The organism is Lysobacter antibioticus (genome assembly GCF_001442535.1).
Classification (GTDB): domain Bacteria; phylum Pseudomonadota; class Gammaproteobacteria; order Xanthomonadales; family Xanthomonadaceae; genus Lysobacter; species Lysobacter antibioticus.
In genome coordinates this window covers 37-57,707 of the sequence record NZ_CP013141.1, presented here as the reverse complement: position 1 = coordinate 57,707, position 57,671 = coordinate 37, and the positions used below count along the sequence as shown (strand labels likewise).

Genomic DNA, 57,671 nt, shown 5'->3' with positions numbered 1-57,671 from the left:
CCGGAGTGACTCCTGGTGCCACAGGCTTCCAGCCCGATCCCTGCTTGATCCGGCACCCGCAACCGAACCCGAGGCCTCCCGGTTTTTTGGCCGCGATCGGCCTGCCGCGCTATCGTTCCGTCCCACGCTCGGGCGCGTCCGTGCTTCGTCGCCGGCACGCCTGCCGATCACTGCCCCAAGGAAACACCCGCCGTGCCGCATTACTCCGGTCCCCTGCTCACCCGTCCCGACGCCGAAACACTGCTGGCCGCGCACGCCGCCGGCGCCGACACCTGGACCGGCTCGTTGGATCTGGGGCGCACGAACGGCGAGGCGCGACTGGAAGCGGAAGCCTGGATCTGGCGCGATCAACGCTATCCGTATCCGTCCAAGCTCAAGGACCGCACGATCTATCACTGGGACGGCGACGACTTCGCGCCGGTGTCGCGCTTCTCCGGCTCGCTGATCAAGCTGGTGCCGACCGAATGGGGGGCGCCGACCTTCGAGATCGACGGCATCAAGATGCTGCCCACCTCGAAGGCCTCGCCCATCGACGATGCGCGACGCAAGGTCGATCTGGTCGAGCCGCGCGGCAAGGTCGTGCTCGACACCTGCGGTGGCCTGGGCTATTTCGCCGCCTGCTGCCTCGAAGCCGGCGCCGCCCGGATCCATTCGTTCGAAAAGAACGAAGACGTGCTGTGGCTGCGCACTCTCAACCCCTGGTCGCCCGACCCGGATGCAGCCGCCAGCGGCGGTCGCCTGCAACTGACCCATGCCGACGTGTCCCAGGCCATCGCCGGGATCGCCGATGCCTCGGTCGACGCCCTGCTCCACGACCCGCCGCGATTCGGCATCGCCGGAGAGCTGTACTCGCAGACGTTCTACGATCATCTGGCGCGGGTGCTGCGCCGCGGTGGACGCCTGTTCCACTACACCGGCAGCCCGAACAAACTCACCAGCGGCCGCGATGTACCGCGCGAAGTGGCCAAGCGGCTCGACAAGGCCGGGTTCAAGGCCGAGCTGGCGCTGGATGGGGTCTTGGGGACCCGACGCTGAACCGAACGTCGCGACCAGACTGATCGCGACCCGCTCGGGACCATCGTGGACTGCGGCCTCGACCGGAGGCCGTCGGAGCATCATTCATTCAAGGCATCGTTCATCGACCGCGCCGGTACGATGCGGGCGACGGCGCGTGCATCGCTGGATCCATCCGACTTCGCTAACGTCGACTAACCGCGACTAACGCTCGATCAACGCGCTTGGCTTCGATCTGTCGATCTCATTGCCTGCGTATCGCGCGAGCAAGCGACAGCCGTCGCGACTTTGCAGCAAGCGCACCTTCCCGTTTCCTGCCCAAGCCGGGCCGCGAGCGAATCCCAGCGCTCGAACGAGCTTCTGTCGCGCGAGAAACGCGCATCAAAACAGCGAGATACGAACCGGCAGGTTTCCGGCAGGCGGGGCGCGGGTTCAAACGCCATCGTGATCGCCGACGCATCGCAATCCATGCCGCCTCTCGATACGTCGTTGTTCAGACGGGCGTGAGGAGAAGGAGCGGCGATGCGAGGCCGTTCGGATGCGGTCAAACCCCATACCCGCGAGGATTGTTCAATGGACTACTTCATCCTGCCCGACCCCGTCGCAGACAACGAGCGCGACTCGACGTCGGCCCTCGCGCTCGTCCTGTCCGGTAACGACGATGCCCCCGCCGCTGCGAATCACGCGAAGCCGCTGCTGGATCGGGGACAGGTCGTTCTCGACAACGAATTATTGCGTCGGCTACGGCAAAGCCGCCTGTTGAGCCAACAGGACCTCGCCGACGACTGTTGGCGGCGCAACATCCGCGTGTCCATCGCCACGATAAAACGGGCCGAATCCGGCCGCGCCGTGCGTTTCCGCATCGCTCACGAACTGGCCCGCTGCTTCGACGTGCCGGTCATGCGGATCGTTCGCTCCGCGTCGAGCGCACTCGCAGGAAGCGACGGCCAGTAAGCGCCCCGCTTCCGCACGAATGCGATGGAACTGATACCTGCGTGAGCCTTTATTGAAACCGTTTCGACGAATGCCTTCACGAATACTGTGGTTGCAGCGTTGGTTCGCGCGGAGGTGACGATGCATAGCACCTCCCTCCGAATCGCACAGGGGGAACGCAATACCTGACGACCAACCGCCGCAGACAAGCAAACAGCGTTTCATTCACTCCGCAACATCACTCACACTGGAAAGGGAATATCCACATGGCAACCGCGATCAAAGTAAGCGCCTGCGACAACGAACTCTACATCGTCGCATCGACCGGAGCCGGCACCTCCGAGATCCTCCACATCACCTCCGGCTTCAACGACCCGGTGAGCTACGCCGTCAACCTGAACTCGATCCTGCCGCCCGGCAAATACGACCTGACCATGGTCGGCATCAACTGGGGCGGCCCGGCGAAGTTCGCCGTCACCGTCGGCACCACGCCGTTCACCTACAACAACGCCAGCGCACCGGTCGGCGCGGTTTGGAATCAGACGGTGTCGGTCACGGTCTAAGCCGTTGATCGGGTAATCCTGGGGACGCAATGGGGTTTGCCGCGGACATCGGCAGGCTGCATTGCGTCCACACGGATGATTGACGCAAGAAGCGACACGCTCAGGACAGGCACGCAACGACGGCTTGCGAAAAAACTCGCTCCGACGAGCATCTCCGACCCACGCGCCCTACTCCGCGCCCGGACGCCGCGATCGTGCGCAGCAAACATTCATCCGCCCATGCTCTGCAACGGCCGCCCGTGCTCGCCTCGATGCCGGTCGTGCTCGCATCCTGCCTGCCATCGCACTGTAGGCATGGAGGTTGGGAATGAGGTTGAAGCGAAGCAAGCGCGCAACACGCACGTTCGTCCTGTGGTCGGCCCTGGTCCTGGGCATGGTTCCATCGGTGGCGAGCGCAGCCGAATCGATTGCGGACACCACCGAGATCGACCACGCCCTGTTGTGGGGCCGCGACATCGACCAGATCAGCGCGGTCATGGCGGTCAAACTGGGGTTCCAGGTCAGGCCGGGGCGCAGTGCCGGAGGCGTAGCCAATCGCTATGTGCGGATGGCCGATCGCAGCTATCTGGAAGTGTTCGGCCTGCAACGGGCCAATGCCGAGTTGGACCCCGGCATGCAGGCCGACCAGGCCTCGCTGCGCGGTGGCGCGGGCTCGCGCACCTTCGGCCTGCGCTCGTCGATCCTCGACCAGGCGCACAAGTTCCTGCAGCAACAGGCGTTCGTGCCGACGCCGATCTTCACCGCCTCGCGCACCGATCCCGATGGCGACGGCCCGTCCAGCCCGCCTCGTTGGCGCTTGTTCGCATTCGAACCGCAGCCGCTGTCCAGCCATCTGTTCTTCATCGATTACGCCGCACTGGACGCCACCCCGGGGCGCGTCTCCGACGAGCGCATCGCCCCGCAGCATCCCAACGGCGCCCAGGCGTTGACCGGGCTATGGTTGCTCTCCTCCGACGCTGACGCGGATCGCAAGCAGTTCGAGCGGATGGGTTTCCCGACCGCGATACCGGTCCGTCTTCCCCACATCGCGGCACGGGGCTACTGCGTGCCGATAGGTCACAAGCGCATCTTCGCTCTCCAGCCCGACGGCCCCGGAGCAGCGGCCGACGCACTGCGCAATGGCGGCCGCCAGGTGCTTGGCCTCAGCATCGCCGTGGCCGATCTCGACTTAGCGAAACGGCGCGTCGAGCGCGGCTACGAAACCGAACTCGCGCGCTATCGCGGCGCATTGGGCGATGCCTTCCTGGCGCCCAGCCAGGACGACCTCGGACTGCTGATCGAGTTTCACGCCTCCTCGCAGGCCGCTGCCTGCACCGAGGCGGCCGGCTGAAGGCTCGGGTCGACGACGGTCGGGTTCACGTCACCGATGGGCCACACAGGCTTTCCGGTGGATGGCTACGGCGAGTGAACCTGCCCTTCCTGCCGATCGATCACGGCACCTCGCAGCGCCAGATCGAGTCCGCTAGCCACAGGTTGGCGCGGGTGACGTGGCTGTAGATCTCTTCCAGCGGCGTACCCGCCTGCGCCGTGCACTTGGCCACGGCATCGGCGCGGGCATCTTCCAGAGCGATGCCGGGGTCGTAGCTCTGGCCATGCCCGCTCACGGTCACGATGCCGGCGAAGGCCGCGCCGGAGACGGACAACCACAGTGCCGATACGACGAGGAGGGAGGTTCGCTTCATGCTCATGCTCATGCTCATGTTCATGCTCATATTCCTGATATGGACAGGACGCAGGCATTCGACCCGCGCCGTCCGCAGGCGACCGTGAAAATCGAGTAAGCGGAATGTAAAGCCCTGGGATGCGAGCAGCCAGGCCGGCCAACTGCCGAAGGAACTCGGCATGAAGGCCTCAGCATCCGACGAGGAATGAACGATCTGCTGCGTTTTTATTTGTAAGCCTGCGAACCCGCCCGTAACCACGAGCCAACGCTCGTAATGCGGGCAAATCGCGCCATTCCCGAGGCCGCGGCCTTCTCTTAGACTCGGCCGTTTCGATCGCCCGCCCGTCGACGCGACGAAGCCACACCGCTCGTTCCATCGCGCCACGTTCCGAAGGACCCCAGATGCATCGTCGCGACTTGCTCCGCCTGGCCGCTCTATCGCCCTTGCTCGCCGCTGCTGGCGGAACCAGCGCCGCGAAAGCGCCCGGCCCGATCGACCTGATGCCGAAGTTCTGGCAGGCCTACGACGACACGCGAGACGCAGACGACCGTACACAAGCGCTCGCCGCGACCTTCTTCAGCGAACACGCCGAGGTCTACGCCGGCGCCGGCCTGAAGCCGACGCCCGAACGACTGGGCAAGTGGCTGCCGGATTTCGACGCGATGGCCGGCCAGGTGCGCAAGCTCGGGGCCGACTTCGGCCGCCACTATCAACGCCACGTCCAACACTTCCAGGTCGAGTTCCCGGACTTCCGCCGCGAGCGAGCGCCGATCTATCTGATGCCCTCGCTGTTCGGCTTCGACGGCCATCTGCGGCCATGGCAAGGCAAACTGCCCTTGTTCATCGGCATCGACGGCATCGTCCGTTACCACGGCGCCGATGCGAACCTGTCGGTGTTCCTCGACCACGAATCCTTCCACCTTTATCACGCACAGGTGTTGCCCGACTTGATCGTCGACGACGACCCGCCGGTGTACGGTTCGCTGTGGAGCGAAGGCATCGCGACCTATGTCAGCGAACGCCTCAACCCGGATGCGAGCTTGCTGCAGGTGCTGCTCGACGACCGCAAGCTCGCCCAGGTCGACGCCGCCACCGTGCGCGATCTCGCCGCCGGGATGTTGAAGGTGCTGGACTCGGTCGCGCCGGACGACTCCAACCGCTACTTCAGCGCCGGCCACAAGGGTCCGGAACCCGCTCGCGGCGGCTATCTGCTGGGCCTGATCCTGGCGCGCAGGATCGGCCGCGACCTGCCGCTGGCGCAGCTGCCGCGGGTGCCGACGCCGAAGGTCCGCCTGTTGCTGCAACAACACTTGGCGGAACTGGCGCAGGGCACGGCGGCATGACGGCCGCGGTCGCCGTCCGTCGCCTGCCCGCCTCCCTGGCTTCATCCCTGACCCAGTCTTAATACGCCCCCTGCTTTAATCCCCTGGTTCGACCGGCCTGTCGCCGCGCCCGGGGTTGGCAAGCGCACGACGGGCCGCTGCCGTCCCCACCCAGGGGCCGCGACGCTGGCCGCCGTGCCTGCCCTGGCCGAAGTCCACCACGGCTGCCGCGCTGCCCGCGCGCATTCCGGGAGGCCCCATGTACCTGCCCGCTTTCCGTCCCCTCGTCCTGTCCTGCGCCGTCGCCTTGCTGGCGCTCGCTTTACTGACGGTCTCCTCCTGCCGCAACACCGGACCGACCGCCGACAACCCGCCGGCCTCGGAGCCGGCGGTGTCGCCGCCGCAATTGGCCATGGTCGGCGCGCATCTGCTCGAAGGCCTGGGCGACTACCGCTTCCCGGTCACCAGCCGCAACCCCGAAGTGCAGCGCTGGTTCGACCAGGGCCTGATGCTGACCTACGGCTTCAACCACGACGCCGCCGAGCGCTCCTTCCTCAAGGCCACCGAACTCGACCCCGATTGCGCCATGTGCTGGTGGGGCGCGGCCTTGGTGCTCGGCCCGCACGTCAACGCAGCGATGGACCCGAAGGAGAACGGCGACGCCTGGACCCGGCTGCAACGCGCGCAGGCGCTGGCGCCGAAGGCCAGCGAACGCGAACGCGCCTTCATCCAGGCACTGGCGGCGCGCTATGCGCAAAACCCGCCGGCCGATCGCAAACCGCTCGACCTGGCCTATGCCGAGGCCACGCGCAAGCTCGTGCAACAGCGTCCGGACGATCTGGACGCCGCGACCTTCCACGCCGAAGCGCTGATGGACCTGCAACCCTGGGACTACTACGACGAAAAGCAGCGGCCCAAGGGCGGCACCGCCGAAGTCGTGTCGACCCTGGAATCGGTGATGGCGCGCAACCCCGATCACGCCGGCGCCCTGCACCTGTACGTGCATGCCGTCGAGGCCTCGTCCGCGCCCGAGCGCGGCGCGGCCGCGGCCGACCGCCTGCGCGAACTGATCCCCGGTTCCGGCCATCTGGTGCACATGCCCGCGCACATCTATTCGCGGGTCGGCCGCTGGCACGACGCGGTGATCGCCAACCAACGCGCGATCGAAGCCGACGACGCCTATCTGGAGCTGTGCCGCGGCAACACCCAGGGCGTGTATCCGCTGGGCTACGTGCCGCACAACCACCACTTCCTGTGGTTCGCCGCCAGCATGGAAGGCAGCAGCGCGGTCGCGCATGCGGCGGCGAAAACCACGGCCGAGCGCACCAATCTGCAGGACCTGATGCGCAAGGACGGCTTCGCGGTGCTACAGCACTACTGGATGACGCCCTGGTTCGAACGCGTGCGCTTCGGCCGCTGGGACGAGATCGCCAAGGCGCCGAACCCGGCGCCGGACCTGCCCTACGTCACCGCGATCTGGCACTACACCCAGGCCATGGCGGCCGTGCGGCAGCGCCGCCTGGCCGATGCGCAGCGGAACCTCGAAGCGTTGCGCCCGCTCGCCGCCGATCCGGCGATGGAGAAGCTGACCGTGTGGAACCGCTACCCGCTCTCGCACGCCGCGCGCATCGCCGAACGCGTCGTCACCGCCGAGATCGCCGCCGCGCGCGGCAAGCCCGACGTCGCGGTGGCCGCCTTGCGCGAGGCGATCGCGATCGAGGACCGCATCCCCTACGACGAACCGCCGGGCTGGCACGCACCGGTGCGGCAGACGCTCGGCGCCGTGCTGCTCGACGCCCGGCGCCCGGCCGAGGCCGAGCGCGTCTATCGCGAAGAGCTGTTGCGCAACCCCGGCAACGGCTGGTCCCTGTACGGCCTGGCCGAAAGCCTGCGCGCGCAGAACAAGAACGCCGAGGCCACCGACACCCAGCGCGAGTTCGCCCAGGCCTGGCGCAACGCCGACGTGCGGCTGACGGCGTCGCGGATGTAGACCAGGCAGATGCGGACGAAGCCGATCCAGGCAACTGGATCGGCCGAAACCTGTCGCTGTCGGCCGTTCGCCCAGCCCCGGCCCGCCGTTGCGGGCCGCCGGGGACAGTGCGCACCGCCCCCTTTTTCGACCGCGGCTGGGGCTATGCTCGCCCTGTCCTCTGGGAGTCGCCGATGGACCGGACCGAGTCGATTGCCGCTCCGCCCCCTCCGCGCGTGATCGCGCGCGACGCTCATCCACCGGTGTCGTGGCGCGACAGCCTGCGCACCAAGCTGATGCTGTGGTTCGGCGTGCTGGTCGGGGTGCTGCTGCTGATCGGCTTCGTCGTCGCCTTCCTGATCGCGCGCCAGCAGATCATCGTCGGCGCCCAGGAGCGGACCCGCTACGAAGCCGCCCAGACCGCCGACCGCCTGCTCGCTTCGATGGAATCGGTGCGCATCACCGGCGCGGCCATGATCGGTCTGTTCAACAGCCTGGCGCTGGACCGCGAGGCGACGATCAAGGCGATGGAAGCCCTGCTGGACGCCGATGCCAGCGCCGTCGGCGGCCTGATCGCGCTCGAATCCGGGGTGCTGCGAGACGGCTTGCCGATGGCGTACTACGTAGGCGTCGACCGCCGCGGCGTGGCCGATCGCGACCTCCTCGCCACCGGCTACGACGCGTACGCAAAGCCCTGGTACCGGCGCACGCTGTCGGCCGACAAGCCCTGGTGGTCCGAGCCCTATTTCAACAACACCGCCGGCGGCCAATGGATGAGCACCTTGAACATGCCGCTGCGCGGGCACGATGGCAAGCGCCTGGGCATGGTCAGCCTGGACGTGCCGATAGCGCGTTGGGCCGAGTTGGTCGAACCCTTGCACCACATCCATGGCCAACGGCCGGCACTGTTCGCACCCGAAGGCACTGTCACTCTGCATGCCGACCCGAACGTCGCCCTGAGGACCACGCTCGAACGCTACATGGCTGCCTCCGGGCGCACCGATCTGTCGCAGATGGCGGCAGCGCGGGTGCAAGGGCGCCGGTTCGAATTCACCCACGTACTGCCGCTGACTCGCGAAACCCGCTTCTCGGTGCTCGAACCCATCGGCGACACCGGCTGGGGCCTGCAAGTGTCGATGTCGCACAAGCCGCTGCTGGCCGCGCTCAAGCGCACCATCGTGCAACTGGCGGCGATCGTGTCGATCGCTTTATTGCTGATCACCCTGCTGGTGCGGCGGATGGCGGCGCGCATCACCACGCCGCTGAGCGACCTGACCGGTTCGGCCAGCCATTTCGCCGCCGGCGAATTCGACTATCCCTTGCACCAGACCGAGCGCCGCGACGAAGTCGGGGTGATGGCGCGCGCCTTCGACAACGCACGCGGCTCGATCAAGCGCCAGATCGTCGAGATCCAGGACATGAGCACGGCGCGGCAGAAGATCGAAAGCGAGCTGGACATCGCCCGCGAGATCCAACTGGCGATGCTGCCCGGCGCGCGCGTGCTCGGCGCCGACGAGTGGCGCCTGCAGGCGAATGCGCGGCTGGAACCGGCCAAGGCGGTCGGCGGCGACTTCTACAGCTTCTTCGAGCGCGACACCCACACGCTGTGGTTCGCGATCGGCGACGTCTCCGACAAGGGCGTGCCGGCGGCCTTGTTCATGGCCCGCACCATGACCGTGCTGGAGATTGCCGCCGGCCGCGGAGGCTCGCCCGGGATCGCCCTGCAGGAAGCCGCGCAACGCCTGCTCGAAGGCAACGACACCTGCATGTTCGCCACCGTCATGTGCGGTCTGATCGACGCGCGCAGCGGCGAGTTGGCGCTGGCCAGCGCCGGCCACGAACCGCCGGTGTTGTTGCGCGCCGACGGCAGCGCGGAGTTCGTCGACTTGCCTTCGGGTCCGCCATTGGGAATAGCGGCCGACGAACATTATCCGATCTGGCGCGGCCGCCTGCGCAATGGCGAGGCCTTGGTGGCCTACACCGACGGCATCACCGAAGCCTTCGACGCCGAGCAACAGCCGTTCGGCGGCGAGCGTCTTTTGGCCTCGCTGCGCGGCAGCAGCGATGCGAGCACGCTATGCAGCGCCCTGGTCGCCGACGTGCACCGCTTCGCCGCGGATGCGGCGCAATCGGACGACATCACCGTGTTGTCGCTGCACTGGACCGGCAACGACGGCGGCGAGCAACCGGACGAGCCCCTGTCGCAGCTGTTCCGCGCGCCCCAGGATCGCGCCCTGCTGCCGGGACTGTTCGCAGCGATCGACGAGGCGCTGATCAAGCTCGGTGTCGACAGCGCATCGATCGGCGAGGTACGGCTGGTCACCGAGGAAGTGATATGCAATGCGATCGACCACGGCACCGAACCCGGCGCCGAGCACGAGGTCGCCGTCGAACTCGCGGTCGAACGCGACCGCATCGTCCTGAAATTCCGCGACGACGGCGCACCGTTCGACCCGCTGTCGCAAGCCGGACCCGACCTGGATGCCGACATCGACGATCGCCCGCTGGGCGGCCTGGGCCTCCATCTGGTCCGTACCCTCGCCAACCATGCGACTTATGCGCGCGAGGGCCGCTACAACGTGCTGCACATCGTGCTGCTACGACCCACTGCCGGCGACTGATGCCGACATTTCGAACCTGGAGCCCCGCATGGACCTGACGATCCGGATCGACCCAGCCACCGCCCACAGCCAGCGCGTCTACCTCGCCGGCCGCCTGGACACCTCCAGCCATGCCGAACTCGACCGCCAACTGGGGCCGGTGCTCGCCGCCAACCTGCCCTCGCTCGTACTCGATCTCGCCGACCTGGAATACATCAGCTCCGCCGGCATCCGCTCGATCTTCCGCGCACGCAAGGCCTTGTCGGCACGCGGCGGCAAGGTGGTGGTGGTCAACCCGCAGCCGCAGATCCAGAAAGTGTTCGACCTGGTCAAGGCGGTGCCGATGAACGAAATCTTCAGCAGCGTCGCCGAAGCCGACGCCTACCTCGACGCGATGCAGCGTAAGGTGTTGGCCAAGGGCGAAGACGCCGACGACGATTGAGCGGCTGAAGCCGGAGAGGCGGCGCCGCAGAGGCAAGACCCGAGCGAGACTGCACAGGCGCTGCGCATTGGGCCTGGCCTCGGCCGGGCCAACCGCCCATGCCGGACCGCCCTGACCGGTGAGAGGTCCGGCTGGCCTGCCCGGGAGCACTTGCATATCGTTTTTCGATATTATATATATCGCTTACCGATATGACAGAGGCAGCCGTCCCATGACCCGCCCTCCGAACGCCCTCACCCTGGCCCGCCCGCTGATCCGCGGCCTGATCGTCCTCAACGCCCTCTACGCCTTCGCCATTACCGCGCTGCTGGTCGCCACCCTGGTCAACCCGAAGCTGTTGTTCGAGGCCCTCGGCGTGGCCTACGAACATTTGCACAACGCCCTGCGCGCGGTCGTGCTGATCGGCATCCTCGCCGCCTATCTCACCCATCGCGTGTTGCGCGCGCTGCTGGCGATCGTCGACAGCGTGCGCGACGGCGATCCCTTCATCGCCGACAACAGCCGCCGCCTGCAGGCCATCGCCTGGTGGGTACTGGCCGGCGAAGGCCTGCGCCTGCTGATCGGCGCCATCGTCTACGGTGCCTCGAAAGCGGCGCCCACGCTGAAGATGGACATCGACGTCGGCTTCTCGTTCGCACCGTGGCTGGCCGTGCTGTTGCTGTTCGTGCTGGCCCGCGTGTTCGAACAAGGCGCGCGCATGCGTTCCGACCTCGAAGGCACGGTGTAAGCCATGGCCATCGTGATCCGTCTCGACGAAAAACTGCACGAGCGCCGCATGACCCTGACCGAACTGTCCGAGCGCGTCGACATCACCCTGGCCAACCTGTCGATCCTCAAGACCGGCAAGGCCAAGGCGATCCGCTTCTCCACCCTGGAAGCGATCTGCAGCGTACTCGACTGCCAACCCGGCGATCTGCTTGCGTATGACGCGACGCAACCGATGCAGGAGTAAACGCGGGCGCGGAGCAACATGAGGCTGAAGCCTATGGATCCCCGCCTGCGCGGGGATGACGAACGATAGCTGTGTACCCGCGTTGCCGTGAAGGCCGCAATCCGGGGCTTATCGAGAAATGTCATCGCGGGCGGCATCGCCGCGAGATTGAGACGCCGCGGTCGCGACTTGCGTCGCTCCTACCCCTTGGCACCGGCGAGTTCGTTGCTGTTGCTGTTGCTGCATCGAAAATTCGGAACTGCGCCGGGCTTTTCACGGCAGCAGCAAATTTCGCTTTAAGGGTAGGAGCGGCGCAAGCCGCGACCACGCAACCACGATCACCTGCGCCGGCAGTTGCCGATTCGTGGTCGCGACTCACGTCGCTCCTACACGTGATGCTGTCGTAGCACTTGGCTGTGGCTGTGCGCCGCCTCGCACTAGCGAAGGCTAAAGAAGACCCGGAGGGCGGCGCGCAGGGATGCGCGCCGTTTTTCATCGGGACAGGGATGTCCCGTATGAAAAATCCCTGCGTATGCACCGCTCGTGCGGGCTTGTGATTCAAAAAGAAGCATTTTTCTTTGGTTACCTTTCTTTTGTTGCTTATGACAAAAGAAAGTAACCCGCCGCTTTAGTGGCGGAAGCTGTTGGCGTTTGATCTTGATCTTGCTTCAAAGATGCGCCGCGAGACCGCGACGGCGCGGTCGCGGCTCGCGCCGCTCCTACCCTCGCGGCGCCGCGAGGTCGTTACGGCGCGGTCGCGGCTCGCGCCGCTCCTACCCTCGCGGCAGGGCACCTCTTCGATGAATGGCATGGGCGTTGTTGCTTCTACGCGTCCCGTGGTCGCGGCTCACACCGCTCCAGGGCTGCGCAACATCAAATGCGCAGCCCCCGCCGCCTTCACCACACCTCGCACCGCTTCTCCTCCGCCCGCACCATCGCATCGCCCGCCTTGCACTCGAACACCTGCTGGAACGCCGGCAGGTTCGACAGCGGGCCGTTGACGCGGTATTTGGCGACCGGGTGCGGGTCGCCCTGGATCATGGTGCGCTGGGTTTCCAAGCGGGTTTCGTCGCCGCGGAACTGGCCCCAGGCGATGAAGAACTGTTTCTCCGGCGAAAAGCCGTCCAGGGTCGGTTCCGGGCCCTTGCCTTCGCGCGACTTCAGATAAGCGCGGTAAGCGATCTTGGCGCCGGCCAGGTCGCCGATCGATTCGCCCAGCACCAGCTTGCCGTTGTGGTGCTGTCCGGGCTCGATGAAATAACCCTCGAACTGGTCGACCACGCACTGGCCCTTGGCGGCGAACTGCTTGCCGTCGGCCGGCGTCCACCAGTTGGACAAGCGGCCCTTGGCGTCGAACTGCGCGCCCTGGTCGTCCAAGCCGTGGCTGATCTCGTGGCCGATCACCACGCCGATGGCGCCGTAGTTGACCGCGTCGGTGGCGTTCACGTCGAACGCGGGCGACTGCAGAATGCCGGCCGGGAACACGATCTCGTTCTGCAGCGGGTTGTAGTAGGCGTTGGAGGTCGGCGGGGTCATGCCCCAACGGCTGCGGTCGGTCGGCTTGCCGATCTGGCTGCGGTTATCGGCCACGTTCCAGCGTGAGGCGGCAACGACGTTGTCCCAAGCCGAGTCGCGGCTCACCGCGACGCCTTGGTAGTCCTTGAACTTGTCCGGATAACCGAGTTTGGCGACGAAGGTCGAACGTTTTTCCAGCGCTTTCTTCTTGGTCGCATCGTCCATCCAGGCCAACTCACCGATGGTGTCGTCCATCGCCGCGAGGATGTTCTTGACCATGTCCTGCATGCGCGCTTTGGCTTGCGGCGGGAAGTACTTCTCCACGTACTTCTGCCCCAAGGCTTCGCCGAGCTGGGTGTCGGTGAGTTCGGCGCAGCGCTTCCAGCGCGGTTTCATCTGGGTCGCGCCGGTCAGGAATTTGCCGTTGAAAGCGAAGTTCTCCTCGACGAAGGGCTGCGACAGCGAATCGGCGGCGGTGTTGAGCAGATGCCACTGCAAATAGGTCTTCCACTGCGGCAAGGGCGTCGTCGCCAGTTCCTTGTCGACCTGCTGCAGGAATTTCGGCTGGGTCACGTTGACCGCGTTGCGCGGCACGCCGGCCGCGTCGAAGTAGCGGCCCCAGTCGAAGCTCGGCGCGAGCTTGGACAGGTCGGCGAATGCGGTCGGGTGGTCCTGCAGCTTCGGGTCGCGCAGCTGCACGTTGTCCAGCGAGGCTTCGGCCAGGCGCTTCTCGAAATCGAACACGGTCTGCGCGTCGCGCTGCGCCTGCTCGGCCGGGGCGCCGGCCAGCTCGAACATCTTCGCAACGTGGACCAGGTACTTGGCGCGCGCCTCGACGAAGCGCGGCTCGGGCTTGAGGTAGTAATCGCGATCCGGCAAGCCGAGGCCGCCGGCATAGACATGGGCGATGGTCTGCGACGGCTCGCGCAGGTCCTCGCCGGCGAACAGCACGAACGGCACGCCCACACCGGCGTCGTGCAGTTTGCCGATCATGCGCTGCACACCGGCGCGGTCGCCGATCGTGCCGATCTCGTCCAGCCACGGCTGCACCGGCTTGCTGCCGAGCGCATCGATCCGCGACTCGTCCATGCAGGCGGCGTAGAAATCGCCGGCCAACTGCCCCGCACTGCCCTTCGGCCAATCCGTGCGTGCCGACAATTCGTTGAGAATGTCGCGCACCCGCTCCTTGTTGAGCTCGCCCGACTGCCAGCGCCGGCTCCAGCGGTCCATGTAGTCCGGGATCGGGTTCTGCTGCCGCCATGCACCGTTGGCGTAGTCGTAGAAATCGGTGCAGGCATCGGCCTTGCGATTGATGTCGTCGGGCTGGATGCCGTGCAAGGCGCCGGCGGACGCGGTGGACATGGCCAACAAAGCGACGAGCGGGAGGCTGGACTTGGACACGGCACGATCCCTGTTGAATGGTGCCGCCACTATAGCGAGCGCCCTCGCCCGGCCCCGTCCCAGAAGTCCTGTTCGCACCGGACCCCGCTCGCATTCCGTCGATCGGCCCAGGTCGCGATGCAGCGCCCCAGATCAGAACGCCTCCATCCGATACCGTCTCGATGCACTGCACAAGGTTTCGCCCGCGCGCGTCGCCTCGGGCCCAACCCAACCCGCCACCCTGACACGTCCGCAAGCGTCACAACGGTCGTACGCCGCATTGCGACGCCTTCAAGCCGTGTGCGCGATCCCGGTTTGCGCACGGCAAAAACCGCCGCGAGTCGCATCATTGAAAGCGTGATCCGACTCAAGTCGAGGCACATAGCCCCCTGACTATGCTCGCCGCCGGATCGCACGACGGTCCGCTCCGCACCGGCCGCGAAGCCCGGACAGCGTGTCGCTTCGCATGACGACTCCTCCCACCCACTCAGGATTCTCTCTCATGCGCTCCAAGCCCTCGCCTGCTCGCATTCACTCCGCGTCCCTGCTCCGCTTGCTGCTGCCGTGCCTGGCGATTGCGGCGATGCCCGCGGTCGCGCCACTGGCCGCACCGCCGTCGAACGTCGGCGCACCGCAATCGCTTATGGCCAAACCGGGCAAGACCGAACTCGGTCGCTACGATTCGCGCGAGTACATCGAAGTGAAATTCGTGCGCGACAGCCAGGTGCGCCTGCAGGGCGGACGCCCGACCTCGGCGAAATACGGCCGCCTGGCTGCACTGGAAAGCCTGGCCGGCGGCGCCGGCCCGGTCTCGAACATGGAACCGCTGTTCCGCGCCGACCACGCCACGCTGACCGCGCTGTCGAAGAGCGCGCAAGCGCAGGCCGGCAGCGAACAACCCGACCTCAGCCAATGGTTCCGCCTGAAGGTCCGGCCGGGCCAGGACATCCGCCGTGTGATCGACGAGCTCAACGCCATGAGCATCGTCGAAATCGCCTACCCCGCTCCGCTGCCGATGCCGTTGCCGGCCTCGCCGGCTTACGACGGCAACCAGTACTACAAGCTGCCCGCGGCGCAGAACGGCATCGACAGCGATTACGCCCGCACCCAGCCCGGCGGCAACGGCAGCGGCGTGCGCGTGCTCGACATCGAATACAGCTGGAACACCAACCACGAAGACCTGTCCAAGCTGCGCCTAGCCGGCGCCCAGGTGCGCAACGGCACCCCGCGCGACCCGTTCAACGACAACCACCACGGCACCGCGGTGATGGGCGAGCTGATCGCCGACGCCAACGGCATCGGCGTCACCGGCCTGGTCAGCGGCGCCAGCGCGCACTACACCAACGCGATGAACACCGAACGCGGCTACGACCTGGCCAACGCCATCCTCACCGCCGCCGGCTTCCTGCGCGCGGGCGACGTGATGTTGCTGGAACAACAGGCCGCCGGCCCCAGCGGCTGCAGCAACTACGTGCCGGTGGAATGGACCCCATCGGTGTACGACGCCATCGTCGTCGCGACCAACAAGGGCGTGCACGTGGTCCAGGCCGGCGGCAACGGCAACATGAACCTCGACAACACCGCCTGCTTCGGCTCGCCGTTCCCGCGCAGCCGCCCGGATTCGGGATCGATCATCGTCGGCGCCGGCGGCCCGCGTTCGAACGCCTGGTGCAGCGACACGGTCGCCGAACGCGCCAAGCAACCGTTCTCGACCTACGGCCGCCGCATCAACGTCCAGGCCTGGGGCCGCTGCGTCACCACTGCCGGCTATGGCGGCCTGTACAACGGCGGCGTGAACGCGCGCTACACCAAGACCTTCTCCGGCACCTCCAGCGCCTCGCCGATCGTCGCCTCGGCCGTGGTCGCGTTGTCGGGCATCGCCAGGCAGCGCGGCATCACCCTCACCCCGCGGCAGATGCGCGACCTGCTGATGACCACCGGCACCCCGCAGACCGGCAGCGGCGGCCAGATCGGCCCGCTGCCGGACCTGCGCGCAGCGATCGCACGGCTCGGCACGATGCGCTAAGCCTCAGCGAGCGAAGGGCCGACGCCCTTCGCTCGCGCTCTGCAGGGCGACGTGAGCCGCGACCGCGAAACCGAAACTGCGACGGAGCTTTCGCCTGCGCGGTCGCGACTTGCGTCGCTCCTACAAGAAGCCACGGCTTTAAGGGGTAGGAGCGGCGCGAGCCGCGACCGCGAAAACCGAAACTACGACGGATCTTTCACCTGCGCGGTCGCGACTTGCGTCGCTCCTACCCCTTGGGTCGACGGCTTTTGTAGGAGCGGCGCGAGCCGCGACCGCGAAAACCGAAACTACGACGGATCTTTCACCTGCGCGGTCGCGACTTGCGTCGCTCCTACCCCTTGGGTCGTCGGCTTTTGTAGGAGCGGCGCGAGCCGCGACCGCGAAAACCGAAACTACGACGGATCTTTCGCCTGCGCGGTCGCGACTTGCTTCGCTCCTACCCCTTGGGTCGACGGCTTTTGTAGGAGCGGCGCGAGCCGCGACCACGCCAATGCAACTACGACGAAGCGTGCATCGCAGCAAACGAACCATGCCTCGCAGCGTGGGTCGCGACTCACGTCGCTCCTACAGGAAGCTACTGGCTCCCTGATCGATTCCCACGCCAGCGCGGCGCAAGCCTCGCGGCGCCCTCCTCGTTCACGATTTTCATATTCGGCAACGGTCTTGACCGAGCCGAAACCAGGCAATCCGTCTCAATTTCGAGGTAGGGGTGCCGCGACGCGGCCCCGTTCTATTTCATGCGGCCCGGCTGAGCGCTCCATGCCTGCCACCCCCAGCGACCTGCCCCGGCCCCGCCGCCTCCGTTGTCCGCATCCCTTCTCTGTCTTAGGAGCTTTTGGATATGCGCAAGTTCAGTATGTCGGTCCTCGCTGCCACCGTAGCCATGACGATTTCCGGTGCGGCCCTCGCCGCCGACGACCTCGCCCCCGCGTTGAAGTCGGCCATGCAGCGCGACCTGGGATTGTCGGGCACGCAGCTCGCCCAGTACCTGAAAACCGAACGCCTCGCCGCTCAACAAGAAAAGACTCTGGAAAAGCAGCTCGGCCGCCACTTCGCCGGCGCCTGGCTCGAGCGCAAGGCCGACGGCTCGTTCGGCGTGGTCGCCGCCAGCACCTCGATCAAGGCCGCCAAGGCCGCGGCCGGCGTGGAAACCCGCCAGGCGCGTCATAGCCTGGCCGCGCTCAACGCCGCCAAGGGCCAACTCGACAGCCAGCTCGCGCGTAACGGCAAGGCCCCGAAGGGCGTGTACAGCTGGGCGGTGGACCTGCCGAGCAACAGCGTGACCGTGGGCGTGGCCCCGGGCGCGGAAGACGCCGGCGTCGACTTCGTCGCCCGCAGCGGCCTGGATGCGAGCACCGTGCGTTTCGAAACCCTGAGCGAAGCGCCGCAGCGCCGCATCGCCATCCAGGGCGGCCGCGGTTATCTGCGCGATCCGGGCGACGGCTACGTCTATGCCTGCTCGGTCGGTTTCCCGGTGACCAAGGGCACCACGCTCGGCTTCGCCACCGCCGGCCATTGCGGCGACACCGGCGAAGTCGTGTACCACGAAGTCTCGCAGTGGACCCCGGGCGTGCGCCTGGGTTCGTTCGCCGCCTCGAGCATGCCCGACGGCAACCAGACCGGCCCCGACCGCGGCTGGGTGCAGGTCGACAACACCCACACCCTGTCGGCCAGCGTCTACGGCTACGGCAGCGGCGACGTCAACGTGGCCGGCAGCACCGAAGCCGCCGTCGGCGCGGCCCTGTGCCGTTCCGGCCGCACCAGCGGCTGGCGTTGCGGCGCCATCCGCAGCAAGAACATGACCGTGTCCTACGTCGACGACGCCGGCAATCCGGACGGCACCGTGACCGGCCTCACCCAGACCACCGCCTGCGCCGAAGGCGGCGACTCCGGCGGCTCGTACATCACCGGCGCCGGCCAGGCCCAGGGCGTGTTGTCGGGCGGCAGCGGCAGCTGCAAGGGCCGCCAGGGCCGCACCGGCGGCGGCAACAGCTACTTCAGCCCGATCAATCCGATCCTCAGCACCTACGCCTTGACCTTGAAGACCACGCCGTAACCCATCGCGGTTGCCGTGCGGTCCGAGCGCCCCGGGTTTCCGGGGCGCTTTTTTTTGCCCGGCGTAATCGGCAGCTGTCGCTTCACCGGCGCGCACTGCAACGGAGCGATTGATTCGATGACGACTTGCGCTCGATGCATCGACGGCATGCCTCATCGCCATCGATCGACACGCACATCCGTGACGACGAAGAACGGAAGATCGCGAAAGATCAAATCAGCGATTACGCATCAAGCGAAAGAAATCCACTGTCACAACAAAGCGTGCGCAAACCGCTATTTCCAAGATGTTTTCGCGCTTTTTTGAAACACGCTTCCGGAACCAAAAAGGACGTCTCATTTTGCGTGTAGGGCAAACCGACGGCGGCACGTTCTAATCGCTGCGGTTCGACGAAGCGCATGCGATGCATCGGCCGCGAACCACGTTGCACACCCCCACTCGTCCATGGAGTTTCTGGAATGCGTAAGTTCAACCTCTCGATTATCGCTGCAGCTGCAACCCTGTTCGTGTCCGGCGCGGCCGTCGCCGCCGACGATCTCGCCCCCGCGCTGAAAACCGCCATGCAGCGCGACCTGCGGCTGTCCGGCCCGCAGCTGATCCAATACCTCAAGGCCGAGCGCCTGGCCGCGCAGCAGGAAAAAATCCTCGCCAAGCAACTCGGCCGCAACTTCGCCGGCACTTGGCTCGAGCGCAAGGCCGACGGTTCGTTCGGCGTGGTCGCCGCTAGCACCGCGATCAAGAGCGCGCCGGCCGCGGCCGGCGTCGAAACCCGTCGCGCCCGTCACAGCCTCGCCGCGCTCAACGCCGCCAAGGCGCAGCTCGACGGCCTGCTCAACCGCAGCGCCAAGGCGCCCAAGGGCGTGTACAGCTGGTCGGTCGACCTGCCCAGCAACACCGTCACCGTGGGCGTCGCCCCGGGCGCCGAAAACACCGGCGTCGACTTCGTCGCTCGCAGCGGTCTGGATGCGAGCGTGGTCCGCTTCGAAACCCTGAAGGACGCACCGCAGCGCCGCATCGCCATCCAGGGCGGCCGCGGCGTGCTGCGCGAAGTCGGCAACAACCGTATTTCGGCCTGCTCGATCGGCTTCTCGGTGACCAAGGGCAGCAGCGCCGGCTATGCCACCGCCGGCCATTGCGGCAACGTCGGCGACATCGTCTACAACGAAGTCTCCCTGTGGCAGCCTGGCGTACGCGTGGGCACGTTCGCTGCGTCCGTCATGCCCGACAACGATGCGCGCGGCCCCGACCGCGGTTGGGTGCGGGTCGACAACACCCATGTGCTGTCGGCCAGCGTCTACGGCTATGGCAACGGCGATGTCGCCGTGCGCGGCAGCACCGAAGCCGCCGTCGGCACCGCCGTGTGCCGTTCCGGCCGCACCACCGGCTGGCACTGCGGCGCCATCCGCAGCAAGAACGTCACCGTGTCCTATACCGACGACTACGGCAATCCGGACGGCACCGTCACCGGCCTGACCCGCACCACCGCCTGCGCCGAAGGCGGCGACTCCGGCGGTTCCTTCATCACCGCCGAAGGCCAAGGCCAGGGCGTGCTGTCGGGCGGCAGCGGCGACTGCGTCGGCGCCGCGGGCAATAACGGCGGCGGCAACAGCTACTTCACCCCGCTCAATTCCATCCTCAAGGCCTACACGCTGACCCTGCGCACCAGCCCGTAATCCATCGCGGTTGCGACTATGGGTCGAACGCCCCGGAGGTTTCCGGGGCGTTTTTTTATCTCTGCCGCCTCCCCCTGCAACCCCAGGAGTAGGAGCGGCGCAAGCCGCGACCGCGTAGCCACAGTCTCGCGTCGAACCTCGCAAGCATCCTGCGTTGGCCGGGTTGCAGGAGGATTCGGCGCGAGATGGATCCCCCGCGGTCGCGGCTTGCGCCGCTCCTACCCTTTGCAATATCGGTTTCATGGGGATCGACGCGAGGTCGGTGCTACGTTGTCGCGACTTGTGACCGAAGGAAATCCAGTAGGACGTCGCTCCTACAGGGGCATTCCGGGAGAACACGGTGTCGGCGAATACACGAACGACGGCCGGACAAGCCGGCCGTCGTTTGCCCCACGTTCCGATCAGGGCTCGATCGTGATCGTCGGCGGACCGCCGTCGCCGCGCGCCGTCGCCGCGCCGCTGGTCGCGGTCGTGGCAGTGCAAGTACTGGTGTGGTCGATCGCGTTGGTCGTCGCACCATCCGCGCCGATCAGGGTCGTGCGCCAGGAGAAGGTCGCGGTGGGCATCGAACCGGTGGTCGTGCACTTGAAGTTGAAGGTCAACGGCGAGGCGGTATTGCTGGTGTAGCTTCCGTTGTAGTCGTTGCAGGTCCAGCCGGAAGGACAGCTGATGATCCTGGTCTTGCGCTGCACCGTGAATTTCGGCACGCCCTTGTAGAACACCTGCGCCTGAAAGGCGACGTTGTGCGGCCCCGACACGTTCGGGATGCGGTCCAGGCTGAAGGCCTCCTTCAGCACCGACACGCCGAGCGCGGAGAAATGATCCACCGGCACGAAGTACAGGTCGTTATGGGTCGGCGTGCCCGGGCCGCCGCGTCCGTGGACGATGCCGTAGGCGGTGTTGGTGCCGAACACCGGCCCCCCGCTGTCTCCGACGTCGTTCATCACCTGGTTGCTGGCGTTGTGCACGCGGATGAAGGTCCCCACAGCCCCGTTGTACATCGCCTGCGCGTTCTTGTCGGCGACCTGGCCGCAGGTGTAGTTGGTGGTGATGCCGTTCTTGCAGGCCGTCGCGCCCAGCGGCAAGTTGGCCGAGGCCGTCACGCTGGTAATCTCCATCGTCGCCTGCGGTCCGCCGACCAGTTTGATCTCGTTGCTCTGCACCTGCGGCGTGCCGCCGGACTGCTTGTTCCACTGCAGGTCCAGCGAACCGCTGTTCTGCTCGCTCTTGAACGCCAAGGTCACATTCGGGCTGCCGATGTAAGTCAGCGCATTCTCGCAATGCCCCGCCGTAATCACCCCGAGTTCGCGCGTCGCGTTGACCACGTTGAAGCCGGTCGTGCAGCGCAGTGTCGCCCCGTCGACCCGACTGCCGCCGACGATCGCCGTGGGCGTCATCAGCGCCGGCACCTTGTGCAGCTTGATGTAGTCGGCCACCGCCATCAGCCCGGACAGGCGCTTGGACGCGATCGCGGTGTCGAGCACGAACAAATTGACCTGCGAGGTCTTCAGGTCCAGCCCCGACTCGAACGCGACACCCGACTGGCTCAACTGGGCCGCCAGTTCCTCCTGCGCCCCGCGCAGCAACTCCAGCGGCCGCGGCGCCAGTTGCGCCACGAACAGCGGGTCCTTGGTGTAGCGCGACAGCAATGCCTTCGGCGTCTTGGTGAACCGCACCACCACCCGGTACGTCGGCTGATGCTCGATGTACAGCCCGGCGAAGGTATCCGGCATCTCCCGCTGCAGCCGCTGCTCCAATTGGGCGATTTCCGGCACCTGCGCCGTGCGGCGCTTGGCTTCGGCCAGCGGCACCTTGAACTGCTGCGCATACGACACCGCGATCGGGTCGCCGCCGGCCGGCTGCGCGTTGAGGCCCAGCGAAAACAGCAAGCCGACGGCAAGCGCCGCCGGGGCGAGACGCGCGGAACGACGATATCCAAAATCCATGAGGTAACGCTCCTTTGGTTGACGACAGGCAGGCGCCTGTCGCCTCACTTATAGCGGCGGCGGCACGGACGAATCGGCGGGCACTGTCAAAAGTGACGTTGAACCTTCGGTGCCGAGCGAGCAAAACGGAACGGGCGTAGCGGTTTAACAGCGACCCCAGGGTAGGAGCGGCGCGAGCCGCGACCGCGGGGTTTCCATCTCGCGCCGAATCTCCGTGCAACCAAGTTCGCATGAGGATTCGGCGCGAGATTGCCGCAATGCGGTCGCGGCTCGCGCCGCTCCTACCCCTGCATGCGGCGCGTCCGGCAGCCCCACAAAAAACGCCGCCCGAAGGCGGCGTTTTTCGTTACCCGAACGCGCTTACTTGTTCTTCGGCACCAACACCGTATCCGAGTCGCTCACCTCGTTGCCCGAACCGTCCTGGACGGTGTAGGTCGCGGTGTACACGCGGCCGTCGCCGTTGCCGGCCCGCTCGCTGCGCAGGTCGAACTGCAGGTCGGGGGTGCCGATGGCGGCGTTCTGGATGTCGTTGACGGTGTCGCCGTCGGCATCGCCGTTGTCGGGCTCGTCGCTGGTCACGCTGGTCAGGGCGTAGCTCACGCCCGGGCAGTTGTCGCTGGCGACCACGCTGGCCCAGATCGGCACCATCTTGTGGTTCGGCGGCCACAGCTGGCTGGGGTCGAGGCTGACGTCGATCGTCGGCGGGGTGTCGTCGACGATCTGGGCCACGGCGCTGTCCTGGGTCGACAGGCCGCAGGCGTCCTGTGCGGTGACCTGGACGGTGAGCTGCGCCGGCGAACCGGTCAGGTCCGACACCACCACGCTGCCGTTCACGCTGACTTCGGTCGATGTGACCTGTTGGATGTTGATCGTCGGCGTGCCCAAGGTGAAGTTGTTCGCGGCCTTGATCAGGTCGACATCGACATCGCCGGCCAGCACGCCGCAGCTGTCGGTGGCCTGGGCGGTGAACTGCACGGTGAACTCGCACTGGCCGTCGACCGAACCGCCGGCCGTGTTAACCGCGACGCTCGGCGCGGTGTTGCTGACGCTCAGGTCCTGGTCGTTGATGTCGAAGAAGATGTTGCCGACCGATTGCAGCTTGATGCGGTTGTCCGCACCCGATGCGCAGGGCACCACGAACGACGAAGCCCCGTCGTTGGCGGTAGAACCGATCAGAGTGGTAGCGAAGTTCTGCCCGCCGTCGCTGGAGAACAAGGCACTGACCTGCGGCGCGATCGAGCCGCCGCCCACCACCCAGGTCAAGGGCACCGTGCAGCCGGCGCTCAGGCTGCCGCTGTTGGGCGCGGTGATGAAGAACGGATTGCCCACCACCTGGATGTGCATGCCGTCGTAGGCCACGCCACCGCCGCCCATGCGGTTGTCGCGCGCGATCAGGCGGAAGTTCATTTCGCGATCGACCTGCGGCAGGATTTCGCCGGCGCGGGTAACGCCGTCGAGCAGATCCTGCAGGTTCGGGATGATGCGCGAGCTGGACGCGCCCGGGGGCAGCGAGCGCACCAACGGGCCATCGCCGGGGTCGGTGTTGATCGGCCGCTGGGTCACCGCGCGGTCGTACTGCTCCCAGTTGTAGGTCAGCGCATCGGCGTCCGTCGCCGAGCCGCTGAGTTCGAACGGCGTTTGCCGCGGGATCGTGTAGTCCCCGCCTGCATTCACGTTGGGCGCGGAGTTTCCGGTGTTCACCAGGGTGCCGCAGGTGGAGCCGACGCCGACGAACACATTGGTGACGATCTCGTCGAAACTGCGCGAGTGGAAGTACGAGCCGGCGCCGATCGCTGAGGTGTCGACATCGTCGGTACCGCAGTTGCCGTTGTACGACATGCGGGTGGTGCCACTGCCCGGCTCGTAACCGCTCTCGCTATCACCGGCCAGGAACTCGTTCAAGGTGCAACTGCCGTCAGCGCCGGTGAAGGTGTGGCGTGCACCGAGTTGATGGCCGACCTCGTGCGCGAGCAGGCCGCTGGCGCTGTTGGCGCCGTTGTTGCCCATCTGCCCTGCCCCGCGGCCCTTGTGCAAGGTGTCGTTGGTGGTCTGGCAGACGACGTACCAAGCGCAACCGCTGGCGCCGTTGCCCGCGCGCGTGGCGAACAAGAAGCCCAGGTCGTAGTCGGCATCGGCCAGCACCACCTTGTTGTTGTCGCGATTGGCGTCGCGCAGGGTGCAGGGGCTTTGGGTGTTGTCGAAGGGGTCGGTGTCCGGGTCGCTGTAGATCACATCGTCGCTGACATCGGCCACCACCAGGCGCACGCTGACCTCGGGTTCCAGCACCGCATTGGCGCCGGCCAAGTCGGCGACGATCGACGACAACACGTCCGCCAAGCCGCCGCCCGCATCGCGGGCCTGATAGAACTCGCCGGTGGTCGAGGCCGCCAGCCGATAGATCCGCAACTGGGTGCCGGCCGAGACCTTGGCGTTCGCCTTGATCTGCGACACCAGCGCAGCGGAGAAGCGCGGCACCGGCGGCTCGTGATGGTGATCGTCGTCGCCTTGATGGAAATCATTGGCGCCGTCGGTGCGGTCCTGGTCGCGATAACTCAGGTAGACGCGGCCGCTCGCGGTTTCGACCGGTTCGACGCGCAGGATGCCGTCGTCGGTTTGCCCCGAAATGAACACACCGCGCGTGCCGACGGTGATGAAACCGGTGAAGCCTTCGCGTTCGTCCTCGAACACGTACGTCTTGATCTGCGGGAACTGCCCCGCCAGGTTGGAACCCATCAACTGGCTTTGCGCCAAGGCGATCTGCACGAACCCGCCGCTGGCGCGCGGTAGATAGATCTGCGTCTGCGGCGGGATCGGCCCGAAGGTTTCGCGCGGCGTGCCGCGCAAGCGCGCTTCGAGCATCATCGCGTCGAGCGTCAGCGGCACATAGCCGGTGGGCGCGGGAAAGCGCTCGGGCAATTGCACCGCCGGCAAGGTTTGCCACATGCCATCGGGCGAGGCGCCGCCGTTCACCAGCATGGCCGCCGCGGCGATAGGATTCGGCGCGGACGCCGCACCCGCCGCGCCTTGCGACGCCTGCGAAGCGTCTTGCGGCGTGTCGAAGAAGGAAGGCGCCGAGATCCGGCTCGCGAACGCGAGCGCGGCCAAACCCAAGGCGAACAGAGAGACAGCGGCCCACCGCTTGGGGCCGCGCCGGAACGTCGAATGGGTAGTCATGACACAGGTCCTGGTCATTAGGGGATGCCCGCATAGCCCCCAGGGGCAGTCCAAGCGCTACACCGGCATGGGGGACAACGCGGGCGCAGCGCGGTGTCGGACAGGGATGAGACGTGCGGAGCCCAGGCCGCCCTATTCAGGCGACGGGCGGTCGGTTTGTTTCGGAATAGTGGCTGAGCCGTCGCGGGGAAACCGGTCGATAGGCAAGCGACCGACGTTCGCCCCGACGCAATAAGACAGAACGACGTCGCTCCCTACTGCTCCACACCCAATAACAGCGTGCCCGGGCAACGACCGATACCGCAGACGGTCGAGGTGCTCACTCAACGAGGCCTAGTCCGTTCAGCCCTCTGTTCTACGTTGATAGCAAATGCCGTCCTTAACTCCAAACATTACGTCTGACGGCGCTGGCACTCACGAACAGCGGACCACTAGCACGGCCGCATAACAACGGCCCTGCTCACAAAAGGAGTGATCTATGCCTACGTACTGCGTCAACAAGAATGCTCAATCGAATGGCGACCATGAGGTGCATGACCTAACCCCTGGTACATGCACCCGTTTGCCCGACTATTCCAACCGACTCAACTTGGGTCATCACGCGAATTGCCAATCAGCCGTTCGTAAAGCAAAGGAGACCTACCGACAGTCCAATGGATGCTATCGCTGTTGTCCTACTTGCCACACAAGCTGAAACGACTGAAAGAGGGGGCCACTTCGTTCCCAACAAAAGCCCCTTTTCTTGGATCTCGCCCCATTCTTCAATGGCGGACCTAAGGCACTTCAGGCCGCATCGCGCCGGACAACAGGACCGTCTTGCCCTTGGCTGACGGCACCGCGGACAGCAGAGCCGAGGCGACTGCCGACGCGTCGATGGGTTTGTAGTTCGCGGGGATCAGGAACCCCACCACCTTGCTGAGTGCGGACCCCAGCACCTCACCCTGCCGCGTCGGTTGCCCGAGCACCTCGCGGTCACCGACCAACAGCGACGGGCGGGCGAAGACCATGCCCTCGAACGGCATCTTCGCCAAGACGTCTCCAGCTCGCCCTTCACCCGGTAAAAGGGGTCAGGTTCATTTCTGACCGGCCTGTAAGCGATTCCCCGATGATCGTCAGGCACCGTGCTCGGTAGGTTGGTAACAACCCGCATGGAGCGTATCGGATGACCCGACTGTCCCGCGTCGATCTACCCGGTGTCGCCCGGCACATCATTCAACGCGGCAACGACCGCCAACCCTGCTTTGCCTAGCCCGGCGATTATGGCCGCTACCTCAACGAACTGGCGAGCGCCGCGCTTCGCCATGGCTGCGATGTGCATGCGTACGTACTCATGACCAACCACGTCCATCTGTTGGTCACGCCAGGGGCAGCGTCGGGAATGATGCAAGCCATCGGCCGACGCTATGTCGCGTGCTTCAACGCCCGCTACCGTCGCAGCGGGACGCTATGGGAGGGGCGATTCAAGTCCGCCCTGATCGACAGCGTCTCGAAACACAGAGCGCCCCGGGGTTCCGGGGCGTTTTTTTTATCGAATAGATTTCTTCCCCGCAGGTGGCGGCAATTCAATCGATTCGGCACTCAAAGGACAAGCTCTGCGCACATAGCGCGGCCCCTGATCGGTTATACGTCCAACAATTACAATCTCATCATTAACACGTACAACTCGATCATCCCGATCCGTCGCACATGCCGGATCGTAATGCATGTCCAGAAACAGCGCGCTGTATCCGGCAAGGCCTCTGACCCCTGACGTAATGGGAGGACTAGCAACGAATGAGGCCAGACTGGCCACAACGACCACTCCCACTAATCGTGCCAGTGGCATAAGCACGTCCGAGTCGCGAATACGTCCCCGGCTGAGAGCGTGCTTGCCTAACCAGCCAAAGAGAAGAAACGGCGTGGAGATCAACGTGAAGATCATCACAAGCACAGCTAACACTGGCACAAACGATAGCGGTGCCAGCAAGGCGATTGAAGCTTTAAAATGAGCCGGATCTTGACCTGTGGCTTCGTTCACGGTCAACGCACTCGCTCCACTTGCAACCGCTGCAGCCATGACACCAAGAACAGCTACCGCCCACTTCACGAACGGAAGATCCAGCTTCGCCACAATCCATCGGTAAGCTTCCAACACAAACGCTATTCCGAAGACCGTCACTGCGATTCCAAACACCACTTCCGCAGGAAAACTTTTCGGATCAACGTAAGCTAGACAAAACCAAACAACAACAAGCATTGCACCAGCAAAATAAAGTTGGACGACATCTTTCAGGCTGTTCCACCACTGCCCGCCTCGCTCCAACGCTGCCCCAGCTCTCCTTGGGATGACACTTGCCATCGAAATGCCCTCAGCCATATGTATTCCTGATGTTATTGGACGCTGTCTCATAGCTTGAGATGGTCACATACGGCCCAGCAACACGCTCATGATAATTTCAATGACGGGAGCGCCGTAAAGCCGTTGCACTCTCAACACTCGGCGTCTCTCGTCCTTTGGCGAGTACGGATCATTCCCGCAACTGTCGCTGTCCTGGATATTGCCGTCCTGTCCATGATTGGCCCATTCCACGGTAAAAGGGTCAAGTTCATTTCTGACCGGTCTGTAAGCGATTCCCCGATGATCGGCAGGCACCGTGCTCGGTAGGTTGGTAACTACCCGCATGGAGCGTAACGGATGACCCGACTGCCCCGCCTCGATCTACCCGGTGTCGCCCGGCACATCGTTCAACGCGGCAACGACCGCCAACCCTGCTTTGCCCAGCCCAGCGATTATGGCCACTACCTCAACGAACTGGCGAGCGCTGCGCTCCGCCATGGCTGCCATGTGCATGCGTACGTACTCATGACCAACCACGTCCATCTGTTGGTCACGCCTCACGAACCAGGGGCAGCGTCGCGAATGATGCAAGCCATCTGCCGACGCTATGTCGCGTGCTTCAACGCCCGCTACCGTCGCAGCGGGACGCTATGGGAGGGGCGATTCAAGTCCGCCCTGATCGACAGCGCCTCGTATGCCCTGGCCTGCTATCGCTACATCGAACTTAACCCAGTCCGCGCCGGCATGATCGCCGAGCCCGCGGACTACCCGTGGTCGAGCTACCGACACAACGCCTTGGGCGTATTCGATCCCATCAGGCCACACGCGGAATTCCTGAAGCTGGGAGCATCCGACGCCGAACGCCGTCGTGCCTACCGCGTGCTCGTCGCCGACGGATTGGGTCAGGAAGACATCGACGCCCTGCGACGCCACACCCAACAGCAACGCGCTTGGGGCAATGACCGCTTTCGTGAGCAGATCGAAGCCTTCACCCACCGAGCTGCGGGTGTCAGACCGCGAGGGCGCCCAAGATCGTCCTCATTGGATAAATGAACCTGCCCCCTTTTCCTGACACAGGTCCTGGTCATTAGGGGATGCCGGCTGGCCCGGGGGCAGTCCAGGCTCGATGGTCGGCATGAGGGACAACGCGGGCGCAACGCGGTGTCGGACAGCTTCTGGGGCGCAGTCGATCCGCGCCGCCTGTTCAGGCGATGAAAGGCAGCTATTCATGGCCGTCGCTCACAACCGATCCACTGGACCATGCCGATCGTATCGAGGCCTCTGCCTCGACGGCCGAGGCGAGTGGCACCGGAAGAACCGCCTGAATGGCCGTTGCGTCGTGGCCGTAGGGGCGACAAGGTGGCGCCGATCGGCCGCCTGTCCCGCGTCGCCGCGGCGCCCATCGGCCATCGAGCGGCCACGCGGCATCGCGCACCGTGCGCGACGGACGACCCGCCGATCACGCCCCTTCCGTATTCGCTTCCAGCCTACCCGGAGCCGCCATGAAGCTTGCCGTTCTGCTTGCCCTGTTGACCGCACCGGCGTTTGCGACGGACCTTCCGCCCGACCTCGCCGAAGCGGTCGCCGCCTACGACCGCGCTCAGATCCGCAACGACACCGACGCCCTCACCCAACTGGTCGAAGACGACTACGTGCTGGTCAACTCCAACGCCTCCGTCGAGAACAAACAGCAGTTCCTCGCCGACTTCCATCTGCCGGGATTCAAGATCGAACCTTACGTATTGCAGGAGCGGGTACAGAAGGTCTGGGGCGACGGCGCCGTAATCGGCGGCCTGCTGCATCTGAGCTGGACCCAGGATGGCCGGCATCAGACCCGCAAGTTGCGGGTGTCGTATGTCTGGGCCAAACGCAACGGCCGCTGGCGTGCTACCTATGGCCAGGTCACCCGCGTCCCTGAGTGACCTGCGATCGCACGAATAGACCTTGGCCGCGCCGTGCTCGCCGCATCGCCAACCATGGAGCAGCTCAGAGGGTAGGAGCGGCGCAAGCCGCGACCGCGCGGGGTCAACGCGCGCCGTCACTATCAGGGCCTCGTCCAAACTTCCGACAAATCCAAACGCTTGCGCAACTCTCTGTTGCGCTTGCAACCCGGCCCGGCTTCGAGAACGCTAGCTGCCTCTCCGCGGAACCGGCCATGGCCCTGCTCAACTCCCAGATTCGGCTCGACACCCGCACAGTCGGTTGCGCGACCCTGAGCGTGTTCCTCGTCGCCTGCAGTCCCGCTTCGGATATCTCGGCCGCGCCGTCTTCTGCCTCTTATACCGGCGAAGCCCCGCCCGCGGCAGCATCCCATTCGGCTTCAGGACACCAGCGCCCTACCCGCATATCGACACTAGGGATTTACCCGGTTTCACCCCACCTAAGCGCTCAGCAAGTCGAGTCGATCGTCTTCGACTTGATCGGCAATATCCGCAGCAAGGCCGACCTGACCGAAGTGCGCATCGAAGCGCTGACCGGGCTACGTCTGCATCGCTTGGACAGCCGTAACGCGGCCTACGCCAAAGGTACGACCAGCGAAGGATGGCGATTCGCCATCGGCATCGAGCGATTCGCGGTCGACGACGCCAGGCTCGAAATTGCGACGCTGCCCAAGAAGCAAAGCGACAGTAGCGGCCCTCTTACCTGCACGCTGCCCTTCGACAAGTTCCGAAATAAACTGGATGCCGCCAATTTCCGCAGCGACAGCTCGACCGGAGTACACGGCAAGGCGTCGAACTGGCGTTTCTCGAAGAATGGGCAAGTGGTGCATATCGACCTCTACGTGACCAAACCACTCGATCGCGATGGCATCGAGTGCATCGAGCACATTTCGGTCGTGATCGACAACGCCGAGAACTAACCCCACAAACCCGAGTCATTGCGCAACTCCCAGTTGCTCTTGCAACCCGACGCCAGTTCCATGACCCTAGCGGCATCTTTTCAGAACCGGTCCATGGCCCGACTCATCGCCCAGATCCCTTTCGACACACGAACACTCGGCAGCGCGATCTTGTGTTTGGGTCTGGTCGCCTGCGGCTCTCCAGCGAAGGTTCCAGCCACCACACCGCAGACCGATCGATCTGATCAACCGGCATCGCTTCCCAGCCCCAGGGCTCAGTCTGTGAAAGACACAGCCAATGCGACAACCTTAGCGCCCAAGCTGAGTCGTGCAGAGTTCGAAGAAAAGTTGTTCGCGTTGATCCACGGCATCCAAGGCCCAGCCGACCTGAGCAAGGCACGGGTCGAAGAGCTGACGCACGTCGCACTGGGCGCTTCCGAAATCGACGGCATCTGGTCGACTCAGGGAAGCCTGAATTCCGGCTCGGCTTACTCGTTCGATTTCAGCCAGTACGCCAGCGACGACAAGCGGGTGGGCATCGACCTACCGGATGAAAAGCACTACGACCCGCAACGACGTCGGCCGTGCGCATTGGCCCTGGCCAGCCTGCACGGCAAGCTGAAGACCATGGGCTACCAGGACAGCGAATTCCCGGGGCCTCACAACAGGCCACAAGCCTGGCAGTACTGGAAAGGCAGGCAATCGCTGCTGGTGGATTACACCTACCAGGCAGCACCCGAAGACGATCAGGCTGCATGCGTGTACGCCGTCACGATCGAGATGATCATCGAGGACTGAACACTGCCATGGGCCGGTACGACTCGCTGTTCCACCAGTTCGAAATAAATAGCGCCGCCAAGCAGCCACTTCAGCTTATCGCCATGACCATCGCTATCCCCGCGACTATCCCGAATGAACCATAGCGTGAACCGCAACTACCTCTCCGCCGCAGCCGCCGTCATCGCGGCACTGAGCCTGACCGCCTGCCAGCAAAGCAACGCCGACCACGAACCGTGGTTGCGCACACCGGCCCGCATCGAAACGCCTACGTCCGCAGAGCCTAACGCCCTACTCGCGGTCGCCACCGTATTCGCCAGCGACCAAGGCCGCGACTGGAAGGCTTATGCCGCCCTGCCCCAGATCGCATGGACCGACCCCGCACCGACCGAGCAAGGCCCCGGCGTCTATTTCCGCCAGGGCACGGTTCTGCTGCGAGGCTTCACCGTCGAAGACGTCCCCAACGGCGTCCCGGGAATGGAGCACGGCACCGTGCGGCGCAACGAGGGTCAGTCCACCCTGACCCTGATCGGCTCGCAGACCGAGGTCAGCTCCGTCGCGATCAGCAAGCCGTTCTACTCCGACGACTACGCGGCCATTTTGCGCAACCAGTTCGGTACCACCGCCCAGCTTGTCACGATGGCCGATCAATGCGCCCCGGCTCCGTTCGACGAAGGCGCCGGCCCTGGGGCGTTCTTCAAAGTCTCGATTCCCGGTCGCGACATCGTGTATGCGCGGGCCAGCCAACAAGATGGCGGCAAGTACACCGCAGGGTTTACGGTCTTTGAGCTGACGCGGACCCATCCATCGCGGGCTATGGCAGAGCTAGGCTGCCAGCAGCCCAGGTAACAGCCGCTCACCGACACCCTTGATTGACACGCAACGCAGCAGCAACCGCCTACGCAGCCTAGCGCACCCTCCACGGTGTCAATCCAGTGGAGAACCAATAGAAATCTGCGATGGAGCAGCCAAGCGGCACCGACACAAATGGTCGATTACGGCGGAACGCCGCCGGCGCACAAAGCGGCTCCGCCCGAGGTCTTTGATGGCGAACTCACGGCTGCCGATGCGCCTAGCGACGCATCGCGCCGGACAGCAGGACTGCCCGGCCTTGGGCCGACGGCACCGCAGAAAGCAGAGCCGAGGCCACCGCCGACGCATCGATGGGCTTGTAGTTCGCGGGGATCAGGAACCCCACCACCTTGCTGAGTGCGGACCCCAGCACCTCGCCCTGCCGTGTCGGTTGTCCGAGCACCTCGCGGTCTCCAACCAACAGTGATGGGCGGGCGAAGACCATGCCCTCGAACGGCATCTTCGCCAGGGCGTCTTCCAGCTCGCCCTTCACCCGGCTGTAGAAGACCTTCGAGTTGGAATCGGCGCCCATCGCGCTGACCAGCCCGACCTGCCTGACGCCTACGGCCAAGGCCGCCGTCGCCACCGCCAGGTTAGCGTCGTAGTCGACGGCACGAAACGCCGCCTGGCTGCCGGCGACCTTGATCGTCGTGCCCAGCGCCAGATACAGCTCATCCGCGAGCGGCAGCGCAGGCAATGCGGCAAAGTCGACGACGTGCGCCGTCAGCTTGGGATGCGGCTCCGCCGGCATCCTGCGGCCGAGGCTGTGCACCGCGGTGACGCTCGGGTCGGCCAGCAGCCCGGCCAGAATCTCCCTGCCTACCAGACCGGTTGCGCCTGCGAGGATGACGGTGCGGCTTGGCATAGCGAACTCCCATCGAGCGAGCTGGGATTCTGCTCAGGTCTCGGCTTGGTCGTCCAGAGCGATGGGCTACTCCATCCACTCGGGGCGAATACGCTACAGCCCGGATGGACGGACAGCATCGGCTACCCCGTCCAAGTCGTCGGCCAAGCGATCGAAGCATTGGGCTAGCGCCTGTGCAGAGAGGTAGATCACGTCGGGGCTGCCCTCGCCTTGTGGCTCGGTGAGCTGGGCCAGCAAGCGGAGCTGGTCGCGAGTCTGGGTTAGGACCTGCTGGGCGGTAGCGGGCAGCAGGTAGTCGTGAGGCTTGGTGGTAGGGGCGCGGGTTCCGTTTCGCATGAGCATCTCCCGAGGTCATTGATCCATGACGGGAGTATTTTATTCTATTTTTGAATATTCTTAAAGAGGATACAGCATTCGTGCGGGCCTTCGGATACCGCACACATGTCAAGCAGCACGCTCTATACGAAAGAGAACGAGGTTCTCTCCCAGCTCATCCGCGAAATGCGTAATGCGGCGGGTCTCACTCAAGCAGCCTGTGCCGAGAAGTTGGGAAAGCCGCAGTCCTACGTGAGCAAGATCGAAGGCGGAACTCAGCGCATCGACTTGATTCAACTGAAGGAATACTGCACTGCCTGCGACGTATCTCTAGCAACATTCGTCAAACGTTTTGAGTCAAAAATATGAGCCAATCGATTACAAGAAATTCATACTCGCATATCATCTCTTCTCGAAATTCACGTACGCAGCAGCAAAGCATCTAGAGATAACCGAGAATTCGATTCGACATCATCAACAAACTGATCCCACGTACCGGGCTCTACTCGACACGAACAGTATGTGCACGCCATTCGTAAGAATGCTTTCGCGACAGAGACAAGATCGACTAAAAACTGGTCAAGCTGATCGCGCCGATCTTCACCATAAGTGAGGAAAATTGAGTCCCGATAATTCGCTTTTCCAGCATAACGACGTGCCTGAACGAGGAAGCTAACCTTCATATTCTGAAGATAAGCATCCCGAACTTGTTGCGATGCTTTCGTTCTAAAATTGTCGACCTCTAAAGCTCGAAATTCGTTCGTCTCGCGAATCAAAATCTCGGCTCGCCCTCGCTCGTAATCCGCTGTACCAGCCAAATAAGAAACTATGCCACCCCACGCCTGCTCGTAATTACGAGGCGGCGAATTAATGTCGAACTCATTTCCGCCTCGGTACGCATCAACCTCTGCTTGATAACGAGCACTAATAAGACTAGATAATACAAGCGAAAATGGCGAAATAATCAGCCCCCTGTTAGCAAGTTCCGTCTGCCAAGCATCAGCTATAGCGTCGCGTGTACTTGGTAGTGCCCCAGTGGCAGCGACCACCATCGCACTAGCCGCCGAAAAAATAGTTCGGTACCAAATTGCAATGGCTGGCCTGGATATATCGTACGAATTCTCGACGTCATTTAATATTGATGCCAGCCCCGCCACATGATTAAACGCCATGAAGATATTTTCAAAAACAATAGTATCCGCAAGCCGATTTATCGGACGCACTTCTACACCGCTATAGTGCTTGCGGAGAGCGCCCTCCTCAAAGTTGACATCAACGCAAAGATGAAGGGCCCGCATCCAATTGACCGTTCCATAGAATGCGAATCGAGGAGCTGGCTGCTCCTTAATATCGAACAACCTAGACAACAGCCACTTTTGCATATTTAGCCCCTGATGTGATTTATAGGCCATCGCGCACGGCGCTCCTCTACCCAGGAGCTATCTGTACCAGGCGGTAATCATCTGAACTCGCGCGCTCGCATAAGAAATAGCACGCGTGAAAGCAATTTCCTTCTCATTCACAGAACGAATATAGGGAAGCAAACTCTCAATATCTTCTGGAAGGAATCCGTATCGCATCAAAAGCACATGCATCGGATCATTAGTACCAAATCTCAGCAATTCGATGAACTTCAATGCCCGATCATTACCGCTGCGCCGATGGTACACTTTGAACGCAGCAACGAAGGTATCCGAAAGGCAAAATGAAATAACCTGGTCCAGATAATCATACGTATCGAATACGACTGCATCGTAACTAACATTGCTTGCCGCGGTCCCCTGAGGAAACAAAGGGAATGGGGTTACAAGTTTAGAGTCGGGAAGTTTACTTGCGTGCTGGGTAAATTCCGCCTGCCCTGAACGATGCTGGTCGCGTCTAGCAACACGACTAAAGCGCAAGCCAACTATCTCGCTGAACGAACGCCCCTGAAACGTCTGCAGCATGAGCGAGATAGCCTCCTTGAAGACCGCCCGCTCGCCATCAACCAAACTTCTCCCTAAGGAAGATTCATATATCTTCCGAAGATTCCGTTCGATTTCCACACGAACTTCTCGATTAGCTTTGCCTCGCATTGAGCCAGAAAGACTGCCATCATCTGCATATACCAGATTTAAGACCCTGCTCGCTGCGTCTAGCACGCCCTGATGCGACAGACGCTCCGCCTTAGACTGGGGCACATGCAATTCATCATCGAACGTTCCTTCTCGAATTGCAGATAGCAGCTCCTCTGCATCTGCATCTCCCAACGCCTCACTGTCTTCAATGACAGAATCTTCTGAAAGAATAAATTTATCAAGGAGCCGCTCAACTAAAATTTTTGGGCTCTTTGTAAAGACATATCCAAAGTCGAACTGCTGATCTTTAGACAGACGCCCTGCTCGGCCAATTAGATTCTTAAAAGCTAGCGATTTACTGGATTCATCCTCACCGAGAATGCGCATACTATCTAACCAGACAATATCAAAGGGCATATTAACCCCCTGAACGAGAGTGCTGGTTGCAAAACATATTTTTGCAAAGCCAGCCCTAACAAAGTCTTCGACAAGAAAACGCACCTCTAACGGGACCGAGCCATGATGAATGACCACCCCTTTACGCATTAGCTCAACCATTTTCGAATCATGGCCGACCTGATCCGCACCAACCAAATGCTCAATAGCCTGAATAATTTCAATACCCTTAGGGTCATTCAGCTGATCAAATTTATCAATATAATCTTTAAACTCGTCTAAGAATTTTCCACTATATATAGAGCCCTTAGTTACATACGCGAGAACTGAATGCCCGGAGCCGAACGCAAACGAGTCAAAAGCCCCGTCAAATTTTATGGAATTCTTGATGTGATGACCATCTTCCTCAAAAGGGGAAAAATAGTAGTCCGCGCCATTTGAATGACGAAATACGTAAAGCTTGCCCACAGCACCGTAAGGATAAGTGCGCGAGTATGATCTACTAGTCGGCAATCCATGCTTCGCAAACTGAGCGCCAGGATTCTCGACAAACGGATGAGCGAAAACTAATTTTGCATCCGAGAACACCCTACTGACTCGCCTGACAAGAACATCAAAAATTATTCCTCGCGGCCTTTCCTCTGAGACCTGAGCCTCATCAAAGAAAAATAAACGAATATTCAGATCAGCGCGAAGCTCAAAAAGATCGCGGGCGCGCTCAGGTGTCAGAATAAATATTCGCCTCAGCTCCCTACTGGTAAAAACGCGATCCACAAAAGGCATAACCATTACACGCTTGTCATCTTGAAACATCGACCGCATAACGTTCATATATTCAGCAATCAACGCTCGCGATGGCACGACAATTACGGCATCGCCTTCATCGTTAGCTATAAAGTCTCGAATCGAATAGGACTTTCCTGCGCTAGTTGGTGCGGAGATCGATATAAATTGGTTTTCCTGCAGTGCTCGACGCATGCTTGCTTGCACTGGAGTCAAAGACCCACCTCCACGCACTGTATCTGATGCGCCCATCCGAGCAATCAAGAAAGAGTAAAGACTTTCGGGCGACCCGATTTTATAAAACAACCCCATCGATGCAACGATTTTTTCCTCCAACAACGAGAATGCAGCGGGATGAAATTCCTTATATAAACTCAGATTTTCAAGCATCGCCTGCGAATCAGGCCCTTGTTCGTGCAGGACCCTTAGCAGTTCCGCCAAACTCCGTTGAGGCTCACTATCAGCGACAATATCCTTAAGCGTCATAGCTAACACCAACAAGAAATATCTGAACAATCTTATGCTTTTTAGCAAATTTATCGGCAGATTTAATCGCGTTCGCTATCACCAGTTCTTGGTTTTTTGCATTTAGAGAAAATGCCGCAACCACTCCGAACTCCTCACTATCCAGCTTACTAATAGTCGCAGCCGGAGCAATGGTTTGCAAATGAGGGCGATCTCGGTAATGTTTTTCGGCTGAAAGGAAAGCGGATATCTGAGCTATGGCCAGTCCATGCGGATTACCGCTTGATGAATACTTAGCCTCGCCGAAATTCACCCACTCCCCTGGACAGATAGTGTGAAAGTCAAAGCCTTCATTCTGCTTAATTTGCGGCTTCCATAACTCTGCCAGCGGAACCGCCCTATGATTAAAAATCATATTTAAGGCCCTTGCAGACCCCATCGAAACCATTAGCTCACCAAAATCTTCAGCAATGGATGAGGTCGACGCTGCTGACTCAAATATAGCAACAAGAAGCTCACTAGTTTCTGAAACCGTTCTTTCATACGATCGGCGCGCCCCAGGATCTAGATTTGACATCCACGATGTATCGACAACGGTCTGAGTAAGCGCGTCTGCCAACTTCGTTATATCAAAAACAGAGACACGGCACGCTCGAATATTTCCTAGCGTCAAAGTCGACAGATCGAAATGATCGCACCCCCACGCAGCATCACAAACGGGGCCAGCATTTGCAGATGTCATCCCCCCCTCCCTTGCAAATCAGAATGCCAAACCTCGTCGCAAGCGCACTTCTCGTCCGATTTATTATTCAGAAGCTACCCGCACCCAACAAAAAATCATCCGCCCTTGAAATATGTAACCGTAAAGAAGAGACCTGCAACTGATCGCACATTCTCAGGCGCGACACTATCTAAGTTTCCTCCTGTTTTTCCTCCAGCCAGGCTCTCCGAGCAGGTCTACATCGTAGGCATCAACGCAGAAAACATTTTTTTCCGGTCATACCTGCAACCAGCAGCTCCATGGGTTTACGTCTCTCTAGCTCAGGACGTTCTAGAGGTTCTGACCCTCTTTCTGCTTTCCATGATCAGCACCGGCTTAACCTTGGTAACAACCTGGCTGCCGAACCCTTGGCAATGATGTTGATGCCATAGCAGTGGAATGGCGAAAGAGCGCTCGACAAGGGGGCCATGCGTTCGAATCAGCGAACGAGTACCAGCCTAGACTTTCAAGCCATCATCCAGCGCCTCGGCGGTCCTCATGCTGGCGAGGTGCGCGGCGGGGTCGGGGTTGGCGTGGCCGACGCGGTAGACATGCACCATCTCGCCCGGGGCCAGGGTCGCGCTGGGTTGATTGAAGACCAGGCGGATGTCGTCCTTGAGGTCGAACTTCTTCTCCACCGCGAGCGCCAGTGCGCTGGAGGTGGCAGATAATGCCCAACCGTGGGTTGCGCTGATTGCGTTTCGAGTGCGGGCACGAGATTTCGTGGTGCGCGGATAGGTGTGCCGAGCGGCCTTCGCGCCTATTCCTCGAAGCGGGTCAGGCCTTCGCGATTGCGTTCGTAATGCCGCACCAGCGGAAACGGCGGCAGCCAGGATTCGCGGCGCACGGTCCACAGCTCGTAGGTCGGCTGGAATTGATCGGGGGCGTCTAGGGCGCCGAGGTTCACTTCGATTTCGTCGCCACTGCGGCCGAACACGGGCGAGCCGCAGTGCGGGCAGAAGTGCCGGTCTTTGTAAGCGCGGGTTTCGCCTTCGACGGTGACCGCCTCCTCGGGGAAGATCGCCGAGGCATGGAACAGGGCGCCGTGGTGTTTGCGGCAGTCGAGGCAATGGCACAGGCCGACCCGGTAGGGGCGGCCCGTGGCCACGATGCGGACCTTGCCGCACCAGCAGCCGCCGGTGTATCGATCCATGCTGCACCTCGTTCGAAGTCGACCGACGCCTTGTTTACGACGAACGCTGCGGTGTTGCAACGGCTGGCTGCGCGAAGCGCTTCAGCCGCGCCAGTTGGCGTGCGTGCTCCAGAACGCCACGCTGCGGCGGTAGGCCTCGCGGTCCAGCGATACGCCGGAGCCGCCCTCTTCCACGCCCAGGGCGTTGCGCATCATGGTGATCGGGGCCATCGGGGTTTCGACGGGTTCGGCGGTGTACATGCAGCCGACCACGCCCCAGTCGGCGTCGGTGACGGTGCCTTCTTTAGCCAGTTGTTCGCGGCTGTAGAGGATGACGATGAGGTATTCGGCCACCGGCGGGTCGAGGCCTTCGAACCAGCGCACCAGCACCGGCAGTTCGTCCTTGGTGCGGGCGTCGTAGTCCGAACGCAGCAGGTGGCGGTTGGCCTCGGTGATCGGCACCGCGAGGCAGCGGGTGCTGGTCCAGTTGCGGTGCACGTGCAGTTTGCAGAACGGGGCGTAGCCGTCGAGCACGTGCAGCGGCGGCGCCTGGTTGAGGTGGCGCTCGAACTGTTCGGGGGTGATGTCCTGGATGGTGTTGCGGCGCGGCTCGCGCGGGAACAGGCGGGCGCGGGCGAAGTCGGTGAGGATGATGGTCATGGCCGCATTATCGGGCAGCCCGGGCTGCGGGGCATGGCGATGGCGGGCCGCGTGGCGCGGGCGCGCTGTTCGTTGGCGGCGGCGAGCGGTTGGGTGGTGGATGCGGTTTGTTGTGGGTGGTGCGGCGGGCTGCTGCCCTCACCCCTGCCCCTCTCCCGCAAGCGGGAGAGGGGTTCAGAGCGAGGCTTGGCAAGTCGGCTGCGTCAGTCCCTGCGGTAGAAATCCAGGCTCCAGTCCAGCAAGGTGCCCGAGCCGCCCGGCACGTCGTCGGTGACGCGCAGTTTCCACACGCCGTTGGCGACTTTGTCGGTGAGGTCCAGCGTCTGCTCCACGCTGGGGTTGATCGGGCCGTTGCTGTGGTCGCGCAACAGATAGGCCTGGCCGTCGGGTGCGATCAGTTCCAGCTTGAGGTCGGTGCGATGCGGGTGACTGAGGCGATAGACGACGCGGGCGATGCCGCCGTTGCCGTTCAAGCGCAGGACGCCCAGCGGGCTTTCGACGACGGCGTTGTCGTTGATGAGGTAGTCGGTCGGGTTAGAGAACACCACGCGCGGGCGGGCGTCGTAGCTGCCGCCGTAGGTGGCCATGACGCTGGCGCCGGTCATGTCGGTACGGGCTTTCAGGCGCAGGAAGTAAGTGAGCGGAAAGTCGGCGTGCGGGTCGCGATCGACCCGGCAGAAGGTGCTCCAGACGCCGCTGGTGCGGCAGTGGTATTCGGTATCGGTCGGCGGCGCGCCTTCGCGCACGTACAGCGTGCCGGCGCCCGTGCCGGGGCCGAATTGGGTGTTGAGGTAGAAGTCCGGTGCGGCGCCTTCGGGCTTCATGATGTTGAACAACAACGACTCGCCAGCGCGCAAGGAGATGCCGACGCGGGTGAGGTCGTTGGCCAGGCGGTTGGCATCGAGATACGGCAGCACCGTTAGTTGCACCGGCAGGCGGTGGGTCGCCGAGGCGGCGGTCGCGACCACGGTCGCTTCATAGCTGCCGACCGGCGCATCGGCGGATGCGGTGAAGGCGATGCTGGTGGGGCCGTAGGGGTTGACGACCTCGGGGCTGAAGCTGGCGGTGACGCCGGGCGGCAGGCCCTCCATCGAGAACGCTATGGGCTGGTTCCAGCCGGACAACGGCCGTGCGTTGATCTCCAGCCAGCCGCTGATGCCGGCCTGCTGGGTCACCGCGACCAGGGCGCGGCTGCGGCCGATCGTCCACAGGGTGAAGTCGGGCGCCGGGTTGACGTAGAGGTCCAGCGGCACGCCGCGGGTGATGGCGCCCGAGGCGCCGGTAATCGTGATCGGGTATTTGCCCTGCTGCACTTGCGCCGAGGCCTTGAGGGTGAGGGTCGAATTCACCGCGGCCTTGGCGCCGGGGCTGACCGGGTTGAGGCCGAAGCTCGCGGTGACGCCTGCGGGCAGGCCGGTCACGCCCAGCGTGACTGCGCCGCCGAAGTCGTAGCCGGTGACCGTGATCGGCACTTGGCTGCTGCCGCCGATGTAGGTGATGTGCTGGGTGCCGGGCACCGTCAGCTTGAAGGCCGAATCGGCGGTCACCGTGAGGTTCGCGGTGGTGCTGCGCACGAGTTTGTCGTAAGTGCCGGTGACGGTGATCGGATAGCTGCCGACCGGCACGCCGGCGGCGATGGCCAGGGTGAGTTTGGAACGCGCGACACCGCTGGGCGGCGGAACGATCGAGGCCGGCGAGAAGGTGGCGGTGACGCCTGCGGGCAGGCCCGACGCCCTCAGCACGGCGGGCCGGCTGAAGCGGTCGAGGCTGGTCACCGCGACGTAGGCGAAGACCGAGCTTTCGCGGCTGGTGGCGACGGCGCCGGGTTCCACGCTGACGCTGAAGTCGCCGATGGTGTTCGTGGGCGAGGCTTGGGGCTGGGCATGGGCGCCGGTCGTCGTCGCCAAAGCGAGCACCGCGAGAACGCAGGCATGCTGAGCGAACGCGCGCAGCCGCTGCAGGGGGATAGCCATGAGGCCACTCCTGAAAATTATGAGGGTGAAGGTGAGACCGCGCCCCTGATGGGGCCGGTACGGGAACGCGGGGCGATCTTGGCAGAACGCCCATCGGCCAAACGAGAAAGCCGGCATGGTTTTAGATGCGTGAACGGGCTTATGACACGGTCTTGGCGATGCATCGCGGCCGCGGTCGCCGACGGTTTCGGGCGCGCCGTGTTTTCACGGCCCGCGTTGCAACGCGGGCGTGATAGACGTCGCGGATCCCGTTCGTGCTGGGTCGGTTGGCGATATGAAACGGATGCTCGTCTGAGCGATGGCGAGGTTTGGGTTTCTTGTGTTGGGATTTTCAGCTGCTGAAAAAGCAAATCCCCCCTGCCCCCTTTTTCAAAGGGGGGAACAGCAACTGCCGCGGGCGCGCTGCCGGCCGCAACCTGCGCAGCGGTATCACTGCCCCCTTCGAAGAACGGGCTGGCGCCTACGTAGCGTGCATGAGGTGGGTGCCCCTGCGCCGGGGGATTTGCCTCGGCTTCTCGCACCGCAGGTTTCAGACAGCGCCAAAAAAACAGGCCCGCATTGCGGGCCTGTTCGGGTGCGCCGGTAAAGCGCGCTTACATGTTGCGGCGGTACTCGCCGCCCACGTCGTACAGGGCGTGGCTGATCTGGCCCAGGCTGTGGGTCTTCACCGCTTCCATCAGGCTGGCGAACACGTTCTTGCGGTCGCGCGCGGCGGCCTGCAGGTTGCGCAGGCCTTCGGATGCATAAGCGTTGCGGCCCTGCTGGTACGACAACACGTTGTCGATCTGCTGGCCCTTCTCGCCTTCGGTGCTGCGGATCAGTTCGATCTCGGTGACGATGTCGCCGCCGTGATCCTTCGGCAGGAAGGTGTTGACGCCCACCAGCGGCAGGCTGCCGTCGTGCTTCTTGTGCTCGTAGTACAGGCTCTCTTCCTGGATCTTGCCGCGCTGGTACATGGTGTCCATGGCGCCGAGCACACCGCCGCGCTCGCTGATGGCTTCGAACTCCTTGTAGACGGCCTCTTCGACGATGTCGGTGAGGTAGTCGACGGCGAAGCTGCCCTGCCAGGGGTTCTCGTTGAAGTTGAGGCCCAGTTCCTTGTTGATGATCATCTGGATCGCGACCGCGCGGCGCACGCTTTCTTCGGTCGGGGTGGTGATGGCTTCGTCGTAGGCGTTGGTGTGCAGGCTGTTGCAGTTGTCGAACAGCGCGTACAGGGCCTGCAAGGTGGTGCGGATGTCGTTGAACTGGATCTCCTGCGCGTGCAGGGAGCGGCCGCTGGTCTGGATGTGGTACTTCATCATCTGGCTGCGCGGGTCGGCGCCGTAGCGCTCGCGCATGGCGCGGGCCCAGATGCGGCGGGCGACGCGGCCGATCACGGTGTACTCCGGGTCCATGCCGTTGCTGAAGAAGAACGACAGGTTGGGCGCGAAGTCGTCGATCTTCATCCCGCGCGCGAGGTAGTACTCGACGATGGTGAAGCCGTTGCTCAGGGTGAAGGCGAGCTGGCTGATCGGGTTAGCGCCGGCTTCGGCGATGTGGTAGCCGCTGATCGATACCGAGTAGAAGTTGCGGACGTTCTTGTCGACGAAGTACTGCTGGATGTCGCCCATCATGCGCAGGGCGAACTCGGTGCTGAAGATGCAGGTGTTCTGGGCCTGGTCTTCCTTGAGGATGTCGGCCTGCACGGTGCCGCGCACGGTGGCGAGGGTGCGGGTCTTGATGGCTTCGTAGGTCTCGGCGTCGACGACCTGGTCGCCGGTGACGCCGAGCAAGCCCAGGCCGAGGCCGTCGTTGGTCTCGGGCAGCAGGCCGCTGTATTGCGGGCGCTTGCGATTGGCGAACATCGCTTCGATCTTGTCGTGGGCGGCGTCCCAGCGGGCGCCGTCCTCGCGCAGGTATTTTTCGACCTGCTGGTCGATGGCGGTGTTCATGAACATCGCCAGCAGCATCGGCGCGGGGCCGTTGATGGTCATCGACACCGAGGTGGTCGGCGCGCACAGGTCGAAGCCGGAGTACAGCTTCTTCATGTCGTCCAGGGACGCGATGTTGACGCCGGAGTTGCCGATCTTGCCGAAGATGTCCGGGCGCACCGCCGGGTCTTCGCCGTACAGGGTGACGCTGTCGAACGCGGTCGACAGGCGCGCGGCCGGCTGGCCGACGCTGAGGTAATGGAAACGGCGGTTGGTGCGCTCGGGCGTGCCTTCGCCGGCGAACATGCGGATCGGGTCTTCGCCGGTGCGGCGGTACGGATAGACGCCGCCGGTGTAGGGGTAATAGCCCGGCAGGTTTTCCTTCTGCAGGAAGGTCAGCAGCTCGCCCCAGCTCTTGTAGGTCGGCGCGGCGATCTTCGGGATCTTCTGGTGGCTCAACGAGTCGCGGTAGTTCTCGACGCGGATGACCTTGTCGCGGACCTTGTATTCGTTGACGTCGTCGGTGATCGACTTCAGGCGCGCGGGCCAGTCGCGCAGCAGCTTCAATGCCTCGGAGGTGAGGGATTGGACGGCGTCGTTGTAGCGCTGGCGCAGGGTGACGAGGGTGCGGTCGACGCTCTTGGCCGGCGACGCCGCCTCTTGAGCCGCCAGCAACGCTTCGGCCGCATACAGGTCGAGCTGCTTCGGCAATTCGGGGTCGTCGAGGTCGTGCAGCGACTGCCAGTACGACTGCGCGCGGTCGGCGACGTCGGCCTGGGTCTCGATCTGGCGGTTGATGCCGCGGCCCTGTTCGGCGATCTCGGCGAGATAACGCACGCGGCTGCCGGGGATCAGCACGGTGGCGCGCGGCTCCTTCAGCGAGGTGTCGACGTCGGGCGTCCACTTCTCGGCCGGCAGCGACAGCTTCTCGCGCAGCAGGCGGCACAGGTTGACGAACATCCAGCTGATGCCGGGGTCGTTGAACTGGCTGGCGATGGTCGGGTAGACCGGGACGTCCTCGTCCTTGGTCTGGAAGGCGACGCGGTTGCGCTTCCACTGCTTGCGCACGTCGCGCAGGGCGTCTTCGGCGCCGCGCTTGTCAAACTTGTTCAGCACCACCAGCTCGGCGAAGTCGAGCATGTCGATCTTCTCGAGCTGGCTGGGCGCGCCGAAGTCGCTGGTCATGACGTACATCGGGAAGTCGACCAGGTCGACGATCTCCGAGTCGGACTGGCCGATGCCGGCGGTTTCGACGATCACCAGGTCGTAGCCCAGGCCGCGCAGGAAACCGATGCAGTCCTTGAGCACGGTGTTGGTGGCCGAGTGCTGGCGGCGGGTGGCCATCGAGCGCATGTACACGCGCGGGCTGCGCAGCGAGTTCATGCGGATGCGGTCGCCGAGCAGCGCGCCGCCGGTGCGGCGGCGGGTGGGGTCGACCGAGATCACCGCCATGCGCATGTCGGGGAAATTGGCCAGGAAGCGGTTGAGCAGTTCGTCGGTGACCGAGGACTTGCCGGCGCCGCCGGTGCCAGTGATGCCGACCACCGGGGTCTTGCCGCCGGCGAGCTGCCACTGCTTGCGCAGATGGGCGAGCTGGGTTTCGTCGAGCAGGCCCTCTTCGATCGCCGAGAGCATCTTGCCGATGGTGATTTCGTCGTCGATTGCCGCCGGCTTGTCCGGCGTGGTGTCGGCGATGCGGCCTTCGCTGGCGCGGCGGATGACGTCTTCGATCATCGCCACCAGGCCCATGTGCATGCCGTCGTTGGGGTGGTAGATGCGCTCGACGCCGTAGGCCTGGAGTTCGCGGATTTCTTCCGGGGTGATGGTGCCGCCACCGCCGCCGAACACGCGGATGTGACCGGCGCCACGCTCCTTGAGCATGTCGACCATGTACTTGAAGTACTCGACGTGGCCGCCCTGGTAGCTCGACAGGGCGATGCCGTCGGCATCTTCCTGCAGCGCGGCGCGCACCACGTCCTCGACCGAGCGGTTGTGGCCGAGGTGGACGACTTCGGCGCCCTGCCCCTGGATCAGGCGACGCATGATGTTGATCGCGGCGTCGTGGCCGTCGAACAGGCTGGCAGCGGTGACGAAACGCAGCGGCGTAGCGTCGGGCTGTACGGCGGGAATGTTGGCGGCGGTCGTGCTCATGGGCATCTCGGTACGCAGTACGGGCTGTGCGTATTGTAGCTCCGGGCGGCAGTTCCGGTCTGGCGGCCGGCCGTGCGGGGGCGAACGGTGGCCGCGCGAGCGGGTCCGGGTAGTGTTGCGACCTGCGCCGCGGCGGGGTTTTGGGTAGGAGCGGCGCGAGCCGCGACCGCGGTGCTGCCCGATAGCGGCGCAAAGCTGAAGGCTGGCACAGTCGTTGCGGGCGCCGCGAAACGCCATTCGGTTGCAGGCGGTGGCGGCGCGAGCGTGTTCGTGCGCGGTCGCGGCTGGCGCCGCTCCTACCCTTAAAGCCACGGCGGATCTAAACCAACGCGCATCTGAACGCCGCGCGCCGCGAAGTCAACAGGTACCTTGGCAACGGCGTTGTCCTCGGTACCGGCGGGTGGCCGCCGGATTCGAGGAGAACGGTATGGCTATGCGTCCTTTGATGGCGGCGACGGTGTTCGCAGTGGCGTCGCTCGCGGGCGTGCATGCGCCGCAAGCGCAGGCGCGCACCTATGTGGACGTGGACGTGCGGGTGGCGCCGCCCCCGCCGCGCTACGAGCGGGTACGGGTGCGCCCGGGTTATGTGTGGGCGCCGGGGCATTGGCGCTGGGACGGCCGCGGTTATCGCTGGATCGGCGGTCACTATGTGGTCGCGCGCCGCGGTTATGTCTACGTGGGGCCGCGCTGGCATCCCTACGGGCCGGCATGGCGTTTCCGCGATGGGTATTGGGCCCATCGCTGAGCTCGCCGACGTAACCCTTGCCAGGTGTGACGCGTCGCGATATTGGACGCGTCACACCGGCCGCTGTCGCCGCATTCCTTCGCAGCGCCTTCGATGTTTCAGGACTTGACCGCGCGCGCGATGGCGTTGCGGCGGTCGGCATTGCCGGCATCGGAGCGATGCAGGTCGAAACTCGCAGTGGTGGTGGCATGGCCGAGCGCGCGCGCGAGGGTCGCCGCCAGGGTCGCGCGATCGTCTTCGAAGCCGCCGTGCGTGGTCGACGTGGAAGCATCGGGCGAACCCGGCGGCAGCCCCGCGGTCGGCGACTGGATCCAGTCGATGCGGCCGCTGTCGATCAGCTCGCGCAGTTCGGCATTGCCCTGTTCGCCGCCCTTTTCCAGGAAACGCGCCATGCCGAGCAAGGGCGTGCCGTGACGATAAGCGCGGTTGATCCAACTGCGCGCCTGGGTTTCGAGCGCATGCGCGACCAGGTACAGCAAGGACTTGTGATAGATGTCGGCGCAGTCGTCGTCGTTCTCGGCCTTGTCGGTCAGGGTGAACAAGGACAGGCGCTTGATCGCGCCGCTGCGCAAGGCCGGCGCATACGTCTGCAGGAACAGTTCGACGGTGATCGCCGGCGCCCACAAGGCCACGCTTTCGATCTTCAGGCCGAGGCCGCGCATGCCGACCGCCGGGCCGTCCGGGACGATGCCGTCGCAGGTCAGCAACTGCACCAGCGGCGCGAACAACACCGAGCCGGCGCTGTGCGCGGTGAGGTGCAGCTCGACGTTGGGATCGTGGTCGATCCATTCGCCGAGCAACCGCGCCACCAGGGCCGCGCCGCCGGCCTCCTGGGCGCCGCCGTTCGCCAGCGCCACGCGTGCGGTAGTAGCGAGCAAGGCGTTTTCCTTCATCTCGTCCCACAGCAGCTTGCCGCCGGCGACGCGCGCCAGCGGTTCGAGCGTGTCGTCGAGACGGTCGAGCAGCAGGTCCTTGGCCTTGTCGACGATGCCCTCGCTGCGCGGCCGGGCGACGTCGCGCAGGATGTTGCCCAGGGTGCTCCAGACGTCGCTCTTCCAGACGAAGGCGAGCGGATAGACCTGCCGGTCGAGCAGGGTTTCGCGGTAGTCGGCGACGCGCTGGATCGCGCTCTGCTCCGGCACCAGGCCGCCGTGGGCATACAACATGACCCGCTTCTTGCGCCAACCCGCGGTAATGCGCGGCAAGTCGTCGCGGATCAGGTTGCGGACATTGTCGAGGGTGGTGCCGAAACGGCCGCCGTCGCGCAAGGCGCCGTCGTTGCCGAGGCTGACGATGTGCGGGCGCAAGTCGGCCTGCGAATAGCCGGTGGACTGACGGGCGACACTGGAATGATTGATCGCGCTCGACTGCGCCTTGTGCAGGCGCACCGGCACCGCCAGGCGCGCGACCCAGACGTCGCTGCCGCGCTCCAGCCATTCGTCGTAACTGATATAGCCGTAGCCGCCGCGGCCCCAGTCCTTGCCCCAGGAGTTCTGGATCCAGAAACCGCCTTCGTCGTAACCGACGATGGCGAAGGCGTGATAGCCGGCGAGTTCCTGCTGCGCCCAGACGATGCGGCCGCGCACCGGGTCGTCCCAACCCTCGTGCACCGCGCTCGATGCGTACAGCACGCCGACTTCGGCGAAGGCCGCGTGCATCGCCACCAGGTCTTTGTGATTGACCCGGAAGTACGCGCCGAGCGGGCGCTGCGCCGCGTCGCGTGCGCGCGCTTCGGTGTAGGTCTCCATCGGAGTGCCGGACTTGTACGGCCAGACCTTGTCCGTGCACACCCCGTGGTGGTGCCAGCCCTTCATGGCGCCGCGGCAGCTGGACCCGGAATAGCTTTCGCCGCGCCATTCGTCGTAGCGGCGCGCCATGTCGTAGAACATGCGGGTGCTGACCGCGGCCAGCTTGGCGCGCGGCGCGCGCTTGCGCAGCAAGGCGTGGGCGACCGCGGCCAGACCGAACGCGGTGCAAGCGCCTTCGTCGCCCTGGTCGAGCACCGGCAGGCGCAGTTTCAGATGCTCCGACAGCGGAATGCGTACCGGCACGTCGATCAGGGTCGGCTCGAACATGCGGTCGCGAAAGTCGGCGGTGTCGGGGCGCGCATCAAGCAAACGCCGCCGCGCCGCACTGCGCTCGACCCGCCCGGCACCGGCCTTCGGCGTGACTTCGAGTTCGGACTCCTCGAAGGCCTCGTGGCGAAGCGTGGTGCCGCTGCGTGCGCGGCGCGCGGTTTTGCGGGCGATGGTCATGACGGGTCCTGATAAATATCGATTCGCAATGCAGAAAACGGCCTGACCGCGCCGCTGCGGACAAAGGTCCGCACTGAACGCTTCGGCTCGTGACGCCCGAAGCGGACCGGCGGCGAATCGACAACTACGGCAAAGCCCGCGCCGCGGGCTCGATCGCGGCTGGAGCCGGGCGAGGCAGAGCGAGTGTGAGCGCGCTCGTCGGTCGCGCCGATGACAGCCGTCGCCGCGCCAGCCTTGGCGATCGGCGCGTCGGCGAGGCCTTTCGCGAGTGCCGCGAGAGCGGCCGCAAACCTCTCCGCGCAGGCCTTCGCAGGCCTTCACATGCGCCGCTCCAGCCACGATTGCCCGGCCCCTGCAATACCTAGCCGTATTGCCCGATTGCTTTAGACTACGGCCCCTACGGCGGGCCCCTGCGGTTGCGGCGTACAGGCGAATCCATTTCCATTCAACGACTTACCACCACCAGGCGTCCTTAGCGCTTCGCGCAATGCCGCGCCGGTCCGGAGCACCCGATGATTTTCGAAACCCTCGACACCTTCGGCCATGAGCAGGTCGTGTTCTGCCATAACAAGGACGCCGGCCTGAAGGCCATCATCGCGATCCACAACACCGTGCTCGGCCCGGCGCTGGGTGGCCTGCGGATGTGGCCGTACAAGACCGAGCAGGACGCGCTCAACGACGTGCTGCGTCTGAGCCGCGGCATGACCTACAAGAACGCGGTCGCCGGCCTCAACATCGGCGGCGGCAAGGCGGTGATCATCGGCGACCCGGCCGCCGACAAGTCCGAAGCGCTGTTCCGCGCCTTCGGCAAGTTCGTCGATTCGCTGGGCGGCCGCTACATCACCGCCGAAGACGTCGGCATCGACGTCAACGACATGGAATACGTGTACCGCGAGACCGAATACGTCACCGGCGTGCACCAGGTCCACGGCGGTTCGGGCGATCCCTCGCCGTTCACCGCCTACGGCACCCTGCAGGGCCTGATGGCGGCGCTGAACAAGCGCTTCGGCGACGAGGAAGTCGGCAAGTACAGCTACGCCGTGCAGGGCCTCGGCCACGTCGGCATGGAATTCGTGAAGCTGCTCAAGGAGCGCGGCGCGAAGATCTTCGTCACCGACATCAACAAGGGCCTGGTCGACAAGGCGGTGTCCGAGTACGGCGCCGAAGCGGTGGGCCTGGACGAGATCTACGACGTGCCTGCCGATGTGTACTCGCCGTGCGCGCTGGGCGGCACCGTCAACGAGCAGACCTTGCCGCGCCTGAAGGCCAAGATCATCTGCGGCGCGGCCAACAACCAGTTGGCCAACAACGCCATCGGCGACGAAGTGTCCAAGCGCGGCATCCTGTACGCGCCGGACTACGCCGTGAACGCCGGCGGCGTGATGAACGTGGCGCTGGAACTCGACGGCTACAACCGCGAGCGCGCCATGCGCATGATGCGCACGATCTATCACAACCTCGGCCGCATCTTCGAGATCGCCGAGCGCGACAGCATCCCGACCTACACCGCCGCCGACCGCCTGGCCGAAGAGCGCATCAGCGCGATCGGCAAGCTCAAGCTGCCGATGGGCCGGTCGACGCCGAGCTTCCGCGGACGCATCCGCAGCGGCCACTGAGCCATACCACGACGGGGCCCATCGGCCCCGTCGTCGTATCCGGCGTAGGGTTTTCGCCCCGGCCTGCGTTTTTCTGAATGCGCGCAAGCGCGTCGCCGGGTCACGGCCCGAACGCGGCCTCTTCCACAATCCGTGCCATCAACGGGATGCTCGCCATGCGTAAACACGTCCTCGCGGCCGTCGCCGCACTCGGTCTTGCAACGCTCGCCGGCGCCGCCGCCGGCCAATCCGCCGGACCGGCCGCGTCCGGCCACGCCCACACCGAAACCCTGGATTACGAACACCAGGAGCGCTGGCAGGCCGCGCACGACAAGGCGCAGTCGCCGATCGACATCGTTACCGCCGCGGCGATCGCCGCCGCCGACAACGAGCCGCGCGCGCTGGAATTCGTCCACACCCGCGGCCCGATCGACGCGGTCGCCGACAACGGCCACGCCGTCCAGGTCGACACCCATCGCACCGAGGCGAGCATCCGCGGCCGCCATTTCGCCCTGAGCCAGTTCCATTTCCATGCCCAGAGCGAGCACACCCTCGACGGCAAGCATTTCCCGCTCGAAGGCCACTTCGTGTTCAAGGCCCAGGACGGCCGCCTGGCGGTGGTCGGCGTGATGTACGTCGAGGGCGCCGCCAACCCGGTCGCCCAGCAGGTGCTCGACGATCTTAAACAGGGTCGCCGCGAAGGCGCGCCGGCGCAGCGCGAGATCGATATCGAGGCGCTGTTACCGAAATCGCATGCTTACTATCACTACCTGGGCTCGCTAACGACCCCGCCGTTGTCGGAAAATGTGGAGTGGTACGTGCTGCCCGCGCCGGTGACGATGTCGAAGGCGCAGATCCAGGCGTTCCTGTCCCACTACCGCCGCAACAACCGCAACATCCAACCGCTCAACGGGCGGCCGCTGATTCGTTACGAGGGCTGATATGCGCAGTTTTCCCCTGGGTGAAGAGATCGATGCGCTGCGCGATGCCGTGCGCCGTTTCGCCGAAGCCGAGATCGCACCGCGCGCGGAGCAGATCGATCATGACAACGCGTTCCCGCAGGACCTGTGGCCGAAACTAGGCGAGATGGGCCTGCTGGGCATGACCGTGCCGGGCGAATACGGCGGCAGCGAGATGGGCTATCTGGCGCATCTGGTGGCGATGGAGGAAATCTCCCGCGCCTCCGGCTCGGTCGGCCTGTCCTACGGCGCGCATTCCAACCTGTGCGTATCCAACCTCTACGCCAACGGCAACGAGGCGCAGCGTTCCAAGTACCTGCCGAAGCTGTGCAGCGGCGAGTGGAAGGGCGCGCTGGCGATGAGCGAGCCGGGCGCGGGTTCCGACGTGGTCGGCTCGATGAGTTGCCGCGCCGAGCGCAAGGGCGATGTCTGGGTCGCCAACGGCAACAAGATGTGGATCACCAACGGCCCCGAGGCCGACGTGCTGGTGGTGTACATGCGCACCGCGGGCAAGGACGCCGGCAGCAAGTGCATGACCGCCTTCATCGTCGAGAAGGGCATGAAGGGTTTCAGCACCGCGCAGAAGCTCGACAAGCTGGGCATGCGCGGCTCCAACACCTGCGAACTGGTGTTCGAGGACTGCGAGATTCCGGTCGAGAACGTGCTCGGCGAAGTGCACCACGGCGTCAAGGTGCTGATGAGCGGCCTCAACACCGAGCGCCTGGTCCTGACCGGCGGCCCGCTGGGCCTGATGCAGGCGGCGCTCGACATCGCCCTGCCCTACGTGCGCGAGCGCAAGCAGTTCGACGTGGCGATCGGCACCTTCGGCCTGATGCAGGGCAAGATCGCCGACATGTACACCGCGCTGCAGTCGAGCCGCGCCTTCGCCTATCAGGTGGGACGCGACTTCGACGCCGGCTATAAGAGCCGCGTCGATGCGGCCTCGTGCCTGCTGCACGCTTCCGACGCCGCGGTGCAGGTGGCGCTGGAAGCGATCCAGACCCTGGGCGGCAACGGCTACATCAACGAGTACCCGACGGGGCGCATCCTGCGCGACGCCAAGCTGTACGCGATCGGCGCCGGCACCAACGAGATCCGCCGCATGCTGATCGGCCGCGAGCTGTTCGACGGCAAGAGCTGAGTCTCGGGCGGGTTGGGTAAAGCAAAACGCCGTCGCGGTTGCGACGGCGTTTTTGTTTGCGCGCCATGTTGGAAAGCGCGGGGAGATTCGCTTCGCCGCCTGCGTAGCGCCACCCACCCATCACGCTGCACCAGAGTCCCTCTTTCGATAGAGGGACTCTGGAGGACCCGCTCTGCGTCCTTCGCTCAGAACGGCACCGTCCAGCTCGCGAACGCGCGCAGATAGTCCTCGCCCCGCTCCCTGCGTTGATCGAAATCGAAGCGCAGCACGCTGCCGCGGCCGAAACGGGTGCTCAGGCCCAGGCCGAACACGCCGACGTCGCGGGCCAAAGGCTCGCTGGCGATCGGCGACCACACGTCCAGGGCGGTGAAGCGCGCGTCGATGAAATCGCCCGACTGCGCCAGGGTGCGCTGCCATTCGGCGCGGCCGTCCAAGGTGAGCAAGGCCGAACCGAACCGCCATTCGCGCTGCATCCGCGCGCCCAGCAGCGCCTGCGTCGCGCTCAAGGTCGAGTCGCCGGCGCGCAGGCCGAAGCCGGCGGCGCCGGGCTCGTCGAAACCGCTGCGATCCAGGCGCACCGATTGCACGCCCACATACGGCGTGACCATGCCGTTGGCGCCCTCGAAGCGGTGCCCGAGTTGCGCATCGAGTTGCAGATAGCGGTTGGCATAGCGGGTGCCGACACCGAAGTCGGCGGCGCCGAGCATGACCTCGCGTTCGAGATCGCGCTCCATGCGTCCGAGCGCGGCACGGCCCAACAGATAGTGGCCGCCGCGGTTCCAGGCCGCGTAGAACTGGCCTTCGATCTGGCGGTTGCGCTCGCGGTCGCGGCGCAGTTCATGGCGCGCGTAACCGTCGGTCTGGCTGAGCGCGGCGCCGTAGCGCAGCGCGCCCTGGCGCTGGTCGTGGCCTACGATCCAGCCGTTGGCGTCGAGGTCGAAGCGGCCGGCGGTCGCGCGCTGGGCGTCGATGCGGTCGGCCCAGGCGCCGTCGCTCGGATGCAGGTACTGCGCATCCAGGCGCGATTCCAGCGCGCGGCGGTTGCCTTCGATCGCCATCATCGCGAACGCAGCGTCGGCGCTGTGCAGCTCGCCGGACAGGCTGGCCAGCGAGCGCTTGGCGATCTCCGGCGTGGCCGACTGCTGCAAGGCGCCGGCCGCGGCGCTGAAGGCGCCCTGCGCGCCGGGGCCGCCGCTGACGACGGTGTTGCGGTCGAGTTCGTCGAAAGCGCCGTCGACGCGTTCGGCGGCCGCGGCCGCGGCGCCCTGCACGCCCATCGACTGCGCGGCGGCGGTGATGTTGAGCGAGACGATGTCGAGCCAGGCCTGGGTGCTGCTATAGCCCGGCACCGCCACCAGGAATACGTTCGAGGCGGTCGTCAACGAGGCGAACGCCCCGCTGATGCTGCCGGCGTTGACGAACACCTCGCGGCTGGAACGGGTATAGCCGGGCAACTGCCCGAGCACGTGGGCGTTGCCGGCCAGGCTGGCGTTGCCGGTCACTTCGAGCTTGGAACCGATGAAGAACTGCAGCTGCCCAGCGGCGGATTGCTGATAGCTGTCGACGCGCAGGCTGGCGCCTTCGACCCGCACCGCACCCTGGCTGTCGACGCGGTTGCCGATGCGCGCACCGTTGCCGCCGACCAAGGTGGCGCCGGCGCGCACCGTCGTCGGCGACACCGTCGAGGCGTTGTCGGCAAGCCGCAACACGCCGCCGGCGACGTCGGTGGTGCCGGTGTAGGTATGCGCGGTGGTGCTGTCCAGGCGCAGCGTGCCGCTGCCTTCCTTGATCAGGCCCCCGGTGCCGCTGAGCGGGTTGGACCAGGTCGAGCTGCCGTCGAACGACACCCGCACATCGCCCCAGTCGAGCCGATGCGGGCCGCGCACCGAGGCGCCGACATCGAGCAGGCCCTGTCCGAACACCGGGTCGACGCCGGGCGCGCCGAGGTCCTTGGCGTTGCCGAGCAGAGTCTGCCGGACCAGATCGTTGTTGAAGTACGGAAACGCCTGCCACACCAGCGCGGCGGCGCCGGAGACCTGCGGCGCGGCGAACGAGGTGCCCTGGACGAACCAGTAAGTCGGGCTGCCGACCGGGTCGTTGACGCCGGTGGCGATGACGTTGCCCGGCGCCACCAGGCAGTAGTTCATGGCGATGCCGCAGGCGTTGGAGTAGCTCGCCAACTGGGTCGGGTTGTTGCTGTCGAGCGCGGCCGCCGCGATCCAGCCACGTTCGAGCAGGTTGGCGCCGGCGCCCTGGCTCGGCAGCGAGGCGTTGTCGGAGGGCTGCGGCTTGCCCTCGTTGCCGGTCGCGAACACGACCAGGCCGCCGTTGTCGATGAAGGGCTTGTAGGCGTTGATGAAACTGACGGTGACGTTGTCGCCGGTCCAGTACAGGCCGCCCCAGGAGTTGTTCATGATGCGCACGCCGGCGTTCATGAGGTCGCGCGAGACGATGTCGAGACCGCCGGCGTCGCGCGCTTCGTTGCCCTGGCCGGAGCCGTCGTCGCTCGGGCGCACGTCGGAGAGGATGCGCGCGGAGACGATGCTCGCGCCCGGGGCGATGCCGCCGGGCCAACTGCTCACCGCGGTGCCGGCGGCGATCTGGGCGACGTAGGTGCCGTGGCCGAGGACATCGTCGATGGCGTGGTTGTTGGTGCGCGGATCGGTGTAGATCAGCATCGGCCCGACCCGCCCGGCCAGGGCCGGATGGGTGCGGCGCACGCCGCTGTCGACCACGCCGATGCGCACGCCCTGCCCGGTCAGGCCGAGCGCATGCGCGGCGCGGGTGTTGGTCAAGGCCAAGTGGGCGTCGGCCGCCGGCTGGGCCGGGTTCGGCGCCGGCGGCGGGGTCGGTGGTGGGGTCGCCGGCGGCGGTGTCGGGCGGACCGCGTCGCCGCCGCCTCCGCCGCCACCGCAGGCGCTCAGGATGGCCAGGCTCAGCGCGCATAGCGCCAGCCGCGAACTGCATCGCGCTGCCGGTCCGAATCGTTTCATCGCTCAGCTCCCCGTCGGGGACGGCCCGCCGCTCGCACCCCTGCGACACGGCCGCGCGTCGCCTTCGTTTTAATCCAAGCCGCGCGCGACGACAATCGAAACCGCAGGTTTTCAGTGCAGATTTCTTCATGCGATATGCGCCACGAAAACCATCGCCGAGGCATTCACCGATTCGTTTCGATGCGTTCCGACCCGCAGCGCCCTCCCCGGCCCGTAGTCGGATCCGCTCCCGAACCGCCCCGATCCGCTCCGACAGGACCGGCCCGACTCGCCCCGAATCGCCGGATTCGGCCTGATGCCGTTCAGCTGCCTGCCGGCTTCGTCGCGGCCGCGAGACGAACAATTGTTTGTTTTTCGTTATTCGAGACCCCGGTATTTGCCGCGGTGCAGCATGGCGCCGCATAATCCGGCGGTTCCGGCCCACGCGCCGGTCTCCGTCTACGCCACAGTTTTTGGAGTTCCGCCATGAGCGATGTCGTCATCGTCGGTGCCAAGCGCACCGCCATCGGTTCTTTCCTCGGCCAGTTCACCGGCGTCCCGACCCCGACCCTGGGCAGCGCCGCGATCACCGGCGCGCTCGAGCAGGCCGGCGTCGCCGCCGACCAGGTCGACGAAGTCATCATGGGCTGCGTGCTCCCGGCCGGCCTCGGCCAGGCCCCGGCGCGCCAGGCGGCGCTCAACGCCGGCCTGCCGACCTCGGCCGGCTGCACCACGATCAACAAGGTCTGCGGCTCGGGCATGAAGGCGATCATGCTCGCCCACGACCTGATCAAGGCCGGCTCGGCCAAGGTCGTCGTCGCCGGCGGCATGGAGTCGATGACCAACGCCCCGCACCTGCTCAACAACTCGCGCACCGGCATCCGCTACGGCAGCACCGAGATGCTCGACCACATGGCCTGGGACGGTCTGACCAACCCGTACGACGGCAAGGCCATGGGCGTGTTCGGCGACGCGGCTTGCGAGAAATACGGCCTGGATCGCGCTGCGATCGACGCGTATTCCGAGGAAAGCGTGAAGCGCGCGCAGGCTGCGCAGAGCGCCGGCCACTTCAAGGACGAGATCGTTCCGGTGACCGTCAAGGGCCGCAAGGGCGATGTCGTCGTCGACAGCGACGAAGAGCCGGCCAAGATCGACGTCAGCAAGATTCCCGGCCTGCGCCCGGCGTTCGGCAAGGACGGCGTGCTGACCGCCGCGTCGTCCTCGAAGATCTCCGACGGCGCCGCCGCCGCGCTGCTGATGTCGGCCGACGACGCCGCCGCGCGCGGCCTCAAGCCGCTGGCCCGGATCGTCGCCCACGCCGGCCACGCCCAGGCGCCGGAGTGGTTCACCACCGCGCCGGTGAAAGCGATTTCAAACGTGCTCGAAAAGGCCGGCTGGACGGTCGCCGACGTCGACCTGTTCGAGGTCAACGAGGCCTTTTCCTGCGTCGCGATGGCGCCGATGAAGGACCTCGGCATCCCCCACGACAAGATCAACGTCCATGGCGGCGCGGTCGCCCTGGGACACCCGATCGGCGCCAGCGGCGCCCGCCTGGTGGTCACGCTGATCAATGCCTTGCGCCTGCGCGGCGGCAAGCGCGGCGTCGCTTCGCTGTGCATCGGCGGCGGCGAAGCGACCGCAATTGCGATAGAGTTGCTCTAAATAGTTAAAAACGCGTTGCACAAAAAAAACCGGCAAGCCCGCTTGACACACGTCACCGGCTTGTCATCATGTTATCGGCGCGCAACTGCGCGTTGCCTAACTAATCGACGAGGAATCCGAATCATGAATTTCAACAAGGCGCTGATCGCCCTGGCTCTGGGCCTGGCCCTGGCCGCTTGCTCGAACCAGAAGCAGGCCGAAGAAGCTTCCGCCGACGCCGCTGCCGCTTCGACCGAAGCTCAGGCCGCTGCTGACACCGCCGCCGCTGCTGGCGACGCTGCCACCGCCGACGCCGCTGCTGCCAGCGCTGACGCCGCCGCTTCGGCTGCCGACGCTGCTGCTACCTCGGCCGACGCCGCTGCCAACGCTGCGACCCCGGCTGCTGCCGACGCCGCTGCCGACGCTGCCAAGAACGCTGCCGACGCCGCTGGCCAGGCTGCCGACGCTGCCAAGGACGCTGCTGCTCCGGCAGAAGCTGCCAAGGAAGAAGCCAAGAAGTAATATCGCGCAAGCGATACTGCTTAGTTCCGGCACGAGTCATCGTGCCGAACGGGAAAGCCGCCGGTTTCCGGCGGCTTTTTCCGTAAGGTCAGTGAACGATCTGAGCCGGCTTGCCGGACCGCTGCGCGCACTGGCGTTGCCTGACATCACCGTTCCACGTTTTTTCTCTCAGACAACTCCTCAGGATAGACACTCATGAAGACCCACCTGTACGTCCTCCTCGCCGCTTCCGTCCTGGCCCTGTCGGCTTGCGCCCCGAAGTCCGAAGAAGCCAAGAACGAAGCCGCCGAAGCCTCGGCCGCCGCCAGCCAGGCTGGCGATGCCGCCGCCCAGGCTGCTGACGCCGCCGGCACCGCCGTCGCCGAAGGCGCCGACGCC

At 64.6% G+C, this 57,671-nt stretch carries 43 protein-coding genes and 1 pseudogene; 26 read left to right on the top strand and 18 right to left on the bottom strand.

The window, feature by feature from the left end:
• Positions 1–192: 192 nt before the first annotated feature.
• The 4 genes from GLA29479_RS00200 (at position 193) to GLA29479_RS00185 (ending at position 3,840) form a co-directional block, all read left to right on the top strand.
• Positions 193–1,035 carry a class I SAM-dependent methyltransferase gene (locus GLA29479_RS00200; protein ID WP_057970412.1) on the top strand — a complete coding sequence of 281 codons (843 nt, stop codon included), beginning with the start codon at positions 193–195 and terminating at the stop codon, positions 1,033–1,035.
• Between the two features lie 552 nt (positions 1,036–1,587).
• Positions 1,588–1,968 carry a helix-turn-helix domain-containing protein gene (locus tag GLA29479_RS00195; RefSeq protein ID WP_144436259.1) on the top strand — a complete coding sequence of 127 codons (381 nt, stop codon included), beginning with the start codon at positions 1,588–1,590 and terminating at the stop codon, positions 1,966–1,968.
• A gap of 245 nt (positions 1,969–2,213) precedes the next feature.
• Positions 2,214–2,510, top strand: coding sequence for a hypothetical protein (locus tag GLA29479_RS00190; protein WP_057970411.1), 297 nt, complete (start codon positions 2,214–2,216; stop codon positions 2,508–2,510).
• A 307-nt stretch (positions 2,511–2,817) separates the two neighbouring features.
• The gene (locus tag GLA29479_RS00185; RefSeq protein WP_057970410.1) at positions 2,818–3,840 is read left to right on the top strand and encodes a VOC family protein; all 1,023 of its coding nucleotides are present in this window, start codon (positions 2,818–2,820) and stop codon (positions 3,838–3,840) included.
• Between the two features lie 100 nt (positions 3,841–3,940).
• Here the strand turns inward: GLA29479_RS00185 and GLA29479_RS00180 are convergent, their stop codons facing one another.
• Positions 3,941–4,216, bottom strand: coding sequence for a hypothetical protein (locus tag GLA29479_RS00180; RefSeq protein ID WP_144436258.1), 276 nt, complete (start codon positions 4,214–4,216; stop codon positions 3,941–3,943).
• 359 nt (positions 4,217–4,575) lie between these two features.
• Between GLA29479_RS00180 and GLA29479_RS00175 the strand changes: the two genes are divergently transcribed.
• The 6 genes from GLA29479_RS00175 (at position 4,576) to GLA29479_RS24140 (ending at position 11,459) form a co-directional block, all read left to right on the top strand.
• Complete coding sequence (locus GLA29479_RS00175; protein ID WP_057970408.1) at positions 4,576–5,517, top strand: hypothetical protein; 942 nt, start codon at positions 4,576–4,578, stop codon at positions 5,515–5,517.
• A gap of 238 nt (positions 5,518–5,755) precedes the next feature.
• Positions 5,756–7,486 carry a hypothetical protein gene (locus GLA29479_RS00170; RefSeq protein WP_144436257.1) on the top strand — a complete coding sequence of 577 codons (1,731 nt, stop codon included), beginning with the start codon at positions 5,756–5,758 and terminating at the stop codon, positions 7,484–7,486.
• 173 nt (positions 7,487–7,659) lie between these two features.
• A complete protein-coding gene (locus GLA29479_RS00165) occupies positions 7,660–10,086 on the top strand; it encodes a SpoIIE family protein phosphatase (protein WP_057918371.1) in 2,427 nt (808 codons plus the stop codon).
• Positions 10,087–10,114: 28 nt separating this feature from the next.
• On the top strand, positions 10,115–10,507 hold the full coding sequence (locus tag GLA29479_RS00160) for an STAS domain-containing protein (RefSeq protein WP_057918372.1): 393 nt from the start codon (positions 10,115–10,117) through the stop codon (positions 10,505–10,507).
• Between the two features lie 211 nt (positions 10,508–10,718).
• Positions 10,719–11,234, top strand: a complete 516-nt coding sequence (locus GLA29479_RS00155; protein ID WP_057918373.1) for a DUF2975 domain-containing protein — start codon at positions 10,719–10,721, stop codon at positions 11,232–11,234.
• A gap of 3 nt (positions 11,235–11,237) precedes the next feature.
• Positions 11,238–11,459 (top strand): helix-turn-helix domain-containing protein, encoded by a 222-nt coding sequence (locus tag GLA29479_RS24140; RefSeq protein WP_057918374.1) that lies wholly within the window; start codon positions 11,238–11,240, stop codon positions 11,457–11,459.
• 876 nt (positions 11,460–12,335) lie between these two features.
• On the opposite strand, the gene GLA29479_RS00145 is transcribed toward GLA29479_RS24140, so the two are convergent.
• Positions 12,336–14,354 carry a M13 family metallopeptidase gene (locus tag GLA29479_RS00145; protein ID WP_057970406.1) on the bottom strand — a complete coding sequence of 673 codons (2,019 nt, stop codon included), beginning with the start codon at positions 14,352–14,354 and terminating at the stop codon, positions 12,336–12,338.
• A 481-nt stretch (positions 14,355–14,835) separates the two neighbouring features.
• Here GLA29479_RS00145 and GLA29479_RS00140 point away from each other — a divergent pair, with 481 nt between their 5' ends.
• The 3 genes from GLA29479_RS00140 to GLA29479_RS00130 all read left to right on the top strand — a co-directional run bounded on the left by GLA29479_RS00140 (position 14,836) and on the right by GLA29479_RS00130 (position 20,088).
• A complete protein-coding gene (locus tag GLA29479_RS00140) occupies positions 14,836–16,359 on the top strand; it encodes a S8 family serine peptidase (protein ID WP_169795586.1) in 1,524 nt (507 codons plus the stop codon).
• 841 nt (positions 16,360–17,200) lie between these two features.
• The gene (locus GLA29479_RS00135; RefSeq protein WP_057970404.1) at positions 17,201–18,415 is read left to right on the top strand and encodes a S1 family peptidase; all 1,215 of its coding nucleotides are present in this window, start codon (positions 17,201–17,203) and stop codon (positions 18,413–18,415) included.
• A 458-nt stretch (positions 18,416–18,873) separates the two neighbouring features.
• The gene (locus GLA29479_RS00130; RefSeq protein WP_057970403.1) at positions 18,874–20,088 is read left to right on the top strand and encodes a S1 family peptidase; all 1,215 of its coding nucleotides are present in this window, start codon (positions 18,874–18,876) and stop codon (positions 20,086–20,088) included.
• Between the two features lie 401 nt (positions 20,089–20,489).
• On the opposite strand, the gene GLA29479_RS00125 is transcribed toward GLA29479_RS00130, so the two are convergent.
• From GLA29479_RS00125 to GLA29479_RS00115, 3 genes are all read right to left on the bottom strand, one after another.
• Positions 20,490–22,034, bottom strand: coding sequence for a S1 family peptidase (locus tag GLA29479_RS00125; RefSeq protein WP_144436256.1), 1,545 nt, complete (start codon positions 22,032–22,034; stop codon positions 20,490–20,492).
• Positions 22,035–22,394: 360 nt separating this feature from the next.
• Entirely contained in the window at positions 22,395–25,208 is a 2,814-nt protein-coding gene (locus GLA29479_RS00120) for a reprolysin-like metallopeptidase (RefSeq protein WP_169795585.1), read from the bottom strand.
• Positions 25,209–25,981: 773 nt separating this feature from the next.
• Positions 25,982–26,239, bottom strand: a complete 258-nt coding sequence (locus tag GLA29479_RS00115) for a Rossmann-fold NAD(P)-binding domain-containing protein (RefSeq protein WP_211265018.1) — start codon at positions 26,237–26,239, stop codon at positions 25,982–25,984.
• A gap of 248 nt (positions 26,240–26,487) precedes the next feature.
• Here GLA29479_RS00115 and GLA29479_RS26035 point away from each other — a divergent pair.
• A pseudogene (locus GLA29479_RS26035) lies at positions 26,488–26,685 on the top strand (transposase); the annotation flags it as partial.
• A gap of 48 nt (positions 26,686–26,733) precedes the next feature.
• Here GLA29479_RS26035 and GLA29479_RS25095 read toward each other — a convergent pair.
• Positions 26,734–27,564 (bottom strand): hypothetical protein, encoded by an 831-nt coding sequence (locus GLA29479_RS25095; RefSeq protein WP_169795581.1) that lies wholly within the window; start codon positions 27,562–27,564, stop codon positions 26,734–26,736.
• 318 nt (positions 27,565–27,882) lie between these two features.
• On the opposite strand from GLA29479_RS25095, the gene GLA29479_RS00110 reads away from it, so the two are divergent.
• The 5 genes from GLA29479_RS00110 to GLA29479_RS00090 all read left to right on the top strand — a co-directional run bounded on the left by GLA29479_RS00110 (position 27,883) and on the right by GLA29479_RS00090 (position 31,990).
• Positions 27,883–28,578: a transposase gene (locus GLA29479_RS00110; protein WP_057970400.1), complete on the top strand. Its 696-nt coding sequence runs from the start codon at positions 27,883–27,885 to the stop codon at positions 28,576–28,578.
• 449 nt (positions 28,579–29,027) lie between these two features.
• Positions 29,028–29,447 carry a nuclear transport factor 2 family protein gene (locus tag GLA29479_RS00105; RefSeq protein WP_057970399.1) on the top strand — a complete coding sequence of 140 codons (420 nt, stop codon included), beginning with the start codon at positions 29,028–29,030 and terminating at the stop codon, positions 29,445–29,447.
• 233 nt (positions 29,448–29,680) lie between these two features.
• Positions 29,681–30,385 (top strand): hypothetical protein, encoded by a 705-nt coding sequence (locus GLA29479_RS24135; protein WP_144436255.1) that lies wholly within the window; start codon positions 29,681–29,683, stop codon positions 30,383–30,385.
• Positions 30,386–30,478: 93 nt separating this feature from the next.
• A complete protein-coding gene (locus tag GLA29479_RS00095) occupies positions 30,479–31,162 on the top strand; it encodes a hypothetical protein (RefSeq protein ID WP_144436254.1) in 684 nt (227 codons plus the stop codon).
• Positions 31,163–31,288: 126 nt separating this feature from the next.
• The gene (locus tag GLA29479_RS00090) at positions 31,289–31,990 is read left to right on the top strand and encodes a hypothetical protein (RefSeq protein WP_057970396.1); all 702 of its coding nucleotides are present in this window, start codon (positions 31,289–31,291) and stop codon (positions 31,988–31,990) included.
• A 223-nt stretch (positions 31,991–32,213) separates the two neighbouring features.
• Here GLA29479_RS00090 and GLA29479_RS00085 read toward each other — a convergent pair whose 3' ends face one another.
• Entirely contained in the window at positions 32,214–32,858 is a 645-nt protein-coding gene (locus tag GLA29479_RS00085) for a Rossmann-fold NAD(P)-binding domain-containing protein (protein WP_057970395.1), read from the bottom strand.
• A gap of 93 nt (positions 32,859–32,951) precedes the next feature.
• Positions 32,952–33,194 (bottom strand): XAC0095 family protein, encoded by a 243-nt coding sequence (locus GLA29479_RS26090; protein WP_144436253.1) that lies wholly within the window; start codon positions 33,192–33,194, stop codon positions 32,952–32,954.
• 105 nt (positions 33,195–33,299) lie between these two features.
• Between GLA29479_RS26090 and GLA29479_RS00075 the strand changes: the two genes are divergently transcribed.
• Positions 33,300–33,542 (top strand): helix-turn-helix domain-containing protein, encoded by a 243-nt coding sequence (locus GLA29479_RS00075; protein WP_057970393.1) that lies wholly within the window; start codon positions 33,300–33,302, stop codon positions 33,540–33,542.
• A 50-nt stretch (positions 33,543–33,592) separates the two neighbouring features.
• Here the strand turns inward: GLA29479_RS00075 and GLA29479_RS24130 are convergent, their stop codons facing one another.
• From GLA29479_RS24130 to GLA29479_RS00050, 8 genes are all read right to left on the bottom strand, one after another.
• Positions 33,593–34,585: a hypothetical protein gene (locus GLA29479_RS24130; RefSeq protein WP_144436252.1), complete on the bottom strand. Its 993-nt coding sequence runs from the start codon at positions 34,583–34,585 to the stop codon at positions 33,593–33,595.
• Positions 34,586–34,612: 27 nt separating this feature from the next.
• A complete protein-coding gene (locus GLA29479_RS23365) occupies positions 34,613–36,895 on the bottom strand; it encodes a DEAD/DEAH box helicase (RefSeq protein WP_082638156.1) in 2,283 nt (760 codons plus the stop codon).
• Entirely contained in the window at positions 36,885–37,616 is a 732-nt protein-coding gene (locus GLA29479_RS23360) for a hypothetical protein (protein WP_082638155.1), read from the bottom strand. The genes GLA29479_RS23365 and GLA29479_RS23360 overlap by 11 nt, the downstream gene beginning before the upstream one ends.
• Positions 37,617–38,092: 476 nt before the next feature.
• Positions 38,093–38,272 (bottom strand): hypothetical protein, encoded by a 180-nt coding sequence (locus GLA29479_RS00070; protein WP_057970392.1) that lies wholly within the window; start codon positions 38,270–38,272, stop codon positions 38,093–38,095.
• Positions 38,273–38,394: 122 nt separating this feature from the next.
• Positions 38,395–38,787 (bottom strand): GFA family protein, encoded by a 393-nt coding sequence (locus GLA29479_RS00065; protein ID WP_057970391.1) that lies wholly within the window; start codon positions 38,785–38,787, stop codon positions 38,395–38,397.
• Between the two features lie 81 nt (positions 38,788–38,868).
• Positions 38,869–39,426 (bottom strand): DUF3228 family protein, encoded by a 558-nt coding sequence (locus GLA29479_RS00060; RefSeq protein ID WP_057970390.1) that lies wholly within the window; start codon positions 39,424–39,426, stop codon positions 38,869–38,871.
• A gap of 203 nt (positions 39,427–39,629) precedes the next feature.
• A complete protein-coding gene (locus GLA29479_RS00055; RefSeq protein ID WP_057970389.1) occupies positions 39,630–41,399 on the bottom strand; it encodes a proprotein convertase P-domain-containing protein in 1,770 nt (589 codons plus the stop codon).
• Between the two features lie 593 nt (positions 41,400–41,992).
• Complete coding sequence (locus GLA29479_RS00050; protein ID WP_057970388.1) at positions 41,993–45,463, bottom strand: methylmalonyl-CoA mutase family protein; 3,471 nt, start codon at positions 45,461–45,463, stop codon at positions 41,993–41,995.
• Positions 45,464–45,890: 427 nt separating this feature from the next.
• On the opposite strand from GLA29479_RS00050, the gene GLA29479_RS00045 reads away from it, so the two are divergent.
• Positions 45,891–46,208, top strand: coding sequence for a YXWGXW repeat-containing protein (locus GLA29479_RS00045; RefSeq protein WP_057970387.1), 318 nt, complete (start codon positions 45,891–45,893; stop codon positions 46,206–46,208).
• A gap of 98 nt (positions 46,209–46,306) precedes the next feature.
• Here GLA29479_RS00045 and GLA29479_RS00040 read toward each other — a convergent pair whose 3' ends face one another.
• Positions 46,307–48,463, bottom strand: coding sequence for a C1 family peptidase (locus tag GLA29479_RS00040; RefSeq protein WP_082638153.1), 2,157 nt, complete (start codon positions 48,461–48,463; stop codon positions 46,307–46,309).
• Positions 48,464–48,975: 512 nt separating this feature from the next.
• Here GLA29479_RS00040 and GLA29479_RS00035 point away from each other — a divergent pair.
• The 3 genes from GLA29479_RS00035 to GLA29479_RS00025 all read left to right on the top strand — a co-directional run bounded on the left by GLA29479_RS00035 (position 48,976) and on the right by GLA29479_RS00025 (position 52,158).
• Positions 48,976–50,079, top strand: coding sequence for a Glu/Leu/Phe/Val dehydrogenase dimerization domain-containing protein (locus GLA29479_RS00035; protein ID WP_031373366.1), 1,104 nt, complete (start codon positions 48,976–48,978; stop codon positions 50,077–50,079).
• 155 nt (positions 50,080–50,234) lie between these two features.
• Complete coding sequence (locus GLA29479_RS00030) at positions 50,235–50,999, top strand: carbonic anhydrase (RefSeq protein ID WP_169795584.1); 765 nt, start codon at positions 50,235–50,237, stop codon at positions 50,997–50,999.
• Between the two features lies 1 nt (position 51,000).
• Positions 51,001–52,158 carry an isovaleryl-CoA dehydrogenase gene (locus tag GLA29479_RS00025; protein ID WP_057918394.1) on the top strand — a complete coding sequence of 386 codons (1,158 nt, stop codon included), beginning with the start codon at positions 51,001–51,003 and terminating at the stop codon, positions 52,156–52,158.
• A gap of 185 nt (positions 52,159–52,343) precedes the next feature.
• On the opposite strand, the gene GLA29479_RS00020 is transcribed toward GLA29479_RS00025, so the two are convergent.
• The gene (locus tag GLA29479_RS00020; RefSeq protein ID WP_057970386.1) at positions 52,344–55,151 is read right to left on the bottom strand and encodes an autotransporter serine protease; all 2,808 of its coding nucleotides are present in this window, start codon (positions 55,149–55,151) and stop codon (positions 52,344–52,346) included.
• Positions 55,152–55,616: 465 nt separating this feature from the next.
• On the opposite strand from GLA29479_RS00020, the gene GLA29479_RS00015 reads away from it, so the two are divergent.
• Together GLA29479_RS00015 and GLA29479_RS00010 are read left to right on the top strand one after the other, a co-directional pair.
• Positions 55,617–56,792 (top strand): thiolase family protein, encoded by a 1,176-nt coding sequence (locus tag GLA29479_RS00015; protein ID WP_057918396.1) that lies wholly within the window; start codon positions 55,617–55,619, stop codon positions 56,790–56,792.
• Positions 56,793–56,915: 123 nt separating this feature from the next.
• A complete protein-coding gene (locus GLA29479_RS00010; protein WP_056112151.1) occupies positions 56,916–57,293 on the top strand; it encodes a hypothetical protein in 378 nt (125 codons plus the stop codon).
• Positions 57,294–57,671 lie beyond the last annotated feature (378 nt).

Excerpts from the sequence above, each read along its gene's own strand:
- GLA29479_RS25095 (WP_169795581.1), bottom strand. The coding sequence starts at position 27,564 with ATGGCTGAGGGCATTTCGATGGCAAGTGTCATCCCAAGGAGAGCTGGG.
- GLA29479_RS00135 (WP_057970404.1), top strand. The coding sequence starts at position 17,201 with ATGCGCAAGTTCAGTATGTCGGTCCTCGCTGCCACCGTAGCCATGACG.
- GLA29479_RS00025 (WP_057918394.1), top strand. The coding sequence starts at position 51,001 with ATGCGCAGTTTTCCCCTGGGTGAAGAGATCGATGCGCTGCGCGATGCC.
- GLA29479_RS24135 (WP_144436255.1), top strand. The coding sequence starts at position 29,681 with ATGGCCCTGCTCAACTCCCAGATTCGGCTCGACACCCGCACAGTCGGT.
- GLA29479_RS23360 (WP_082638155.1), bottom strand. The coding sequence starts at position 37,616 with ATGACATCTGCAAATGCTGGCCCCGTTTGTGATGCTGCGTGGGGGTGC.
- GLA29479_RS00130 (WP_057970403.1), top strand. The coding sequence starts at position 18,874 with ATGCGTAAGTTCAACCTCTCGATTATCGCTGCAGCTGCAACCCTGTTC.
- GLA29479_RS00045 (WP_057970387.1), top strand. The coding sequence starts at position 45,891 with ATGGCTATGCGTCCTTTGATGGCGGCGACGGTGTTCGCAGTGGCGTCG.
- GLA29479_RS00160 (WP_057918372.1), top strand. The coding sequence starts at position 10,115 with ATGGACCTGACGATCCGGATCGACCCAGCCACCGCCCACAGCCAGCGC.
- GLA29479_RS00120 (WP_169795585.1), bottom strand. The coding sequence starts at position 25,208 with ATGACTACCCATTCGACGTTCCGGCGCGGCCCCAAGCGGTGGGCCGCT.
- GLA29479_RS00075 (WP_057970393.1), top strand. The coding sequence starts at position 33,300 with ATGTCAAGCAGCACGCTCTATACGAAAGAGAACGAGGTTCTCTCCCAG.
- GLA29479_RS00105 (WP_057970399.1), top strand. The coding sequence starts at position 29,028 with ATGAAGCTTGCCGTTCTGCTTGCCCTGTTGACCGCACCGGCGTTTGCG.
- GLA29479_RS00110 (WP_057970400.1), top strand. The coding sequence starts at position 27,883 with ATGACCCGACTGCCCCGCCTCGATCTACCCGGTGTCGCCCGGCACATC.
- GLA29479_RS00125 (WP_144436256.1), bottom strand. The coding sequence starts at position 22,034 with ATGGATTTTGGATATCGTCGTTCCGCGCGTCTCGCCCCGGCGGCGCTT.
- GLA29479_RS00030 (WP_169795584.1), top strand. The coding sequence starts at position 50,235 with ATGCGTAAACACGTCCTCGCGGCCGTCGCCGCACTCGGTCTTGCAACG.
- GLA29479_RS00155 (WP_057918373.1), top strand. The coding sequence starts at position 10,719 with ATGACCCGCCCTCCGAACGCCCTCACCCTGGCCCGCCCGCTGATCCGC.
- GLA29479_RS00035 (WP_031373366.1), top strand. The coding sequence starts at position 48,976 with ATGATTTTCGAAACCCTCGACACCTTCGGCCATGAGCAGGTCGTGTTC.
- GLA29479_RS00060 (WP_057970390.1), bottom strand. The coding sequence starts at position 39,426 with ATGACCATCATCCTCACCGACTTCGCCCGCGCCCGCCTGTTCCCGCGC.
- GLA29479_RS00170 (WP_144436257.1), top strand. The coding sequence starts at position 5,756 with ATGTACCTGCCCGCTTTCCGTCCCCTCGTCCTGTCCTGCGCCGTCGCC.
- GLA29479_RS00140 (WP_169795586.1), top strand. The coding sequence starts at position 14,836 with ATGCGCTCCAAGCCCTCGCCTGCTCGCATTCACTCCGCGTCCCTGCTC.
- GLA29479_RS00180 (WP_144436258.1), bottom strand. The coding sequence starts at position 4,216 with ATGAACATGAGCATGAGCATGAGCATGAAGCGAACCTCCCTCCTCGTC.
- GLA29479_RS23365 (WP_082638156.1), bottom strand. The coding sequence starts at position 36,895 with ATGACGCTTAAGGATATTGTCGCTGATAGTGAGCCTCAACGGAGTTTG.
- GLA29479_RS00065 (WP_057970391.1), bottom strand. The coding sequence starts at position 38,787 with ATGGATCGATACACCGGCGGCTGCTGGTGCGGCAAGGTCCGCATCGTG.
- GLA29479_RS00175 (WP_057970408.1), top strand. The coding sequence starts at position 4,576 with ATGCATCGTCGCGACTTGCTCCGCCTGGCCGCTCTATCGCCCTTGCTC.
- GLA29479_RS00040 (WP_082638153.1), bottom strand. The coding sequence starts at position 48,463 with ATGACCATCGCCCGCAAAACCGCGCGCCGCGCACGCAGCGGCACCACG.
- GLA29479_RS00010 (WP_056112151.1), top strand. The coding sequence starts at position 56,916 with ATGAATTTCAACAAGGCGCTGATCGCCCTGGCTCTGGGCCTGGCCCTG.
- GLA29479_RS00165 (WP_057918371.1), top strand. The coding sequence starts at position 7,660 with ATGGACCGGACCGAGTCGATTGCCGCTCCGCCCCCTCCGCGCGTGATC.
- GLA29479_RS00195 (WP_144436259.1), top strand. The coding sequence starts at position 1,588 with ATGGACTACTTCATCCTGCCCGACCCCGTCGCAGACAACGAGCGCGAC.
- GLA29479_RS00015 (WP_057918396.1), top strand. The coding sequence starts at position 55,617 with ATGAGCGATGTCGTCATCGTCGGTGCCAAGCGCACCGCCATCGGTTCT.
- GLA29479_RS00055 (WP_057970389.1), bottom strand. The coding sequence starts at position 41,399 with ATGGCTATCCCCCTGCAGCGGCTGCGCGCGTTCGCTCAGCATGCCTGC.
- GLA29479_RS24140 (WP_057918374.1), top strand. The coding sequence starts at position 11,238 with ATGGCCATCGTGATCCGTCTCGACGAAAAACTGCACGAGCGCCGCATG.
- GLA29479_RS00020 (WP_057970386.1), bottom strand. The coding sequence starts at position 55,151 with ATGAAACGATTCGGACCGGCAGCGCGATGCAGTTCGCGGCTGGCGCTA.
- GLA29479_RS00185 (WP_057970410.1), top strand. The coding sequence starts at position 2,818 with ATGAGGTTGAAGCGAAGCAAGCGCGCAACACGCACGTTCGTCCTGTGG.
- GLA29479_RS00190 (WP_057970411.1), top strand. The coding sequence starts at position 2,214 with ATGGCAACCGCGATCAAAGTAAGCGCCTGCGACAACGAACTCTACATC.
- GLA29479_RS00085 (WP_057970395.1), bottom strand. The coding sequence starts at position 32,858 with ATGCCAAGCCGCACCGTCATCCTCGCAGGCGCAACCGGTCTGGTAGGC.
- GLA29479_RS00050 (WP_057970388.1), bottom strand. The coding sequence starts at position 45,463 with ATGAGCACGACCGCCGCCAACATTCCCGCCGTACAGCCCGACGCTACG.
- GLA29479_RS26090 (WP_144436253.1), bottom strand. The coding sequence starts at position 33,194 with ATGCGAAACGGAACCCGCGCCCCTACCACCAAGCCTCACGACTACCTG.
- GLA29479_RS24130 (WP_144436252.1), bottom strand. The coding sequence starts at position 34,585 with ATGGCCTATAAATCACATCAGGGGCTAAATATGCAAAAGTGGCTGTTG.
- GLA29479_RS00095 (WP_144436254.1), top strand. The coding sequence starts at position 30,479 with ATGGCCCGACTCATCGCCCAGATCCCTTTCGACACACGAACACTCGGC.